General features: G+C 67.6%; 57 protein-coding genes and 1 rRNA gene (1 of these 58 running past the window's edge). 39 read left to right on the plus strand and 19 right to left on the minus strand.

The window, feature by feature from the left end; all coding sequences use genetic code 11:
• The first annotated feature begins 6 nt into the window (after nt 1-6).
• The 5 genes from rrf (at nt 7) to ACIG5A_RS07375 (ending at nt 4,153) form a co-directional block, all read left to right on the plus strand.
• Nucleotides 7-123: ribosomal RNA gene (gene rrf, locus ACIG5A_RS07355) — 5S ribosomal RNA — on the plus strand.
• Nucleotides 124-254: 131 nt separating this feature from the next.
• A complete protein-coding gene (locus ACIG5A_RS07360) occupies nt 255-593 on the plus strand; it encodes a hypothetical protein (protein ID WP_397238874.1) in 339 nt (112 codons plus the stop codon).
• Between the two features lie 218 nt (nt 594-811).
• Nucleotides 812-1,888 (plus strand): hypothetical protein, encoded by a 1,077-nt coding sequence (locus ACIG5A_RS07365; RefSeq protein WP_397238876.1) that lies wholly within the window; start codon nt 812-814, stop codon nt 1,886-1,888.
• A complete protein-coding gene (locus ACIG5A_RS07370) occupies nt 1,885-2,931 on the plus strand; it encodes a tetratricopeptide repeat protein (RefSeq protein ID WP_397238878.1) in 1,047 nt (348 codons plus the stop codon). Before ACIG5A_RS07365 ends, ACIG5A_RS07370 begins: the two co-directional genes overlap by 4 nt.
• On the plus strand, nt 2,924-4,153 hold the full coding sequence (locus tag ACIG5A_RS07375) for a tetratricopeptide repeat protein (RefSeq protein WP_397238879.1): 1,230 nt from the start codon (nt 2,924-2,926) through the stop codon (nt 4,151-4,153). Before ACIG5A_RS07370 ends, ACIG5A_RS07375 begins: the two co-directional genes overlap by 8 nt.
• A 167-nt stretch (nt 4,154-4,320) precedes the next feature.
• Here ACIG5A_RS07375 and ACIG5A_RS07380 read toward each other — a convergent pair whose 3' ends face one another.
• A complete protein-coding gene (locus tag ACIG5A_RS07380; RefSeq protein WP_397238880.1) occupies nt 4,321-5,571 on the minus strand; it encodes a hypothetical protein in 1,251 nt (416 codons plus the stop codon).
• Nucleotides 5,572-5,733: 162 nt separating this feature from the next.
• Between ACIG5A_RS07380 and ACIG5A_RS07385 the strand changes: the two genes are divergently transcribed.
• From ACIG5A_RS07385 to ACIG5A_RS07395, 3 genes are read left to right on the plus strand one after another with little or no spacing between them, the layout of a single operon-like run.
• Nucleotides 5,734-6,510 (plus strand): rhomboid-like protein, encoded by a 777-nt coding sequence (locus ACIG5A_RS07385; RefSeq protein ID WP_397238882.1) that lies wholly within the window; start codon nt 5,734-5,736, stop codon nt 6,508-6,510.
• Nucleotides 6,511-6,569: 59 nt separating this feature from the next.
• Entirely contained in the window at nt 6,570-7,286 is a 717-nt protein-coding gene (gene nucS / locus ACIG5A_RS07390; protein WP_397238884.1) for an endonuclease NucS, read from the plus strand.
• Nucleotides 7,287-7,344: 58 nt separating this feature from the next.
• Nucleotides 7,345-7,653 (plus strand): ATP/GTP-binding protein, encoded by a 309-nt coding sequence (locus ACIG5A_RS07395; RefSeq protein ID WP_397238886.1) that lies wholly within the window; start codon nt 7,345-7,347, stop codon nt 7,651-7,653.
• Nucleotides 7,654-7,764: 111 nt separating this feature from the next.
• Here ACIG5A_RS07395 and ACIG5A_RS07400 read toward each other — a convergent pair whose 3' ends face one another.
• A complete protein-coding gene (locus tag ACIG5A_RS07400) occupies nt 7,765-8,763 on the minus strand; it encodes a hypothetical protein (RefSeq protein WP_397238888.1) in 999 nt (332 codons plus the stop codon).
• 86 nt (nt 8,764-8,849) lie between these two features.
• Nucleotides 8,850-9,323: a methylmalonyl-CoA epimerase gene (gene mce / locus ACIG5A_RS07405; protein ID WP_397240566.1), complete on the minus strand. Its 474-nt coding sequence runs from the start codon at nt 9,321-9,323 to the stop codon at nt 8,850-8,852.
• Nucleotides 9,324-9,498: 175 nt separating this feature from the next.
• Between mce and ACIG5A_RS07410 the strand changes: the two genes are divergently transcribed.
• The 3 genes from ACIG5A_RS07410 to ACIG5A_RS07420 all read left to right on the plus strand — a co-directional run bounded on the left by ACIG5A_RS07410 (nt 9,499) and on the right by ACIG5A_RS07420 (nt 12,096).
• Nucleotides 9,499-10,677 carry an acetyl-CoA C-acetyltransferase gene (locus ACIG5A_RS07410; protein ID WP_397238890.1) on the plus strand — a complete coding sequence of 393 codons (1,179 nt, stop codon included), beginning with the start codon at nt 9,499-9,501 and terminating at the stop codon, nt 10,675-10,677.
• Between the two features lie 134 nt (nt 10,678-10,811).
• On the plus strand, nt 10,812-11,180 hold the full coding sequence (locus ACIG5A_RS07415) for a DUF3817 domain-containing protein (RefSeq protein WP_397238892.1): 369 nt from the start codon (nt 10,812-10,814) through the stop codon (nt 11,178-11,180).
• Between the two features lie 61 nt (nt 11,181-11,241).
• Nucleotides 11,242-12,096, plus strand: coding sequence for a tetratricopeptide repeat protein (locus ACIG5A_RS07420; RefSeq protein ID WP_397240567.1), 855 nt, complete (start codon nt 11,242-11,244; stop codon nt 12,094-12,096).
• Nucleotides 12,097-12,113: 17 nt separating this feature from the next.
• Here ACIG5A_RS07420 and glgB read toward each other — a convergent pair whose 3' ends face one another.
• The 4 genes from glgB to ACIG5A_RS07440 form a co-directional block, all read right to left on the minus strand.
• The gene (gene glgB / locus ACIG5A_RS07425; RefSeq protein WP_397240568.1) at nt 12,114-14,252 is read right to left on the minus strand and encodes a 1,4-alpha-glucan branching protein GlgB; all 2,139 of its coding nucleotides are present in this window, start codon (nt 14,250-14,252) and stop codon (nt 12,114-12,116) included.
• A gap of 14 nt (nt 14,253-14,266) precedes the next feature.
• Complete coding sequence (locus ACIG5A_RS07430) at nt 14,267-16,270, minus strand: alpha-1,4-glucan--maltose-1-phosphate maltosyltransferase (RefSeq protein ID WP_397238894.1); 2,004 nt, start codon at nt 16,268-16,270, stop codon at nt 14,267-14,269.
• Nucleotides 16,271-16,356: 86 nt separating this feature from the next.
• Complete coding sequence (locus ACIG5A_RS07435; protein ID WP_397238896.1) at nt 16,357-16,998, minus strand: LysE family translocator; 642 nt, start codon at nt 16,996-16,998, stop codon at nt 16,357-16,359.
• Nucleotides 16,999-17,044: 46 nt separating this feature from the next.
• A complete protein-coding gene (locus ACIG5A_RS07440; RefSeq protein ID WP_397238898.1) occupies nt 17,045-17,650 on the minus strand; it encodes a TetR/AcrR family transcriptional regulator in 606 nt (201 codons plus the stop codon).
• A gap of 78 nt (nt 17,651-17,728) precedes the next feature.
• Between ACIG5A_RS07440 and ACIG5A_RS07445 the strand changes: the two genes are divergently transcribed.
• The 5 genes from ACIG5A_RS07445 (at nt 17,729) to ACIG5A_RS07465 (ending at nt 23,748) form a co-directional block, all read left to right on the plus strand.
• Nucleotides 17,729-18,172, plus strand: coding sequence for a VOC family protein (locus tag ACIG5A_RS07445; RefSeq protein WP_397238900.1), 444 nt, complete (start codon nt 17,729-17,731; stop codon nt 18,170-18,172).
• Between the two features lie 86 nt (nt 18,173-18,258).
• Entirely contained in the window at nt 18,259-20,829 is a 2,571-nt protein-coding gene (glgP, locus tag ACIG5A_RS07450) for an alpha-glucan family phosphorylase (protein ID WP_397238902.1), read from the plus strand.
• A gap of 328 nt (nt 20,830-21,157) precedes the next feature.
• On the plus strand, nt 21,158-22,519 hold the full coding sequence (locus ACIG5A_RS07455) for an NCS2 family permease (RefSeq protein ID WP_397238904.1): 1,362 nt from the start codon (nt 21,158-21,160) through the stop codon (nt 22,517-22,519).
• 132 nt (nt 22,520-22,651) lie between these two features.
• Nucleotides 22,652-23,194 carry a DoxX family protein gene (locus tag ACIG5A_RS07460; protein ID WP_397238907.1) on the plus strand — a complete coding sequence of 181 codons (543 nt, stop codon included), beginning with the start codon at nt 22,652-22,654 and terminating at the stop codon, nt 23,192-23,194.
• A gap of 158 nt (nt 23,195-23,352) precedes the next feature.
• Nucleotides 23,353-23,748 (plus strand): RidA family protein, encoded by a 396-nt coding sequence (locus tag ACIG5A_RS07465; RefSeq protein ID WP_397238909.1) that lies wholly within the window; start codon nt 23,353-23,355, stop codon nt 23,746-23,748.
• Between the two features lie 25 nt (nt 23,749-23,773).
• Here the strand turns inward: ACIG5A_RS07465 and ACIG5A_RS07470 are convergent, their stop codons facing one another.
• Both ACIG5A_RS07470 and ACIG5A_RS07475 read right to left on the minus strand, forming a co-directional pair.
• Nucleotides 23,774-24,409 carry a methyltransferase domain-containing protein gene (locus ACIG5A_RS07470; RefSeq protein ID WP_397238911.1) on the minus strand — a complete coding sequence of 212 codons (636 nt, stop codon included), beginning with the start codon at nt 24,407-24,409 and terminating at the stop codon, nt 23,774-23,776.
• Nucleotides 24,410-24,636: 227 nt separating this feature from the next.
• Nucleotides 24,637-26,682, minus strand: a complete 2,046-nt coding sequence (locus ACIG5A_RS07475; protein WP_397238913.1) for an ATP-dependent DNA helicase — start codon at nt 26,680-26,682, stop codon at nt 24,637-24,639.
• Nucleotides 26,683-26,869: 187 nt separating this feature from the next.
• Between ACIG5A_RS07475 and ACIG5A_RS07480 the strand changes: the two genes are divergently transcribed.
• On the plus strand, nt 26,870-27,604 hold the full coding sequence (locus ACIG5A_RS07480) for a phosphoribosyltransferase (protein ID WP_397238915.1): 735 nt from the start codon (nt 26,870-26,872) through the stop codon (nt 27,602-27,604).
• Here ACIG5A_RS07480 and ACIG5A_RS07485 read toward each other — a convergent pair.
• Nucleotides 27,601-28,167, minus strand: coding sequence for an isochorismatase family protein (locus ACIG5A_RS07485; RefSeq protein ID WP_397238917.1), 567 nt, complete (start codon nt 28,165-28,167; stop codon nt 27,601-27,603). The genes ACIG5A_RS07480 and ACIG5A_RS07485 overlap by 4 nt on opposite strands.
• A 109-nt stretch (nt 28,168-28,276) precedes the next feature.
• Between ACIG5A_RS07485 and ACIG5A_RS07490 the strand changes: the two genes are divergently transcribed.
• Nucleotides 28,277-28,468: a hypothetical protein gene (locus ACIG5A_RS07490; protein WP_397238919.1), complete on the plus strand. Its 192-nt coding sequence runs from the start codon at nt 28,277-28,279 to the stop codon at nt 28,466-28,468.
• Nucleotides 28,469-28,487: 19 nt separating this feature from the next.
• Here the strand turns inward: ACIG5A_RS07490 and ACIG5A_RS07495 are convergent, their stop codons facing one another.
• Nucleotides 28,488-29,798, minus strand: coding sequence for a nicotinate phosphoribosyltransferase (locus tag ACIG5A_RS07495; RefSeq protein WP_397238921.1), 1,311 nt, complete (start codon nt 29,796-29,798; stop codon nt 28,488-28,490).
• A 117-nt stretch (nt 29,799-29,915) separates the two neighbouring features.
• Between ACIG5A_RS07495 and clpS the strand changes: the two genes are divergently transcribed.
• The 11 genes from clpS (at nt 29,916) to ACIG5A_RS07550 (ending at nt 38,347) form a co-directional block, all read left to right on the plus strand.
• On the plus strand, nt 29,916-30,236 hold the full coding sequence (clpS, locus tag ACIG5A_RS07500) for an ATP-dependent Clp protease adapter ClpS (protein WP_397238923.1): 321 nt from the start codon (nt 29,916-29,918) through the stop codon (nt 30,234-30,236).
• Between the two features lie 22 nt (nt 30,237-30,258).
• On the plus strand, nt 30,259-30,828 hold the full coding sequence (locus ACIG5A_RS07505; protein ID WP_397238925.1) for a DUF2017 domain-containing protein: 570 nt from the start codon (nt 30,259-30,261) through the stop codon (nt 30,826-30,828).
• A gap of 247 nt (nt 30,829-31,075) precedes the next feature.
• Nucleotides 31,076-32,149, plus strand: a complete 1,074-nt coding sequence (locus tag ACIG5A_RS07510; protein ID WP_397238927.1) for a P1 family peptidase — start codon at nt 31,076-31,078, stop codon at nt 32,147-32,149.
• A gap of 173 nt (nt 32,150-32,322) precedes the next feature.
• A complete protein-coding gene (locus tag ACIG5A_RS07515; RefSeq protein WP_397238929.1) occupies nt 32,323-32,739 on the plus strand; it encodes a Mov34/MPN/PAD-1 family protein in 417 nt (138 codons plus the stop codon).
• Nucleotides 32,740-32,789: 50 nt separating this feature from the next.
• Complete coding sequence (locus ACIG5A_RS07520; protein ID WP_397238931.1) at nt 32,790-33,062, plus strand: MoaD/ThiS family protein; 273 nt, start codon at nt 32,790-32,792, stop codon at nt 33,060-33,062.
• 9 nt (nt 33,063-33,071) lie between these two features.
• Nucleotides 33,072-34,034, plus strand: a complete 963-nt coding sequence (locus ACIG5A_RS07525) for a PLP-dependent cysteine synthase family protein (RefSeq protein WP_397238933.1) — start codon at nt 33,072-33,074, stop codon at nt 34,032-34,034.
• 287 nt (nt 34,035-34,321) lie between these two features.
• The gene (locus ACIG5A_RS07530; protein ID WP_397238935.1) at nt 34,322-35,080 is read left to right on the plus strand and encodes a rhomboid family intramembrane serine protease; all 759 of its coding nucleotides are present in this window, start codon (nt 34,322-34,324) and stop codon (nt 35,078-35,080) included.
• Between the two features lie 69 nt (nt 35,081-35,149).
• Nucleotides 35,150-35,914, plus strand: a complete 765-nt coding sequence (locus ACIG5A_RS07535) for a cyclic nucleotide-degrading phosphodiesterase (protein ID WP_397238937.1) — start codon at nt 35,150-35,152, stop codon at nt 35,912-35,914.
• A gap of 454 nt (nt 35,915-36,368) precedes the next feature.
• Nucleotides 36,369-37,142 (plus strand): ribonuclease PH, encoded by a 774-nt coding sequence (gene rph / locus ACIG5A_RS07540; RefSeq protein WP_397238939.1) that lies wholly within the window; start codon nt 36,369-36,371, stop codon nt 37,140-37,142.
• Nucleotides 37,142-37,750, plus strand: a complete 609-nt coding sequence (gene rdgB / locus ACIG5A_RS07545; protein WP_397238941.1) for an RdgB/HAM1 family non-canonical purine NTP pyrophosphatase — start codon at nt 37,142-37,144, stop codon at nt 37,748-37,750. The genes rph and rdgB overlap by 1 nt, the downstream gene beginning before the upstream one ends.
• 291 nt (nt 37,751-38,041) lie before the next feature.
• Nucleotides 38,042-38,347, plus strand: a complete 306-nt coding sequence (locus ACIG5A_RS07550; protein ID WP_397238943.1) for a hypothetical protein — start codon at nt 38,042-38,044, stop codon at nt 38,345-38,347.
• Nucleotides 38,348-38,459: 112 nt separating this feature from the next.
• Here ACIG5A_RS07550 and ACIG5A_RS07555 read toward each other — a convergent pair whose 3' ends face one another.
• The 4 genes from ACIG5A_RS07555 to ACIG5A_RS07570 form a co-directional block, all read right to left on the minus strand.
• Nucleotides 38,460-38,768, minus strand: a complete 309-nt coding sequence (locus tag ACIG5A_RS07555; protein WP_397240569.1) for a DUF3817 domain-containing protein — start codon at nt 38,766-38,768, stop codon at nt 38,460-38,462.
• A gap of 71 nt (nt 38,769-38,839) precedes the next feature.
• Nucleotides 38,840-39,304: a transcriptional regulator gene (locus ACIG5A_RS07560; RefSeq protein ID WP_397238945.1), complete on the minus strand. Its 465-nt coding sequence runs from the start codon at nt 39,302-39,304 to the stop codon at nt 38,840-38,842.
• Between the two features lie 171 nt (nt 39,305-39,475).
• On the minus strand, nt 39,476-40,351 hold the full coding sequence (locus ACIG5A_RS07565; protein WP_397238947.1) for an oxidoreductase: 876 nt from the start codon (nt 40,349-40,351) through the stop codon (nt 39,476-39,478).
• Between the two features lie 104 nt (nt 40,352-40,455).
• Entirely contained in the window at nt 40,456-41,868 is a 1,413-nt protein-coding gene (locus ACIG5A_RS07570; protein WP_397238949.1) for a lipase family protein, read from the minus strand.
• 161 nt (nt 41,869-42,029) lie between these two features.
• On the opposite strand from ACIG5A_RS07570, the gene ACIG5A_RS07575 reads away from it, so the two are divergent.
• A complete protein-coding gene (locus ACIG5A_RS07575) occupies nt 42,030-42,659 on the plus strand; it encodes a TetR/AcrR family transcriptional regulator (RefSeq protein WP_397238951.1) in 630 nt (209 codons plus the stop codon).
• On the opposite strand, the gene ACIG5A_RS07580 is transcribed toward ACIG5A_RS07575, so the two are convergent.
• Both ACIG5A_RS07580 and ACIG5A_RS07585 read right to left on the minus strand, forming a co-directional pair.
• The gene (locus tag ACIG5A_RS07580) at nt 42,660-43,622 is read right to left on the minus strand and encodes a sigma-70 family RNA polymerase sigma factor (RefSeq protein ID WP_397238953.1); all 963 of its coding nucleotides are present in this window, start codon (nt 43,620-43,622) and stop codon (nt 42,660-42,662) included.
• 550 nt (nt 43,623-44,172) lie between these two features.
• On the minus strand, nt 44,173-44,400 hold the full coding sequence (locus ACIG5A_RS07585; RefSeq protein ID WP_397238955.1) for a hypothetical protein: 228 nt from the start codon (nt 44,398-44,400) through the stop codon (nt 44,173-44,175).
• 186 nt (nt 44,401-44,586) lie between these two features.
• On the opposite strand from ACIG5A_RS07585, the gene ACIG5A_RS07590 reads away from it, so the two are divergent.
• The 5 genes from ACIG5A_RS07590 (at nt 44,587) to ACIG5A_RS07610 (ending at nt 50,510) form a co-directional block, all read left to right on the plus strand.
• A complete protein-coding gene (locus ACIG5A_RS07590) occupies nt 44,587-45,237 on the plus strand; it encodes a TetR/AcrR family transcriptional regulator (protein WP_397238957.1) in 651 nt (216 codons plus the stop codon).
• Nucleotides 45,238-45,362: 125 nt separating this feature from the next.
• Nucleotides 45,363-47,396, plus strand: a complete 2,034-nt coding sequence (locus tag ACIG5A_RS07595; RefSeq protein WP_397238959.1) for a DHA2 family efflux MFS transporter permease subunit — start codon at nt 45,363-45,365, stop codon at nt 47,394-47,396.
• Between the two features lie 55 nt (nt 47,397-47,451).
• A complete protein-coding gene (locus ACIG5A_RS07600) occupies nt 47,452-48,111 on the plus strand; it encodes a PadR family transcriptional regulator (RefSeq protein ID WP_397238961.1) in 660 nt (219 codons plus the stop codon).
• 176 nt (nt 48,112-48,287) lie between these two features.
• Entirely contained in the window at nt 48,288-49,481 is a 1,194-nt protein-coding gene (locus ACIG5A_RS07605; protein ID WP_397238963.1) for an FAD-dependent oxidoreductase, read from the plus strand.
• Nucleotides 49,482-49,589: 108 nt separating this feature from the next.
• Nucleotides 49,590-50,510 carry a LysR family transcriptional regulator gene (locus ACIG5A_RS07610; RefSeq protein WP_397238965.1) on the plus strand — a complete coding sequence of 307 codons (921 nt, stop codon included), beginning with the start codon at nt 49,590-49,592 and terminating at the stop codon, nt 50,508-50,510.
• Between the two features lie 76 nt (nt 50,511-50,586).
• Here the strand turns inward: ACIG5A_RS07610 and ACIG5A_RS07615 are convergent, their stop codons facing one another.
• Nucleotides 50,587-51,435, minus strand: coding sequence for a helix-turn-helix domain-containing protein (locus ACIG5A_RS07615; protein ID WP_397238967.1), 849 nt, complete (start codon nt 51,433-51,435; stop codon nt 50,587-50,589).
• Nucleotides 51,436-51,586: 151 nt separating this feature from the next.
• On the opposite strand from ACIG5A_RS07615, the gene ACIG5A_RS07620 reads away from it, so the two are divergent.
• A complete protein-coding gene (locus ACIG5A_RS07620; RefSeq protein ID WP_397238969.1) occupies nt 51,587-52,033 on the plus strand; it encodes a hypothetical protein in 447 nt (148 codons plus the stop codon).
• Nucleotides 52,030-53,052 (plus strand): NAD(P)-dependent alcohol dehydrogenase, encoded by a 1,023-nt coding sequence (locus tag ACIG5A_RS07625; protein WP_397238971.1) that lies wholly within the window; start codon nt 52,030-52,032, stop codon nt 53,050-53,052. Before ACIG5A_RS07620 ends, ACIG5A_RS07625 begins: the two co-directional genes overlap by 4 nt.
• Before the next feature lie 7 nt (nt 53,053-53,059).
• Here ACIG5A_RS07625 and ACIG5A_RS07630 read toward each other — a convergent pair whose 3' ends face one another.
• Nucleotides 53,060-53,749, minus strand: a complete 690-nt coding sequence (locus ACIG5A_RS07630) for an HNH endonuclease family protein (RefSeq protein ID WP_397238973.1) — start codon at nt 53,747-53,749, stop codon at nt 53,060-53,062.
• A 540-nt stretch (nt 53,750-54,289) separates the two neighbouring features.
• Here ACIG5A_RS07630 and ACIG5A_RS07635 point away from each other — a divergent pair.
• Together ACIG5A_RS07635 and ACIG5A_RS07640 are read left to right on the plus strand one after the other, a co-directional pair.
• Nucleotides 54,290-55,159 (plus strand): haloalkane dehalogenase, encoded by an 870-nt coding sequence (locus ACIG5A_RS07635; protein ID WP_397238975.1) that lies wholly within the window; start codon nt 54,290-54,292, stop codon nt 55,157-55,159.
• Nucleotides 55,160-55,204: 45 nt separating this feature from the next.
• Nucleotides 55,205-55,535, plus strand: the 5' end (the start) of a protein-coding gene (locus ACIG5A_RS07640; RefSeq protein WP_397238977.1) for an RNA polymerase sigma factor. It continues 554 nt past the right edge of the window; only the first 331 of its 885 coding nucleotides appear in the window; it begins with the start codon at nt 55,205-55,207; the stop codon falls past the right edge of the window.

Consider the following 55,535-nt stretch of genomic DNA (forward strand, 5'->3'; position numbering starts at 1 on the left):
TAGAGTTACGGCGGCTATAGCGGTGGGGAAACGCCCGGTCCCATTCCGAACCCGGAAGCTAAGGCCACCTGCGCCGATGGTACTGCACTCGACAGGGTGTGGGAGAGTAGGACACCGCCGGAACATCATTCGCGAAAGCCCCCAGCAATGCTGGGGGCTTTCCGCGTATCTACACCCGGTCACCGGCGCTCGAAACGTCAAGCCCCCCTTGGCAATCGTGTGCTCGGTAGTCGCGAGGAAGTAGATTGTCGCCCATGGCCAGCCGAATCCTGGTGTGGAGTGGTTTTGGTGTCGCGTTGGTATCAGCCGTAGCGCTAGCCGGTTACATGGTTGTGGTTGGGCTCGACAAGGCGGCGAAGACGGCCACCGTGGTCGGTGTCTTCCTTACCTTGCTCGGACTGCTGGTGGCGGTGACTGCCCTGTTGATCAATCCGCGCAAGCCTCGAGACCCAGACCCCGATGTGCGCCAGTCGGCGGATGGGGCCGTCGTCCGTCGTCGCCTCGGGCAGGTCGTAAAGGGTGGAACGAGCAGCGTGGAGCAGTCTGCGCGCGAGGCTTCCGCCGATTCACTGGACCAGCGCGTAGAGCGGTGAGGCGAAATAGCGCCCCGCGCGACAACAGACGACCGCTCGACGGCTCGCCGACAACACTGACCGCCGACGGCAGTTCCGTTGCCGGTGACCTCAACCAGACGGTCATCATCGGTCAGACAGTGCTGCCACCCGCACCACTGCCAGCGAAACAGATTGTGGTCGGCGAGATTCCAGGAGTCCCCCGCGGGTACATCCATCGCGAGTCGTTGGACCGGCTGGTGCGGATGCTGGATCGGGATCGTGTGGCTGTGGTGTGCGCACTCACTGGCATGCGCGGTGTCGGGAAGACGCAGGTCGCCGCCGCCTACGCACGAGCGAGGATCGACGCCGGCTGTGGTGCGGTCGGCTGGGTCAACGCGGAGACCTATGACGAGCTGACCAAGGGCTTGGCCGAGTTCGCGGAGGAACTGGGTGTGGCCGATCCCGACGGCGATACGACGAAGTCCGCACAGCGGCTGACCAGGCATCTTGCGACGCGACGCGGCGACGCGCTGCTGGTGTTCGACAATGCGGTCGACCCGGCTCCCGTACTTCGGTTTCTGCCTGCGACGGGAGCGCAGGTCGTCATCACCAGCACCGAACGTTCCTTCACACAGCTCGGTGAGCCGCTCGATATCGATAGGTACGTCAGGCCGGAATCGCGGAGCTACCTTCGAACACGGACCACACTGGACGACGAGAAGGGGGCGAACGCTGTCGCCGAGGAGTTGGGCGACCTACCGCTCGCGCTCGCCTCTGCGGCGGCCACCATCGAGTTGCGGGGGCTCCACTACCAGAGCTACCTGGAACTACTACGTGATGACACGGTCGCCGACTTTATGCCGCACCGCGATGGGCAGCACTACCCGTACTCCACGGCCGCCGCCCTGGTCCTCAATCTCAGAACAGTTGTGGGTGGTGAGCCGACCACGCTGTGCGGCCGCTTGCTCGGCGTGATCGCGCTGCTGTCCGCCGAGGGTGTGACGCGGGAGTTCTTGCACGGACTAGCGGCGTTCGGCAGCGATTTCGACGTCGCTGCCATTGAGCAGGCGCTGGAGCGATGTGTGGCCGGTTCGATCCTCACTTGGTCGCACAAGCGTGATGCGGTGATCATGCACCGATTGATGGCGCGGGTGGTGGTGGAACAGGCACGCAGCGACGTTTACTTTCGAAGTCTCGCCCTCGCCACGTTGGACCTGATTCAGTCGCGGCAGTTCGATCGCGCTGATGGTTGGCGTCGTCGGCACGAAGGTCTCCAGCTCGTATTGCACAGCGAAGCTTTGTGGCAAGCATTGTGCGAGAACGGATTGACGTGACCGACCCGACGATCACCGAGCGTGCTCTGTCGCAGCGGATGTGGAACGTCCGTCAGCTGACCGAAACCGAAAACCTTTCCCTTGCGATCGATTTGGGCTCCCGGGTAGTCGCTGACGCCGAAAGATTGCTGGGTGCAGATCATCCCGGCACACAGTTCGCTCGCAATCTACTTGCGATTGCCTACCGGTCCGCCGGACAGCTGGCACAAGCAATCGAGCTATTGGAGGCGGTGGTCGCGAGCCGGACTTCGACACTCGGTGCTGTCCACCACGACACACTCATTTCCCGAAACGAGCTCGCTTACGCCAACTGCTCGGCCGGGCGGTCGGACGCCGCGATCCGGGAATTCGAAAAGTTGGTACTCGATCACATCGACGTTTTCGGCGCAGCAGATCCGCACACCCTCCATCAGCAGCACGATCTCGCGGGCGCGTACCGGCAAGCAGGAAGGTCGGAGGATGCCGTCGCCCTGCTCGAGTCCGTTTGCGCTGACCGAAGCCGAGTGCTGGGCCCTGACGACCCATCCACCATGGCCTCCCACAACAATCTCGGACATGCCTACTTGACGGCCGGACGGCACGACGAAGCCATAACAACGTTGCAGTCCGTGTGCGGAAGCCGAGCCGGTCGCCTCGGCGAAGATCATCCGGACACCATGACATCCCGCAACAATCTGGCGGCCGCCTATTGCATCGCGAATCGACCCGACGAGGCAGTCGCACTTCTAGAACAGGTTTGCGCTGACCTCATTGAGCACCTCGGGGTCGATCACCCGAAAACACTCAGTTCTCGTGACAATCTCGCGGGCGCATACGGTTCGGCCGGACGGGTGGATGAGTCTGTGGCGTTGCACGAGGAGGTCCTGGCCGACTTCCGCCGAGTGCTCGGGGACGATCACCCGGACACGCTGCTGGCACGCAATAATCTCGCGGGCGCGTACGAGAAGGCTGGAAGGCTCGATGCCGCGGCTACCTGCGCGAGCCTCGCGAAGCCATCGAATTCCACCCATTCGCCAACCACAGGGGAGGCTGGTCATGACTGACCTCGACATCATCGAGCGGGCACTGTCCGCGCGACTGAACGGTGTTGCTCAGCTGATCGAGGCCAGAGATGTTCTCCGGGCCATCGAACTCGGCGAGCAAGTCGTGGCCGACGCCGATCGGCTACTGGGGGCTGATCATTCCGAGGCGTTGAGCGCCCGAAACCATCTCGTCGGCGCGTACGCGTCGGCGGGCAGGCTCGACCAAGCGATTCAACTGGGTGAGGACACGCTCGCGCGCTATTCGCGGGTGCTCGGCCCGGATCATGCCGATACGGCGACGACGAGATTCAATCTCGCTGTCCTCTACCGCGATTCAGTACGTCTCGAGGATACCCTCACCGAGTTCGAGCGCGTCGTCGATCAGCATGTCCGGGTGTTCGGCGCGAATCATCGCGATACCCTGTCCGCGCGCCGCGAACAGGCGGTCACGTATCGCCTCGCCGGACGTTCGAGCGAGGCGATTCAGCGATTCGAGGCGGTCCTCGCCGACGCCGACCGATTGCTCGGCGCCGACGACGCGCTCACCCTGGTCGTTCGGAGCGACCTCGGCAGTGCCATCCTGGGCACGGGCCGCGTCGACGATGCGATCTCGCTGCTCGAATTCGTTGTCGCCGAACACATCCGCGTGTACAGCGCCGATCATCCCGAGACACTGACGGCGCGAGACAACTTGGCCGGAGCCCATCTCGCGGCCGGGCAGCGACAGCTCGAGCGGGCGATCCAGCTGTTCGAAACCAATCTCGCTGAGCATGTTCGGCTGCTTCCGGCCGAACACCCCGGAGTGCTCAACGCCCGGCATAATTTCGCGGGGGCCTGCAAGTCGGCGGGGCGGCTCGATGTTGCCATACCTCGATACGAGGCCCTCGTCGCGGATCGTGCCCGGCTGCTCGGCCCGGATAGTCCGGAAACCTTGCGCACCCGGGACAACCTTGCCGGGGCATACGCCTCGGCAGGGCGAGCCGCCGAGGCTGTCGCACAGTACGAGGCCGTTCTCGAAGACCGTCTCCGGGTGCTCGGAGCTGACCATCCGGGAACGCTGACCACCCGCAGCAACCTCGGCCACGCCTATTACGCGGCAGAACGATTCGATGAGGCCGCGCCTCTGCTCCAGACGCTGCTCGCCGATGCCGAACGAGCGCTCGGCGCTGGTCACCCCTTGATCGAGACCATCCAGCACAACCTGAACCGCACCCGAGACGAACTCGGCCACTCGGATCTTTGAAGGCGGATTCGATGTCGCCGGGTGCGCTGCGAGCGCCTTGCCGAGTTCGGCGCCGTCGAGACGGAGGCCGCGGGACCGTCGATGAAGTCGATGCGGCGAACCAGTCCATCGGCCTGGCCAGCACCACGTAGGTGTGCGGGGGTGTCGCCCTTCTCTCGATGAGCGGGCTAGCCGCGGGGCCAGCGGTGTAGGACCGAGCGGGCGAAGAGTTGGGTGGCGGGGTGGCGGGTGTTGGGGCGGGAGAAGGGATCTGGGGCCATGCGCAGGCAGCGGAGAACTCGGGTCAGGTTCGGGATCCAGTAGGTTACGTCGTCGGCGGTGCTCGGCCTCGGGCCGTTCGGGTAGTGGCCCAGGGCGTCGAAGAAGGGGGCCGCGGTTTGGGCGGCGTCGTCGGTGTCGGTGGCGGAGGCCAGGACATACAGCAGGGCGGCGTCGCGTTCGGAGAGTGCGCTGGGGGCTGAGGTGGGCAGCCATTCGGCGATATGCCACCACAGCGCTACCGGATCCGGCAGCATCTGAAATCCCAGTTCCGACAGCACGAGTCGGTCGCCGCGCTGATGTGTCAGGCCGAGGTTCGACGCTGTGTGCCGGAGTTCGGTCACTGCCCGCGGTTCGCTGTCATCGGCGTACCAGTAGGTTTGCAGGTCCAGCTGACGGAGGATGGTCGCACTGAGGTCGGGTGGCAGGGTTTCGGCCCCGAGCATCAACACCCCATCGCTTCCGATGAGGTTGAGCAGGCAGGAGTACGGGCGCACGGCGTCGGTGGCGACATCACGGCCCACCCGTATGTTTTGTCCGATCATGGCCTGCCCCATGAGATTCAGCAGTCGCCGTCGCGTCCCACCCGACAGTGCCTCCAGTGCTTGGGCGAGGGTGTCCGGTAGCTCGTCATTGGTGAATACCGACTCGGCAATCCTGCCCTGCCCGAACGCGCTCAATTCGAGGTTGACCGCCTCGATATCCAAACCCCTTGGCCCGCCGACACATTCGGCCCGCCTGGAAGCGTCGCCGTATTCGCGCACTGCCTCCAAGCGAATCACGCGTTGCCATTGGTCTACTCGCCCATATCGGTGAAACAACTGATCCCCGGTCTGCCGCACCACCTCGTCCAGCCGAACCCGGTCATCCGGCACCCCCGGCTCCTGCTCCGCGACTTCCAGCCAGCACAGATAGTGCTCGGTCCCGGGCAGGCCGTAATTCGGCGAGGTCCCGAATCGGTATCGCCGCTTGTCCTTCCAGCCGAACGCGGCCTGTAGCACCTCGTGCAACTCGTCCAGGTACAGATCCGACGCGATCTCCAGCTCTCGCCGCGTCCGCCCGCCCGCTTTGACCGATTCGACCCGTAGGCAATAGGTCAGCGTCTCGGGCTGCCGACGCGAGGACGGTGTGGTGTGATCTGAACGCTCCCCATCTCCCATGGAGGCAAGGTAGTGAATCTCCGGCGCCTCGGCTCATGTTTCCCGTCACATTCCGCGGTCACAGCCAACTCCCAGGGAACAAACAGTGCGTACGCAGCGCTGCGCTTGATCATGGAGTCTGTCGGCGGACGGCCGGCGATGTCGCGGTAGACGGAGGTGCTCATGGTTGCTCGGTCCTTGCTCTCCGCGCAGCCGTGGGACGAGCGCGATACCAAGGCGCAGACGGTGATTCGCCGCTTACCGGTGACCTTGGGCTATTTGACAGTTCTGACCCTTTCCGCCGCGGCATTCACCGTGCTGAGCGATTCCGCCGAATCCCGCGTGGTGATGCACGCCAGCACCAACCTGCACAATTTGCTGCGCGGTCATGTCGGCACGCTGTTCTCCAGTGCCTTCGTGATCGGCGATATCGCCGCGGCCTTCCTGATCATCCCGCTGTTCGCCTGCCTGCTCGCCTTCGCGGAGTTGCGGTTCGGTTCGCGCCGACTGCTGCGCATCTTCCTGGCCGGGCATATCGGCGCCACTCTCCTCGTTGCCGCGGGCCTGTGGGTCGCGGTGACCGCGGACTGGTTGCCGGACAGCATCGCCTGGGCCGAGGACGTCGGCGTCAGCTACGGCGCGATGGCGGTGGTCGGCGCACTCACCGTCGCGCTGCCGCAGCGCTGGCAGACGGTGTGGGCCACCACTTGGTTGCTGCTCGCCACCGAGGGCGTCGTGGTCGGCCAGACCTTCACCAACGTCGGGCACCTGCTGGCCCTCGCCATCGGGCTTGCCGTCGCATACGGCCTGCTGCGCCCGAGCACCGGGGAGCGCGAGCCGAAGGCGCCGCGAAATCGGCCGCGACCCGGGCCGATCACACCGGCGCAGCGGCTCACCCGGCTGGAGTCGGGATTGCTTGCCGCAAGCGTGATTCTGGCCGCGGGCCTGCTCCTCGGCTGAGCGACACGTACTACCGGGCTGACGAATGCCGCGCAGGGCCGCTCGCCTAAAGTACTCGGGTGCGCCTAGTGATAGCTCGTTGCCAGGTTGACTATGTCGGTCGGCTGACCGCTCACCTCCCGATGGCCCGTCGGCTGTTGCTGATGAAGGCGGACGGATCGGTGCTCGTGCACTCAGACGGCGGCTCCTACAAGCCGCTGAACTGGATGAGCCCGCCGTGCTGGCTCGAGGAGCGCAAAGACGAAGCCGTCCTCGCCGCGGACGAAGCGGCGGGCGAACTTCCCGAAGGCACACAAGCCCTTTGGGTGGTCACCAACAAAGCCGGCGAAGAACTGCGGATCACAATTCAGGAGATCGAGCACGACTCCTCGCACGAGTTGGGTGTCGATCCCGGCCTGGTGAAGGACGGCGTCGAGGCGCACCTGCAGGAGCTGCTCGCCGAGCACATCCACACCCTGGGCGAGGGTTATTCGCTGATCCGCCGCGAGTACATGACCGCGATCGGGCCGGTCGACATCCTGTGCCGCGACGCCGACGGTGCCACCGTCGCCGTGGAGATCAAGCGCCGCGGCGAGATCGACGGCGTCGAACAGCTCACCCGCTACCTGGAACTGCTCAATCGCGACCCGCTGCTGGCGCCGGTCGCGGGAGTGTTTGCCGCCCAACAGATCAAACCGCAGGCCCGCACGCTCGCCGAGGACCGCGGCATCCGCTGCCTGGTACTGGATTACGACGCTCTGCGTGGCACGGAGAGCAGCGAATTCCGCCTCTTCTAGCCCGTGCGGCGTCCACGCCGCGTCGAGCGCCTGACGGCCCGCCGTTAGGCTGATGGGCATGCCTCGTCGGAAGCCGCGCGCAGATGGCCAAGCGGGCCGCTCGCGGACGGGCGGCGCGCCGATGGGTGACGTATTCGGCCGAACCGAATCGGGACCGGACAACGACGACACCTATATGGTTCGCACGATTCCGGGCAGCCGGGCAATCAAGACATATCGCTGCCCTGGTTGCGATCACGAAATCCCGCCCGGCGTAGCGCATATCGTCGCCTGGCCCGCCTTCGGCGGCGAGGACGATCGCCGCCACTGGCACAACGGCTGCTGGAACGGCAGGCAGACCCGGCGCATCACTCGCCGCTGGTCATGAACTTCGGGCGGTTTGCCGGGTTGGTCGGCACATAAGGAAAGCCGCCCCGGGTGTCCGGAGCGGCTTTCGGTCACATTGTGGCGGTACGTCGTCGCCGTGTGAGATCCGCCGTCAGGAGATGTCGGCGTTCTCGCGCTCGTCGGCGTCGATATCGTCGTCCTCGGCGCTGACCTCGGGAATGGCCTTCGTGCGCGAGCCCTGAACGGACTTCTGCGAACCGCCGATGGACTTGCGCTGGTCCGGAACACCGTCCAGCAGTTCGCTTTCGCGGTTGACGGCCGCGAGCATGGCGGGCACCGAGTCGAGCTGGCCGCGGATACCGAGCAGCTGGGCGAGCACCCGGCCGCGCAGCACGCGCATCTCCTCGGCGAGTTCCTTGGCGTGCGCGATCTTGCGCTCGGAGGTCTGGGTGGCGGAGGTGATGAGGCGGTTGGCCTCGTCGGTGGCGTCCTTGATCCGCTGCGCGGCCTCGGCGCGCGAGGTCGCCTCCAGCTCTTCCATGGCGCGGGTCAGCTTGGTGCGCCGCTCGGCCATGGTGACCTCGAAGTCCTGCTGGGTCGCCTTGCGCTTGGCGTCGGCTTCCTTACCGAGGCGATCGGCCTCGGCCTGAGCGGCTTCGATGATCTTCGCGGACTCGGTGCGGGCGTTGGCGAGGGTCTGCTCGAATTCGATCTCGAGCGCCTCGCGCTTCTCCTTGGTCTCCGCGAGCAGCGACTCGTACTTGCCACGCATCTCGGTGGCCTGCTGCTCCGCGATCGACACCATTTCGGCGGCCTCGGCCTGCGCGAGCGCGCGGACCTCGGAGGCCTCGTCCGAGGCCAGTCGCAGCATGCGGGAGATGCGGTCGGACATGCCTTCCGCGGTGGTCGGCGGGACCGAGAGCCGGTCGACCTCCTTGCGGAGTTCGTCGATCTCGTCCCGCGCGTCCTCGAGCTGACTCGCGAGGTTACGGGCTTGCGCCGCAGCGGCATCGCGGTCGGTAGCGGTGACCCTTAGCTCGGCGTCGAAGCGGTCGAAGTAGTTGCGTACCTCGTCTTGCGCATAACCCTTGCGCACAACGGTGAAGGGCAGTGCAACGAAGCGATTGCGATCGGACTCAGGTGACGACATGGCACACAAACTACAGCCTACTGACACCTCATGGTGACTCGACCGCGAATGTGATTCCGACGAGTTTTTGGCACCGGATCTTGATACTAGTGCGTAACATTCGCGTTTGGTTCGACCAACTCGATCAGCACACCGCCAGCATCCTTGGGGTGGATGAAATTGATGCGGGAACCCGCCGTACCGCTGCGCGGCGCCTCGTACAGCAAACGCAGACCGCGAGCCAGCAGATGAGCGGAGACGGCATCGATATCGGTGACCCGATAGGCGAGTTGCTGCAGGCCGGGGCCGCTGCGGTCGATGAACTTGGCGATCGTGGATTCGGCGTTGAGCGGTGCCAGCAACTGCAGGGCAGTCGAATCGTCCGCAGCACCGGGCAGTGACAGCATCGCTTCGTGTACGCCCTGGCCCTCGTTGACCTCGCGATGGGTCTCGATCATGCCGAGATTGTCGGCATACCAGGCAATTGCGGCATCGAGGTCGGGGACGGCGATGCCCACGTGGTCGACGGCGATGACGTAGTCGCCGGGGATGAAATCGGACGAATCGATGGCGTTGCTCACCACTCGAAGGTAGCGCGCCACCTGCGTGCCGTGGGCCGGGCCACACCGGTTACCGTTGAGTACGGCGGCGCGAGTGTGGCCCGGAGGCGGCAGCTTGTGTAACCACGCAGGGCCTAGGAGCGCCGCCGATCGAAAACTGTATCGAATGCTGCGAGAGAAAAAGCGAGGACTCGTCGTGACCACTTCCGTGATCATCGCCGGTGCGCGTACTCCGGTCGGTCGGCTGCTCGGCGGTCTGAAGGACTTCTCCGGATCCGACCTGGGCGGCTTCGCCATCAAGGCGGCGCTGGAAAAGAGCGGCGTCGCGCCGGACCAGGTCGACTACGTGATCATGGGGCAGGTGCTGACCGCGGGCGCGGGCCAGATGCCGGCGCGCCAGGCCGCCGTCGCCGCGGGCATCCCGATGGATGTGCCCGCGCTGACCGTCAACAAGGTGTGCCTGTCGGGTATCAACGCCATCGCCCTCGCCGACCAGCTGATCCGTGCCGGCGAATACGAGATCGTCGTCGCCGGTGGCCAGGAGTCGATGAGCCAGGCGCCCCATTTGCTCGAAAAGAGCAGGGAGGGCTTCAAATACGGCGATGTCACCATGCGTGACCACATGGCCTACGACGGCCTCTACGACATCTTCACCGATCAGCCGATGGGCGCGCTGACCGAACAGCGCAACGCCACCGACAAGATCAGCCGCGCGGATCAGGACGCGTTCGGCGCCGCCTCGCACCAGCGCGCGGCGGCCGCGTGGAAGAACGGCGTCTTCGACGACGAGGTGGTTCCGGTCGCGGTGCCGCAGCGTAAGGGTGATCCGGTGCTGGTGACCGCCGATGAGGGCATCCGCGCCGACACCACCGCCGAGACGCTGGCCAAGCTGCGCCCGTCGTTCAGCAAGGACGGCACCATCACCGCGGGCACCGCCTCGCAGATCTCCGACGGCGCCGCCGCGGTCGTGGTGATGAGCAAGGAGAAGGCCGAGGCGCTCGGGCTGAGCTGGATCGCCGAGATCGGCGCGGCCGGAGTGGTCGCGGGCCCGGATTCGACGCTGCAGGATCAGCCTGCCAACGCCATCGCGAAGGCCTGTGCGAAACAAGGCATTTCGCCCGCCGATCTGGATCTGGTGGAGATCAACGAGGCGTTCGCCGCCGTCGGTGTCGCCTCGACCCGCAAGCTCGGCATCGATCCGGAGAAGGTGAACGTCAACGGCGGCGCGATCGCCATCGGCCACCCGCTCGGCATGTCCGGCGCCCGTATCCTGCTGCACCTGGCGCTCGAGCTGAAGCGCCGCGGCGGCGGCATCGGCGCGGCGGCACTGTGCGGCGGTGGCGGCCAGGGCGACGCGCTCATCATCAAGGTCTAGTCCGCCACGGACATCGGAGGCCGGTCCCGCACGGGGACCGGCCTTTGTCGTTCCTGCGCACCGCGGGTGGTTTGTCCGGTTAGTGTGACGACTTCAACTACACCTCGTCGTAGCCGTCCGGCACAATGGGGCGCATGGGCAACTTCTTCGACTTGAGCACCGTGGCCAAGCGGTTCCGCTTCATCGCCGTTCTGGAGGCGATCTCGTGGGCCTTCCTCATCGTCGGCATGGTGTTCAAGCGGCTACCCGAGCCCGTCACCTGGCCGGTCAAGGTGTTCGGCATGACGCACGGGATCATCTTCATCCTGTTCGTGATCATGGCGATCGTGGCCGCGCGTGAGCTGAAGTGGTCCCCGCTGGTGACGGTGCTCGCGCTGCTGTCGAGCATCCCGCCGTTCTTCACCGTGCTGTTCGAGGTCCTGGCCGCGCGCTTCGGAAAATTGGGTGAGCTGAGCAACACCGGTGCGGGCGATACCGCGGCCCCGGCCACCGCTTCCTCGTGACAAACTGGAAACCGTGACTCGACCTGCCGCCCGCCGTCCCTCGCCCGCCGTTGCCGCCGCCATGTCCGGTGCGGTGGACCTGTCCAGCCTGAAGCAGCCGCCCGCCGCCGCGGGCGGCGCCGCGCCCGCCGGTGGATATGCGGTCGGCGAGGCGGATTTCGAGGCGAGGGTGCTGCGGCGCTCGATGCAGGTGCCGGTGGTCGTCGCGCTGTACTCGCAGCGCAGCCCCGGCAGCGTCGAGCTGGTGCGCACGCTGGAACGGCTGGTCGAGGCCGATGGCGGCGCATGGGATCTGGCGACCGTCGAGGCCGAGGCGAACATGCGCATCGCCCAGGCGCTGCGCGTGCAGGGCATTCCGACGGTGATCGCGATCGCGGGCGGCCAGCCGCTCGCGGATTTCGAAGGCGCGCAACCGGAACCGCAGGTCCGCCAGTGGCTCACCGCCGTCGTCGACGCGGTCGCGGGCAAGCTCGATGGCGGTGCCGAAGCCGCGCCCGAGGTGCCGGAGGATCCGCGCTTCGTCGCCGCCGAGGACGCGCTCGAGCAGGGTGACCTGGCCGGCGCCGAGGCGGCGTACGAGGCGATCATCGCCGCCGAACCGAACAACGAGGAAGCCAAGAACGCGCTGCGTCAGCTGCGCTTCCTCGCTCGTGCCCAGCAGCTGCCGGAATCGGTGATCGCCACCGCCGACGCGGACCCGTCGAATGTCGACGCCACGCTCGACGCCGCCGATCTGGAAATGCTCAACCAGCAGCCCGAGGCGGCGTTCGACCGCCTCATCGCGCTGATCAAGCGCACCGCGGGCGACGACCGCACCAAGGCGCGCACCCGTTTGATCGAGCTGTTCGACCTCTTCGACAAGGCCGAGCCGTTCGTCGTCGCCGCCCGCCGCAAGCTCGCCGCCGCGCTGTACTGAGGTCGCCGCGCTGAGGTCTACGAGTCCGGCGTGAGCCAGACCGCGGTATTGGGGGCCAGCGCGACCGTGGCGGAGGCGGGCCGGCCGTGCCACGGGTCGTCGGTGGCCTTGACGCCGCCCATATTGCCGATGCCGGAGCCGCCGTACTCGGCGGCGTCGGTATTGAGGATTTCCCGCCAGGTACCGGCGTTGGGCAGGCCGACCCGGTATTCGCCGTGCACCGAGCCGGAGAAGTTGTAGAGGCAGGCGACGACCGAGCCGTCGGACCCCCAGCGCAGGAACGCGAGCACGTTGTTGGCGCTGTCGTCGGCCTCGATCCAGGAGTAGCCGCCGGGCGCGGTGTCCTGGCTCCACAGTGCGGGATGCGCGCGGTACACCGCGTTCAGATCCCGCACCGCCGTCGTAATGCCTTGGTGCAGTGGATTTTCCAGCTCCTGCCAGTCGAGTCCGCGGTCGTGTGACCACTCGCGGAACTGGCCGAATTCCTGGCCCATGAACAGCAACTGCTTGCCGGGGTGGGCCCACTGATAGGCGAGCAGTGCGCGCACGCCACTGGCCTTCGCGAAATCGTCGCCGGGCATGCGGGTCCACAGCGTGCCCTTGCCGTGCACCACCTCGTCGTGGCTGATCGGCAGCACGTAGTTCTCGCTCCACGCGTACACCAGGGAGAAGGTGATCTCGTTGTGGTGCCAGGAGCGGTGGATCGGGTCGCGGCGCAGGAACCCGAGGGTGTCGTGCATCCAGCCCATATTCCATTTCATGGTGAAGCCGAGGCCGCCGACGTCGGTGCCGCGGGTGACACCGGGCCAGGTGGTGGATTCCTCGGCGACGGTGACCACGCCGGGATGGTGGCGGTGGATCGTGTCGTTGAGGTCCTGCAGGAAGTGCACGGCCTCCAGGTTCTCCCGCCCGCCGTGCACGTTGGGTTCCCAATCCCCTTCGGGGCGTGAGTAATCCAGGTACAGCATGGAGGCGACCGCGTCCACCCGCAGCCCGTCGATGTGGAATTCCTCGATCCAGTACCGCGCGTTGGCGACGAGGAAGTTGCGCACCTCGTTGCGGCCGAAGTCGAAAACGTAGGTGCCCCAGTCGAGTTGCTCGCCGCGGCGCGGATCGGCGTGCTCGTAGAGCGGAGTGCCGTCGAAACGCGCCAGCGCCCATTCGTCGCGTGGGAAGTGTGCCGGTACCCAGTCGAGCAATACACCAATGCCCGCCTCGTGCATCCGGTCGACGAAGGCGCGGAATTCGTCGGGCGTGCCGAAACGTGCGGTGGGCGCGTAGTACGAGGTGACCTGGTAACCCCAGGAGCCGCCGAACGGATGCTCGGCGATCGGCAGCAGTTCGATATGGGTGAAGCCCGCCGACTGGACGTAATCCGCCAGCTGCTCGGCCATTTCGCGATAACCGAGCCCGGGACGCCACGAGCCGAGGTGCACCTCGTAGACGCTCATCGGCGCGCGGGTGGGATCGGTGTGCGCGCGCCGGTCGAGCCAATCCTGGTCGCGCCAGCGGTAATCACTGTGCGTGACAACGGATGCCGACGCGGGCGGCGGTTCGGTGGCGAAGGCCAGCGGGTCCGCGTGGTCGACGGTGCGACCGTCGGCGCCGTGCACCCGGAACTTGTATTTGGCGCCGGATTCGACGCCGGGCACGAAGACCTCCCACACCCCCGACGAGCCGAGCGCCCGCATCGGCGCGGTGTTCCCGCTCCACGCGTCGAAATCGCCGATCACCGTGACGCCCCTGGCATTCGGCGCCCACACCGCGAACGAGGTGCCGCTCACCTCGCCGTCGAGCGTGGTGTACCGGCGCGGATGCGCGCCGAGCACCTCCCAGAGCCGTTCGTGGCGTCCCTCGCCGATCAGATGCAGATCGAGCTCGCCGACGGTGGGCAGGAAGCGGTAGCCGTCCGCGCCGAGCGCCGTCTGCCCGCCGCGATAGGTGGTGACGATCCGGTAGTCCATCAGGTCCGGATACGGCAGTACCGCCGCGAATATCCCGTGCCCTAGCGATTCCAGCGGATGATCGACGCCGCCGACGCGCACCCGCACCGTCTCCGCGTGCGGGCGCAGCACGCGCACCACGGTGCCGTCCGGATGCGGATGCGCGCCGAGCACGGTGTGCGGGTCGCCGTGTGTGCCCGCCGCGAGCAGCATCAGGTCACGGCGGTTCACCGGAATGTCCTGCGGTAGGCCAGTTCCGTGCGAATCGGCTGCGGTACCGGTGGCAGCGCGAGGATGTGGGCGACCGCTTTCGGCGGATCGAGCCGCACGTAATTGGTTTGGCCCCAGTGGTATTCCTCGCCGGTGATCTCGTCGACCACCACCGGCCGGTCGTACCATTCGCGGCCGACGGCGGGCAGGTCGAGCGAGATCATGCCGTGCTCGGTGCCGTACGGGTTGAGGTTCACCACGACGAGCACCGCGTCGCCGCTGCTCGGATCGATCTTCGAGTAGGCGAGGATGGCGTCGTTGTCCACGTGGTGGAAGTGGATGCAGCGCAACTGTTGCAGTGCGGGGTGATTGCGCCGGATCTCGTTGAGCCGGGTGATCCACGGCTCCAGCGATTCGCCACGCGCGAGCGCCTCGGCGAAGGGGCGCGGGCGCAGCTCGTACTTCTCCGAGTCCAGGTACTCCTCGCTGTCCGGGCGCACCGCCTGATGCTCGAACAGTTCGAAGCCGGAGTAGACGCCCCAGGTGGGCGCCATGGTCGCGGCGAGCACCGCGCGGATGGCGAACATACCGGGCCCGCCGTGCTGCAGGCTCTCGTGCAGGATGTCGGGGGTGTTGACGAACAGGTTCGGCCGCGCCTCGTCCGCCTTGGCCGCCAGCTCATTACCGAATTCGGCCAGTTCCCATTTCGCCACCCGCCAGGTGAAATACGTGTAGGACTGGCTGAATCCGCGGCGCGCCAGCCCGTAGAGCCGGGCGGGGCGGGTGAACGCCTCGGAGAGGAACAGCACGTCCGGGTCCGTGCGCCGCACCTGCGCGATCAGCCACTCCCAGAAGTCGGCGGGCTTGGTGTGTGGGTTGTCGACGCGGAAGATCTTGACGCCGAGCCCGATCCAGTGCCGGACCACGCGCAGCACCTCGGCGTAGAGCCCATCGGGATCGTTGTCGAAGTTGACCGGGTAGATGTCCTGGTATTTCTTCGGCGGGTTCTCGGCGAAGGCGATGGTGCCGTCGGGCAGCGTGGTGAACCATTCCGGATGGGTGGCCACCCACGGATGGTCCGGCGCGCATTGCAGCGCCAGATCCAGTGCCACCTCGATACCGGATTGCTGTGCGGCCGAGACGAATTCGGCGAAGTCGGCCTCGGTACCGAGCGCGGGATGGACGGTATCGTGGCCGCCGTCCGCCGAGCCGATCGCCCACGGCGAGCCGACATCGCCGGGCTCCGCGGTGAGGGAGTTGTTGCGGCCCTTGCGGTTCACCGCGCCGATCGGATGGATCGGCGGCAGGTAGACCACGTCGAAACCCATGGCGGCGATGCGCGGCAGTTCCTTGATCGCGGTGGCGAAGGTGCCGTGCACCGGCTTGCCCGCCTGGTCGCGGCCGCCGGTCGACCGGGGGAAGAACTCGTACCACGAGCCGTACAGCGCGCGGTGGCGTTCGACGTGCACGGTGTGCTGCTGGCCGCGGGTGACCATGTCGCGCAGCGGAGTCCCGCGCAGGATCTCCGTGATCTCCTCGGTGAACGCGGGCGCCACCCTGGCGGGCAACTGCTCGGCGCCGCGCAGCGCCGCGGCGGCGGCACGCAGCCGTTCGAACTTGGCCTTCGGGAGCTGCTGGGCGGCCCGCTCGAACAGCCGTGCCCCCAGCTCGAGATCGTTGGCCAGATCGTCGGCGCTCTGCCCGACCGCCAGCTTCGCCTCCACCGCCGCGCGCCACGTCGCGATCGGATCGCTCCACCCCTCGATGCGGAAGGTCCAGGCGCCGGGCAGGTTCGGCGTGAAGGTCGCGTTGAAGACATCGGGTTCGTAGTCCGGCGTCATCCGGATCCGCTGCACCCGCGACGAGCCGGGCGCGCGCACCGCGAGCGTCGCGGCGACCGCGTCGTGTCCCTCCCGCCAGACCACCGTCCGGACCGGGAATACCTCGCCCACCACGGCCTTGGCAGGCCGACCTCCTGGTATCGACGGGGCGGTGTCATCGATGGCGATGCGGCCGGTCACGTCGACCAACCTACCGGCACCCCGCCGATTCGTTCGGACTCGGCGGGTCGAAGGCGCTGTCGTCGAGGCCGGGGCGAGCTCGCTGATCAGCGGGCGTCGGCGGCCAGGCCGAGGCCGAGTGCGACGAGGACGGCGCCGAGTGCGCGTTCGACGCGCTGGCGGATGCCGGTGCGGCGGAGCCATTCGCCCGCGCGATCGGCGGCCAGCACGATGCCGACGCACCAGGCGGTGTCGATGGCCAGCTGGATGGCGATGAGGATGATCAGCGTCGGCACGATCGGCCCGCTGGACGGCAGGAACTGCGGCAGGATGGTCAGCCCGAAGACCGCGGCCTTCGGGTTCGCCGCGATCGAGACCAGGGAGGCGCGGAACGCCGAGCCCGGTGTCCGCCCGGCAGGCAGGATGCCCGTCATCTGCGCGCCGAACTCCTTGTCGGCGCGCGCACCGCGCCAGGCCTGGACGCCGAGCCAGACCAGCACCAGCCCGCCGACTATGTGCAGCCCGGTGTTCAGCGCGTGGTTGGCGACCAGCAGTACCGACAGGCCCGCACCACCCGCGGCCGTCCAGCACAGGATGCCGATCTCGTTGCCCGCGACCGCCGCCAGCCCGGCGGCCCGCCCGTCGCGGACCGACCGCTGGAGGAACAGCGCGGTCGCGGGCCCGGGCAGAGCCGCGAGAATGACGCAGGCAAGCAGGAATTGGGGGAGTACGGCGACCCAGTGCGGCATCAGCCGATGCTGCCATTCGGTCGGCTCGGCCGCCAGCCGATTTCGACTACCGGCCCTCGGCCGGTCGCCCGGCGGCGCGCAGTGCCTCGAGGAGGCGGCGCAGGGCGGCCGTGGTGTCGGGCAGTGCCTGCGGGGTGGTGGCCAGCCAGAGCGCGGCCTCGTTCATCGCGCCGGACAGGAGATGGGTGAGCGGGGCGACCGGCTGATCGGCGAGGACGCCCGCGTCGATCAGTGACTGCAGCGCCTCGCTCAGATGCTGTTCCGAGGCCGCCGCGTCCATTGCCCGCCATTCGTGCCAGCCGAGCACCGCGGGCCCGTCGACAAGCATGATGCGCTGGATATCCGGATCGATGCAGGTGGTCAGGAAGGTTTCGCAGCCGGTGACGAGCTGTGCCCACGGATCGGTGGTGGCGGCCGCCGCCGCGGCCACCCGATCGCCGACCTCGTGCTGTACCTGCTCCAGCACGGCCCCGAACAGCTCGGCCTTGCTGTCGAAATTGTGGTACAGCGCGCCCTTGGTCACCCCGGCGGCGGCGACGATCTCCGACAATCCCACCGCCCCATAGCCTTTCGCCGCGAACAGCCGCCTGCTCTCCCGCAGCAGCACCCGCCTGGTCTCCTCGCGTTGCTGCGCGCGGATTCTGCTCGCCATCCGGATTCTCCTATTGACGTACCGCTGGTATGTGAACTACTTTACTTCACATACCAGCGGTACGTGAAAGGTAATGTCATGCAGCTCAACAGCTTCTACCCGGTCATCGGTACCTCGCAGCTCGCGCGATCGCGTGACTTCTACACCACGTGGCTCGGGTTCGAGATCGTCTTCGAAGCGGACTGGTACATCAGCCTGCGGCGTCCCGGGGATGTGTCCTATGAGCTCGCGCTGCTCGACTACACCCATCCGACCGTGCCCGAGGCCTACCGCAAGCCGGTCCAGGGCCTGCTGCTCAACTTCGAGGTGGCGGATGTGGACGCCGAGTGGGAACGACTCGTCGTGCGCGGCGGCATGAAAGCGGAGCTGGAGATCCGCAGCGAAACCTTCGGTCAGCGGCACTTCATCGTCGCGGATCCGAGTGGCGTCCTGATCGACATGATCACCGAGATCCCACCCGGCGCGGAGTACGCCGACCAGTTCGGCCCCGGCCATCTCGCCGAGCAGTCCGGCGACGCCTGACCATGCGATTGATCGCACCATCGCCCCCGGTGTGACGCCGACCGCCGGGGCGGACGGGTGTGACACCGTTCGGTAGGGTTCGCGTGGTGAAGGCACTTCGTCGTTTCACCGTCCGTGCCCATCTGCCCGAGCGTCTGGCGGCGTTGGGCGATCTCTCCACGAATCTGCGCTGGTCCTGGCATTGGCCGACGCAGGATCTGTTCGCGGAGCTCGATCGCGCGCTGTGGCTCGAGGTCGGGCACGATCCGGTGCGGATGCTCGGCGAGGTGCCCGCGGCGCGACTCGACGAGCTGGCCGCCGACGCGGACTACGTGGCGCGCGTCGACGCGGCCGCCGCCGGCCTCCGTGAATATCTGGACCGGCCGCTGTGGTTCCAGAAGCAGATGGATGGCGGTGTGCGTGGAATCGCCTATTTCTCCATGGAATTCGGCGTCAGCGAGGTGCTGCCGAACTACTCGGGCGGCCTCGGCATCCTGGCGGGCGACCATCTCAAGTCGGCGTCCGATCTCGGCCTGCCGCTGATCGGCGTCGGATTGCTCTACCGCTCCGGCTATTTCCGGCAGACGCTGTCCGCCGACGGCTGGCAGACCGAGCACTATCCTGCGCTCGACCCGCAGGGTTTGCCGCTGCGGCTGCTCACCACCGACGGCTCGCCGGTGCTCATCCACGTGGCGCTGCCCGACCGGCGGGTGCTGCGCGCGCGGGTGTGGATCGCCCAGGTCGGCCGGGTTCCGTTGCTGCTGCTCGATTCCGATATCGCCGAGAACGATCCGGAACTGCGCGCGGTCACCGACCGGCTCTACGGCGGCGACCAGGAGCACCGCATCCGCCAGGAGATCCTGGCCGGCATCGGCGGTGTGCGCGCGGTGCGCGCGTACACCCGCGCCGCGGGCCTGCCCGATCCCGATGTCTTCCATATGAACGAGGGCCACGCCGGTTTCCTCGGCGTCGAGCGGATCCGCGAATACGTCGCGGACGGACTGGATTTCGATACCGCGCTGGCCGCCGTGCGCGCGGGCACGGTCTTCACCACGCACACCCCGGTGCCCGCCGGTATCGACCGGTTCCCGATGCCGATGGTGCGCCGCTACTTCGGTGGTGCGCACGGCGAATCCGAATCCGCGCTGCTGCCAGGGCTTTCCGTGGATCGCATCGTCGGTCTCGGCCGGGAGGCCGATCCCTCGGTCTTCAACATGGCCCATATGGGGCTGCGACTCGCGCAGCGCGCCAACGGCGTATCGAAGCTGCACGGTGAGGTGAGCCGGGCCATGTTCGCCCCGCTGTGGCCCGGTTTCGATGCGGCCGAGGTGCCGATCGGCTCGGTCACCAACGGCGTGCACGCCCCGACCTGGGCCGCGCGTGAATGGATCGATAAGGCGCGCGAGCACATCGGCGCCGAACTGGTCGAGGAGGCGCGCGGCTGGGAGCGGCTGCACGATGTCGATCTCGGTGAGCTGTGGTCGACCCGGAACACGTTGCGCGCCACCCTGGTTGCCGAGGTGCGCCGCCGCCTGCGCAACTCCTGGCTGGAGCGTGGCGCGGCCGAGGCCGAATTGGGTTGGGTCGATGGTGTTTTCGACCCGAACGTGCTGACCATCGGCTTCGCGCGCCGCGTCCCGACCTACAAGCGGCTGACGCTGATGCTGCGCGATCCGGAACGGCTGCGCGCGCTGCTGCTCGATCACGAGCGCCCGGTGCAGCTGGTGGTCGCCGGAAAGAGCCACCCGGCCGACGACGGCGGCAAGGCGCTGATCCAGCAGGTGGTGCGCTTCGCCGACGATCCCGAGGTGCGCCACCGCATCGTCTTCCTGCCCGACTACGACATGTCGATGGCCCGGTACCTGTACTGGGGTTGCGATGTGTGGCTGAACAATCCACTGCGGCCGCTGGAGGCGTGCGGCACCTCGGGCATGAAGTCCGCGCTGAACGGCGGGCTCAACCTGTCCATCCGCGACGGCTGGTGGGACGAGATGTACGACGGCGAGAACGGCTGGGCCATCCCCACCGCCGACGGCGTCCGCGACGAGCACCGCCGCGACGATCTCGAAGCGGGCGCGCTCTACGACCTGTTCGAGCGCACCGTCGCACCACGTTTCTACGACCGCGATCGCACCGGCATGCCGGTGCGCTGGGTGGAGATGGTGCGGCACACGCTGGAGACGCTCGGCCCGAAGGTGCTCGCCTCGCGCATGGTCCGCGATTACGCCGTCGAGTACTACGCACCCGCCGCCACCGCCTATCGCAGCGCCCTCGCCGACGACTTCGCCGCCGCACGCGCCGTCGCCGAGTACCGCCGCCGCGTCGAATCGGCGTGGCAGTCGGTGAAGGTGATTCAGGTGGACAGCGCCGGCCTGCCCGATACGCCGATCATCGGCGCGTCGCTGTCGCTGACCGCGCGCATCGATCTCGGCGGCCTGAGCCCCGCCGAAGTAATCGTGCAAGCGGTGCTCGGCCGGGTGTCGCCCGCCGACGATCTGTCCGATGTCACCACCATCCCGATGACGCACACCGGATCCGATTCCGGCGTCGAGCTTTTCGCCGTCGAGACCCCGGTCCCGCTGTCCGGCGCCGTCGGCTACACGGTCCGCGTGCTCCCGCACAACGACCTGCTCGCCTCCGACGCCGAACTCGGTCTGGTCGCCGCGCCCAGCGCCTGAACCCACCGTCGAGTGCAGTCGAATGGCCGCCGGTGACGGCGCGTCGCCGGGCCATTCGACTGCGCTCGACGGTCTGCCGTTCTGACCTGCGGTGGGTGGCTCGGGGTTTGCTGGTGAGGTGTGGCGGGCGGGCGTGACAGGGATCACTCGCGGTCAGGGCTGGTAGGCGACCCGCCGGGTTCTTCGATTCAGTGAATCGTCGGCTACCGTGCGTTTCGCACCCTTCTCAATTGATCGCCGACGCGGCGTGAGCTCAGGGCCCGGAGGCGGCAGCGTCGCGTAACCACGCAGGGCCCCGCGAACGCCGCAATCAAACACTGGAGAGCCCATGACCGCCGACGTTCTGACTCGGACCCGAGGTCGCCTCGACGCGTACTTCGGGATCAGCGCGAACGGCTCGACCATGAAGCGCGAGGTGATGGCGGGCACGGTCACGTTCCTGGCCATGTGTTATGTCCTCGCCGTCAATCCCTCGGTGCTCGGCGACCAAGGTCCGTTGGGCGACAAGGGCATTCCCATGCAGGCGGTGTTCACCGCGACCGCCGTCGCCGCGGTGTTCGGCACCCTGGTCATGGGCATCTGGGCCAAATACCCAATTGCGCTGGCACCGGGCATGGGGCTGAACGCATTCTTCGCGTTCACCGTGGTGCAGCAGATGGGGATTCCGTGGCAGGTCGCGCTGTCGGGCACCTTCCTATCGGGCGTCATCTTCTTCGTGCTCGCGGTCACCAAGGTGCGCGAGCGCATTCTCAACGCCATCCCGATGCAGCTGAAGCTGGCCGTCGGCGCGGGCATCGGCCTGTTCGTCGCGTTCCTCGGCATGAAGAACGCGGGCATCGTCGTCGCCAGCGACGCGACCTTCGTCAAGCTCGGCGACTTCACCCACGGCACCACATTGCTCGCCATGTTCGGCCTGATCGTGACCGTGGTGTTCCTGGTCATGGGCTGGCACGGCGCGGTGCTCTACGGCATCGTGCTGACCGCGGTGCTCGGCATCATCACCGGCCTGGTCGACCTGCCCAACGGCGTGGTCGCGATGCCGAAGGGGTTGGAGCACACCTTCGGTCAGGCCATCGTGCACCTGCCGGACGCGTTCACCGGGCAGATGGCCGTCGTCATCCTCACCATGCTGTTCGTCGACTTCTTCGATGCCTCCGGCACGCTGATCGGCGTCGCGAACCAGGCGGGCCTGCTCGACAAGAACGGGCAGCTGCCGCGCGCGTCCAGCGCGCTGGCCGCCGACTCGGTCGGCACCATCGCGGGCGCCGTCATCGGCACCTCCACCACCACCGCCTACGTCGAATCGACCGCGGGCGTTTCCGCGGGCGGGCGCACCGGGCTGACCGCCGTCACCACCGCGGGCTGGTTCCTGATCGCCATGTTCTGCTTCCCGGTCTTCGCGGTGGTCGCCGGCTCGGGCGAGGTGACCGCGCCCGCGCTGATCGTGGTCGGCGTGCTGATGGCCCGCGCGCTCGGCGAGATCGACTGGAATCGCCTCGAATACTCGGTGCCCGCGTTCATCACCATCGTGATGATGCCGCTGACCTATTCGATCGCCAACGGCCTGGCGATGGGCATGATTTTCTATCCGATCGTGATGGTCGCCAAGGGCAAGATCAAAGAAGTTCATCCCGCCATGTGGGCGCTGATGGTGATTTTCCTCGGGTACTTCTTGTTCCTCGCCGAGTAACTGGGGAATAAGCGCGAGTATTGGCTGGTTGGGACGGTCCGTGCGATGATACGGACTATAGTCCGTTTAGTTGCCTGAACTATCGGATGCCGAAACTATCGATCTGGCCACTACTGCAGGGATGAGACCAGTATGAGTACCAACACCGCTTCGCGACGCACGACCAACGACACCGCGGCGCTCGACGCCGTCGCCACCGATATCGGCCTGCTGATCGTGCGGGTCGTATTCGGCGGGCTGCTCGCCGCGCACGGCAGCCAGAAGCTCTTCGGATGGTTCAACGGCTACGGATGGAACGCCACCACCGCGAGCTTCGACCAGATGGGCTACAACCCGGGCAAGCTGTTCGGCACCCTCGCCGGCCTGAGCGAATTCACCGGTGGCCTGCTGCTGGTGTTCGGCCTCGTGACCCCGCTCGCCGCCGCCATCGTGGTCGGCACCATGATCAACGCCGTCAACACCATGTGGAGCGGTGGCCTGCTGACCGGCAAGGGCTACGAGCTACCGCTGCTGTACGCCGCGGCCGCCGCGGCGCTCGCCTTCACCGGCCCCGGCCGGTTCTCCCTCGATCACGGCCGTCCGTGGCAGCGCCACGGCTTCGTCTGGGGTGCGGGCGCGATTGTGCTCGCCGTCGTCGCCGCCGTGCTCACCCTGATCTTCAAGTGGGTGCTCTGATCGCCATGCCGTTGGCGGACAACTGAATTCACGCTCGCGCGCGGCGCGGTGACCGAGGGGGTCGCCGCGCCGCGCGCCGGTGATCGGGGTCATGTCACAGCCGATCCGCCTACGTCGTCGGTATTGCGCAGGCAATCGACGAACCAGGAGATGACGAGATGACCATCGAGATCGGCAACCCGGCCGAACTGCACGATCCGACCGGCTTCGGCTACAGCCACGTCGCGGTCGTGCGCGGCGAGCTGGTTTTCATCGCCGGGCAGTACGACTCCGACGCCGAAGGGCACACCACCAGCGCTGATTTCGCGGTCCAGGTGGACAACGCCTTCGCCAACCTCGGTATCGCGCTGCGCTCGGTCGGCCTCGATTTCGCCGATGTGGCGCAGCTGCGTACCCACATCGTCGACCATGACCTGGACAAGCTCGCCGTGATCGGTAAGAAGGTCGCCGAGCTCTGGGGTGAGCGCCCGCCCGCGCAGACATTGAGTGGTGTCGCGGCGCTCGCACTGCCTGGCATGTTGTTCGAGGTCGACGCGGTCGCGGTGCGTGGATGACGGCGGGCGTCGAGTGGCGCCCGAGTTACCGGAGTATCAGCACGGTGTCGGCACCGCGGTGGAACTCGTAGCCGGTCTTGCGCAGAGAGGTGTGTATTCCCTTGTCGTGCAGTTCATTCCGAAGATATTCGACGAGGTCGCCGAGATTGCGGCCGGTGTGATCGACCAGTGGATACAGCCGGGTCTCCCCGGTGCTGACCCTGGCCAGCTCGGCGAGCGCGGCCAGATGGAAGTCGGTGTCGAGCCGGTCGGCGTAGGTGAACAGCAGATGCGAGCTGAGTACCAGGTCGAAGCTGTTGTCCGGGAACGGAAGTGCGGGTAGTCGGGCCGGTACGTAGCGTTCGGGGTGGATGGTCAGATCCACCCCGAACCGGACGGCCGCGGCATGCCGCATCCGCCGGTGACCGGTCGGGTTGCCGTACCAGTCCCACCGGTAGCGGTCGTGATGGGCTGTTGCCCAGGAATTTCCGCGGTCGGTCTCGCTGATTGCCAAGGGGCGCAGTTCATCGGCCGAACGGGCGTAGATCGGGTCCGCCGCGGTGACCTGCGCGCCCAGGTCGCTCGCTTCGGTGGTGAAACTCGATGCGCCACCCGGGCAGTCGAGAATGCGGCCGTGCAGATCGTTTTCCGAAAGCGCGAATATCGCGCGATATTCAGCCAATGATCTTGCGCTGATTAGGAATTCGCCTAGGGCGTCGGTATCGGGGTGCTTCATCTGGAAACGGTCTCATGCGATGACCGGCCGCGGAGGAGAATTGTATGGTCCCCGCGCCGCGTGCAGGGCTTGGCGCGGGGACCGCGGCATCCGGTGTGGGAATTGGGGTTCACCGGAGTGCCAAGACCCAACTTACTTCTGTTCGGAAGTAAAGCCAGGCCTTGTGAGTGGTATCACACGGGCCCGGCGGCGAGTCTGCGCAACGCTTTCTCGACCACTTCGGGATCCGCGGTTTCCCAGTACGGCGGCAGTGACGCGCGCAGGTAACCGCCGTATCGCGCGGTGGCGAGCCGGGAGTCGAGGATCGCGACGACACCGCGATCGTCCACGCTGCGCAACAGCCTGCCGGTGCCCTGGGCGAGCAGCAGCGCGGCGTGATTGGCGGCCACGGTCATGAATCCGTTGCCGCCGCGCGATTCCACCGCGCGCTGGCGCGCCGCGAGCAGCGGGTCGTCGGGGCGTGGGAACGGAATCCGGTCCAGGATCACCAGACTCAGCGACGGGCCCGGCACATCGACGCCCTGCCACAGCGAGAGCGTGCCGAACAGCGAGGTCTCCGGGCTCTCGGCGAATTTGCGCACCAGTGCGCCGGTCGCATCGTCGCCTTGACAGAGCACGGGGGTCTTCAGGCGCTCCCGCAGCGCCTCGGTGGCGGCCTTGGCGGCGCGCATCGAGGAGAACAGGCCGAGGGTGCGCCCGCCCGCCGCGCTGATCAGCCGCTCGATCTCGTCGAGGTAGGCGGGTGCGAGCCCGTCGCGGCCGGGCGCGGGAAGATGCTTGGCCACGTAGAGGATTCCGGATTTCGCGTGGTCGAAGGGTGAACCGACGTCGAGCGAACTCCAGCGCACGGTCTCGGCGTCCGACGGCGCCTGCGCGCCGTTCGCGGTCGCGGTATCGGCGCGCGAACCCGATTGCGCCGGGAGGCCCCACGTGATCGCGAGTCCGTCGAACGAGCCGCCGATCTGCAGGGTGGCCGAGGTCAGCACCACAGTCGCGGTGCCGAACAGCCTGCTGCGCAACAATCCACCGACCGAGAGCGGCGCCATCCGCAGCGAGCGGCGGGTGACCCCGCGTATCTCGTCGGCGGCCAGCCAGATGACATCGCGGCGCGCCGCGGGATCCGGTTCGTCGAAGGCGGTGAGCGCGCGCACCGCGCCGTCGTGCACCTCGTCGATGGCCGCCAAGGCCTGGGTGCGTGCGGCGGCGGATTCCGGATCGGCCTCCGCCTTCGTACCGCCTTGCGGGGCAAGGGCGGTCCGCGCGTTCCATGCGGCGTCGCGGACCAGCGCGAGCACCGGGGCGATGCCGTCGGGCATCGCGTCCCAGCGCGCGGCGGGCAGGTCGTCGAGCGCCTGATGCCAGGCCTCCGCGGCCCCTTCGAGCCGGTCCACCTCCTGCTCGTCGATCAACTTCGCGCAGCGGCGCGCGGCCGCGCTGATCGCCGAGGGCGCCAGTTCCGCGGTGGCCACGCCGGTGACCCGATCGACGAGCTCGTGCGCCTCATCGATGACGACGACATCGTGTTCCGGCAGTACCTGGATGCCGCTGATGGCATCGATGGCGAGTAGCGCGTGGTTGGTCACCACCACATCGGCCTGGCCGGATTCGGCGCGCGCGCGTTCGGCGAAGCAGTCCTGGCCGAACGGGCAGCGCGATTTGCCCAGGCATTCGCGGGAGGACACGCTGACCTGTCGCCAGGCCCGATCGGTCACGCCGGGGGAGAGCTCGTCGCGGTCGCCGGTTTCGGTATCGGAGGCCCATTCGTTGAGCCGCTGTACCTCGCGGCCGAGCCGGGAGATCGCGAAGGCGTCGAACAGTTCCGCCTCGGGCGATTCGTCCGGGATCGCGCTGTTGATCTTGTTGAGGCACAGATAGTTGTTGCGGCCCTTGAGGATCGCGAATTTCGCGGTGCGGCCGAGCGGCTTGCTCAGCGCCTCGGCCAGCCGGGGCAGATCACGGTCGACCAGCTGGCGCTGCAGCGCGATGGTCGCCGTCGACACCACGACGGTGCGCCCGGTGCGCACCGCGTGCCGCAGGCTCGGCACCAGGTACGCCAGCGACTTCCCGGTACCGGTGCCCGCCTGTACCGCGAGGTGCTCCTTGGTGTCGATCGCGTGGTCGACGGCCGAGGCCATCGTCATCTGCCCCACCCGCTCCTTACCTCCGAGCGCGTGCACAGCGGTGGCCAAAAGCTCGGGTACTGGAGGCAGTTCAGGCACGCGATGCAGCCTAACCCCTGCCGCCGACACGAATCGGGCCGCGTACATCCGGTCCCGCGCTCCGGCGAAGCCATTCCGCAACGGATCCGTTACGGGCATCGAGTTCTTACCGCTAGGTAGAATATGTGGTGTCGTCCTGAGTCTCCAATCGCGCTCCGGATCGAACAACTCAACGCAGGAGGACGGCATGGGCGACGCTGCAGTACCCGCCGAATCCCCTGTGTGCCAACAGAATTCCTTCGTGGACCGGCACGATGCCGGTCGTCGGCTCGCCCACCTGCTCCGGGTCTTCCGCGGTCCCGACGTTGTCGTCGTCGGTATTCCCCGCGGTGGCGTCGCGGTGGCTTCCGCGATTGCCGACACGCTGCGGCTGCCGCTCGACGTGCTCGTCGTGGACAAGCTGCGCGTCCCGCATCGGTCGATGAACGCCTTCGGCGCGATCAGCGAGGACGATATCTGCATCGTCGACGATGTCGCCATGCATCGCACGCTGCTGACACCCGAGGAACTCGCCGAGGTCGAACGCAACGAGCGCGACCGGCTCGGCCGCAAGGTCGCGCGCTTCCGCGGCGGCCGTCCGCGCACCGGGCTGCGCGGGCGCACCGTGGTGCTCGTCGACGACGGGATGAAGACCGGTATCACCGCGCAAGCCGCCTGCCGCGCCTCGTACAACAGCGGCGCGGTCCGCGTGGTCCTCGCGGTGCCGGTGGCGCCGCGCCGCATCGTGCACGCGCTGACCTATCACGCGGACAAGGTCGTTTGCCTGGAGATGCCCACCGAACTCACGGCGCTGCCCGCGCACTACCTCCGGTTCGAGCAGCTGACCGACAACGAGGTCGCCGATTTACTGCGCCGGACGCCGTCGGGCCAGCACGACTGCGCGCCGGGCGACGAATGCGGCCAGCCCGGCTGCGCCTGCTAGTCCATCAGTGAACCCTCCAGATCGACACCCGCGTCGCGCATGCGGTCGAGTGCGCTGGTGACCGTCTCGGCGGCGACGCCTGCGGTGAGGTCGAGCAGCACGCGGGTCTCCAGGCCGGCGATGCGCGCGTCGAGTGCGGTGGCGCGGACGCAGTGGTCGGTGGCGATGCCGACGATGTCGACCGCGTCGATCTCGTGTGCGCGCAGCCAGTCGGCCAGTGCCGTGCCGTCGGCGGCCGCGCCCTCGAAACCCGAATAGGCGGCGGAGTATTCGCCCTTGGAGAAGACCTCCTGCACGGCGCTGGTGTCGAAGTTCGGATGGAAACGCGCACCCGTCGTGCCCGCGCGGCAGTGCGGCGGCCAGCTGTCGACGTAGTCCGGATGATCGGAGAAATGGTCGCCGGGGTCGACGTGGTAGTCGCGGGTGGCCACGATCGCGGCGTACTCGGAGGCGGCGAGATGGTCGGTGATCCGCGCGGCGACGGCGGCGCCGCCGGTGACGGCGAGCGAGCCGCCCTCGCAGAAGTCGTTCTGCACGTCGACGATGATCAGTGCCCGGGTCATGCCGACCTCCCGCGTTGACGCGTTGAACTGAAACGGGCCTGTGCCCGTATCCCATTCTGCCGCCCGATCGCTGGGCCGGCGCCAACGGCCTGTCTCGCTGGGAGTGTCCATGCCTCTGTCCCGTCGCTCGCTCGTCGTGTTCGCGTCGTTCGTAGCGGGCTATCTAGCGGTATTGCTGCTGATGGGCGACCAGCCCGAAACCCTGGGCGACTGGGTCAGGCTGCTCGCCACCGTGCTCGTCGGCGCCGTCGCGGTCACGGCCGTAGCGGTACTTCTGCGGCGGTTGCTGCGCAGGTATTGATCCGACCGGGAGTGATCGGCTAGCCGAGGAACGTCGTCGGCACGGCGGGCTCGCCGTCGGAGAGCTTCAGGCCCTCCCACGGCAGGCTGACCAGCCCGCGCGATACCAGCTCGCGGCTCTCGGCCAGCGTCGGCTTCGCGGTGACCCCGCCGTCGCGGACCAGCGGCACCAGGAGTTCGCGCGCGTGGAAACCGTTGGCGGCGGGCGGTTTTCCGGCGGCCGGGTAGACGATCTCCTCGACGATGGTTCCGGTCGCGCGGGCCAGCCGCGCCGCCTTCTTGGTGCCGCCGCGCGACTCCTTGTGGTTGCTCCGCTTGGCGACCGGCACACCGTCGACCTCGACCAGCTTGTAGACCATGCCCGCGGTGGGCGCGCCAGACCCGGTGACCAGCGAGGTGCCGACGCCGTACGCGTCGACCGGTTCGGCGCGCAGCGCGGCGATGGCGTACTCGTCGAGATCGCCGGAGACCACGATGCGGGTCTTGGTGGCGCCGAGCCCGTCGAGCTGGTCGCGCACCTGCCTGGCCAGCACCCCGAGATCGCCGGAATCGATACGCACACCGCCCAATTCGGGTCCGGCCACCTCGATGGCGGTGGCCACGCCCTTGGTGATGTCGAAGGTGTCGACGAGCAGGGTGGTGCCGATGCCGAGCGTCGCCACCTGGCTGCGGAACGCCTCGGCCTCGTGCGCGCCGTCCGCGCCGCTGTGCAGCAGGGTGAAGGCGTGCGCGCTGGTACCCGCGCCCGGTACGCCGTAGCGGCGCACCGCCTCGAGGTTCGAGGTGGCGTCGAAGCCCGCGAGGTAGGCGGCGCGCGAGCTGGCCGGCGCGGCCAGTTCGTGGGTGCGCCGCGAACCCATCTCGATCATCCTGCGACCCGCCGCGGCGCTGACCATCCTGGCCGCCGCCGAGGCGATCGCGCTGTCGTGGTTGAGCACCGACAGGATCAGCGTCTCGAGCACCACACATTCGGCGAAGCTGCCGCGCACCGAAAGGATCGGGGAGCCAGGGAAATACAGCTCGCCCTCGGCGTAGCCGTCGATATCGCCGGAGAATCGGTAGTCGCGCAGCCAGTCGATCGTGCGCGCGTCGAGGAAGCCCGCGGCGATGGCGAGCTCGGATTCGCCGAAGCGGAAGTGCGCGAGCGCGTCGAGCAGCCTGCCGGTGCCCGCGACGACGCCGTAGCGGCGCCCGTGTGGCAAGCGGCGCGCAAACACCTCGAACGTGCAGCGCCGATGCGCCGAACCGTCGCCGAGTGCCGCGGCGAGCATGGTCAGTTCGTACTGGTCGGTAAGTAGCGCGGTGCTGGCTTGGCCATCGCGGTTGTCCACGTCTGCCACCTTAAGCGGCGGGAACGTCGCGGCCCGGTGACAGGCATGCTCTGTCGGTCACAGGGCATGTGCTGACGGGGTGTTGTGCATTCGGAGTCGAGTCGTACCCTTGACGTTATGGCCTTGTGCAACACGAACGCGACGCTGGCGGCGGCACAGGCGACCCCGGAGGCGGTCGAGTACACCGAGATCCTGGAGGCCGAGGATCGGCCTTGGGTCACCGTGGTGTGGGACGACCCGGTCAACTTGATGCACTACGTCACATACATCTTCCAGAAGCTGTTCGGCTACAGCAAGGGGAAGGCGACGGAGCTGATGCTGAAGGTGCACAACGAGGGCAAGGCGGTGGTGTCGTCGGGCTCGCGCGACAAGATGGAACACGACGTGCAGCGACTACACGCCGCCGGACTGTGGGCGACCATGCAGCGGGACGACTGACCGGGACGACTACCGTAGCGTCGTGCGTAAGTGGAGCCGGAAGAACTCGCTGAGCGGCCTCAAGCTGCGGTCCGAGATGGACGCGCGTGAGGCGAGCGTGCTGCGGTCCCTGGTCGGCGCGGTCTCCGGACTGCTGACCGAGCGGGCGGGATCCGCCCCCGAAGACGATCTTGCCGCGCTGACCGGGTTACGTATGGGCAATACCGCCGCACCCGACGATCCCCGGCTGCGCAGGCTGCTGCCGGACTTCCATCGCAGCGAACCCGGTTCCCCCGATGCCGACCGCGCCGACCTCAACAGCGCGCTGCGCGGGCTGCACGAGCCCGAGATCATCGACGCCAAACTGGCCGCGGGCACGGTGGTGCTCAACACCGTCCCCGACGGCGGTGGGCGCATCATCATCACACCGGAACAGGCCGACGCCTGGTTGACCGCGCTCACCGACGTCCGTCTCGCCCTCGGCACGGTCCTCGGCATCGACGCCGACACCCCGGATCATCTGGATCAGGACGATCCGCGCGCACCGCACCTGGATGTCTATCACTGGCTCACCTGGATGCAGGACTCACTGCTACAGGCGCTCGCCCCGTAGTTCGTAGCAACGAAAATTGATGCCCGGCAACAACATTGGTACCGGATAGACCCTGGATGGGTGCCGACCTCCGTCAAGGCCGGCGGACGGTGGCATCGGTAGGCGCGCGGACGAGAATGGTCGCCCGCACGGGCGAGAACGGCTCAACCGCACTCGTGCGGCGACGAGACCGCTGCCATCGTGCACTGAATCTGGTAGCGGCACTGGGCAATCCGGAGCCGCGAACGAACGGTCAGGAGCTGACGCTGTGAACGCACAAGCCGGGAAACGCAATTCGCTGACCGATGTGACGGGTCTGCTGGTCGGCCACCATCACGCGCTCGATCCGCATGCGACCCTCGGCGCGGGCGCCGCCACCGGGTGCACCGTGGTGCGCGTGCCGGGCGGCGCGATCGCGGCGGTGGACGTGCGCGGCGGCGGACCGGGCACCAGGGAAACCGATCTGCTCGATCCGCGCAACACCGTGCGGCAGGCGCACGCGATTCTGCTCAGCGGCGGCAGCGCGTACGGGCTCGCCGCGGCGGACGGCGTGATGCGCTGGCTGGAGGAGTACGGCGAGGGCATTCCGATGGATCCCACCGACGCGAGCCGGGTGGTGCCCATCGTGCCGGGCGCGGTGATCTTCGATCTTCCGGTGGGGGAGTGGGGAATTCGGCCGACGGCGGAGTTCGGCTATCTGGCCGCGGAGTCGGCGGGCGCCGACTTCGAGCGCGGCTCGGTCGGGGCGGGCGTCGGTGCGCGTGCCGGTTCGATCAAGGGCGGAGTCGGAACGGCGAGCGTGGTGCTCGGCGCTGGCCCGGCCGCCGGTGTCACGGTGGCGGCACTGGTCGTCGCGAATCCGGTGGGTTCGGTCTTCGATCCGCGCACCGGCCTGCCGTGGGGCGCGGGCACCGACGGGCCCGAGTTCTTCGGCCTGCGGCAGCCGACCCCCGAGCAGATCGAGCGCGCGAACGCGTTGCCGGTCAAGAGCACCGTGCTCAATACGACGATCGGCGTCGTCGCCACCGACGCGCCGCTCGACCCGGCGGGCTGCCAGCGCATGGCGACCACCGCGCACGACGGGCTGGCCAGGGCGACCCGCCCCGCGCACTCACCGCTGGACGGCGACACCCTGTTCGCGCTCGCCACCGGCGCGGTCCGGCCGGTCTCCGGATTCCCCCTGCCGTCGGCCTTCCCCACCGACCTGCTCGTGCTGGACGCCGTCTGCACCGCCGCCGCGGTCTGCGTGGAACGCGCGATCGTGGACGCGATCCTGTCCGCCCGCCCGGTCGCCGGAATCCCCACCTACACAGAGCTCTTCACCCTTCCGCGCACCTCCTGATCTCCCGCACGCCGACTTGCCGCGCGACACGCCGGGCCCGACGCCAGAGGGTGTGCGGCGGGCGCTTGGTGGTACCGGGCGTCGGCGCCGGGGGAATAGCCGAATATCCTGGCTCGTTGTCGACTGCGATGGGTCGGCGACGAGCCGTGCCGAATTGCGGAAGGGTTTGACTCGTGCTGGTGATAAGGGCCGACCTGGTCGAGGCGATGGTGGCGCACGCCCGCGCCGATCACCCCGATGAGGCCTGTGGCGTCATCGCCGGGCCGGAGGGATCGGACCGCCCGGAGCGCTTCGTCGCCATGGTCAACGCCGAGCGCTCGCCCACCTTCTACCGCTTCGATTCCGGTGAGCAGCTGAAGGTGTGGCGCGCGATGGACGACGCCGACGAGACGCCGGTCGTCATCTACCACTCGCACACCGCCACCGAGGCGTACCCGAGCCGCACCGATGTGTCCTACGCGTCCGAGCCGTTCGCCCACTACGTGCTGATCTCCACCCGCGATCCGCAGCAGCATGAGCTGCGCAGCTATCGGATCGTGGACGGCGAGGTCACCGAGGAGCCGGTGCGGATCGTCGAAACCTACTCATGATGTTGCTGTGCCCGCCTTCCTTATCTCGTCAGCTGATCCGAGGAGTACCCATGTCGGTAACCGTGTCCATCCCGACCATCATGCGCGGCCTCACCGGAGGTGAGAAGCGGGTGCAGGCGCAGGGCGCGACGCTGTCCGCGCTGATCGATGACCTCGAGGCCAACCACCCCGGCCTGGCCGAGCGGCTGCTCAAGGACGGCAAGCTGAACCGCTACGTCAACATCTACGTCGACGACGAGGACGTGCGCTTCTCCGGCGGCCTCACCGCCGAGGTGCCCGAGGGCGCCAGCGTCACCATCCTGCCCGCCGTCGCGGGTGGCTAGGACCTTCCGGTGGCGCGCTACGAATCGCTGATCGCGACGCTCGGCAACACACCGCTGGTCGGATTGCGCACCCTGTCCCCGCGCTGGGACGGCGACAACCCGGTGCGGCTGTGGGCCAAGCTCGAAGACCGCAACCCGACCGGATCCATCAAGGACCGTCCCGCGCTGCGGATGATCGAACAGGCCGAGGCCGACGGACGGCTCTCGCCCGGCTGCACCATCCTCGAGCCGACCAGTGGCAACACCGGCATCTCGCTGGCCATGGCCGCGAAGCTCAAGGGCTACAAGCTGATCTGCGTCATGCCGGAGAACACCTCGGTGGAGCGACGGCAGCTGCTGACCATGTTCGGCGCCGAGATCATCGATTCCCCGGCCGCGGGCGGCTCCAATCAGGCTGTCGCGCTGGCCAAGCAGATCGCCGAGGAGCATCCGGACTGGGTGATGCTGTACCAGTACGGCAATCCGGCCAACGCGCTCGCGCACTACGAGACCACCGGCCCGGAGATCCTGGCCGATCTACCCGAGATCACACACTTCGTCGCCGGTCTCGGTACCACGGGAACGCTGATGGGCACCGGGCGCTACCTGCGCGAAAAGGTGCCTGGCATCGAGATCGTCGCGGCCGAGCCGCGCTACGGCGAACTCGTCTACGGCCTGCGCAATATCGATGAGGGCTTCATTCCCGAGCTCTACGACGAATCGGTGCTGACCTCCCGCTTCTCCGTCGGGCCGTACGACGCGGTCAAGCGGACCCGCGAATTGGTCTTGGAGGAGGGCATTTTCGCGGGCATCTCCACCGGTGCGATCCTGCACGCGGCGCTCGGCGTCGCGCGCAAATGCGTGAAGGCGGGCACGGCGGCCGATATCGCGTTCGTCGTCGCCGATGGCGGATGGAAATACCTGTCGACCGGCGCGTACGACGGCACGTTGGAAGAGGCCGAGGAGCGGTTGGACGGCCAGCTCTGGGCCTGAACCTCTGCTGAGCGGATACTTTTGGCGCCTACCAGCCGGATTCCGCTCCGACGAGTTGAAAAGTGTCTGCTGAGCCGGGTGGCTGCGGATACAACGAGCCGCCGCGCATACACGCACGGTCGCTGCGCATAGCCGCTCCGAGGTGCGCATAGCCGCCCTGAGGTGCGTATCGCTGAGGTGCGCATCGCCGCCCTTAGGCGCGTATCGGCCGCCTCAGGGGCACGTCGGTACCCTTGGTGGAGCGGGGCAGCGACCCGTCGTCGCACCCGCTCGACTAGGAGGTTGCGATGACCGGCGATGCGGGATCGGGTCAGTCGTTCGATCCTGATCGGCTCGCGGCGATCCGCGCGCGGCTCGGACAGCCAGTGGGGTCCCAGGTGCCTGACGCGCCGGGCCCCGCAGCGCCTAGTGTGCCCGGTCGTCCGGCGAATTCGAACCTCGGCGCGATCAAACAGCTGTGGGTACGCGCCGGCGTGCTGACCGCGGGCTTCGTCGCGCTGCTCTACGGCATCGAAGGCGTCGACACCCTCGACAATCATCGGCTCGATCAGGCGGGTATCGAACCGCGCGAGCTCGACGGCCTGTGGGGCGTCCTCTTCGCGCCGCTGCTGCACGCGAATTGGGCGCACCTGATGGGCAACACGCTGCCGGTGCTCGTCCTCGGCTTCCTCGCGCTGCTCGCGGGCATCGGCCGCGGTATCGCCGCGACCGCGATCATCTGGGTCATCGCGGGCCTGGGCACCTGGTTGACCGGCGGATCGGGCACCGTGCACCTCGGCGCGTCCGCGCTGGTGTTCGGCTGGTTGACGTTCCTGATCGTTCGCGGCTGGTTCACTCGCAATGTCGGCCAGATCCTGCTCGGCCTCGTCGTGCTCGCGCTCTACGGTTCGCTGCTGTGGGGTGTGCTGCCGGGTCAGCCCGGAATCTCTTGGCAGGGGCATCTTTTCGGGGCGGTGGGTGGAGTGGTTGCCGGCTGGGTACTCTCTGGAAATGATCGTGCGAGCCGCCGCGGCGCCAGAAACGGAGTTCCCGCACCGAATCGGTGAGCATTCCGAGCCGAGGGAAATGTGGGGGATCGTTTCTTGAGCGAGAATTCGTCGTGGCAGCATGGGGGAATGCGCCTTACCGTCCTCGGGTGCTCGGGCAGCGTGTCCGGCCCGGACTCGCCAGCGTCCGGCTACCTGCTGACCGGGCCGGATATGACGCCGGTGGTCATCGATTTCGGCCCCGGGGTGCTCGGCGCGCTGCAGCGCCACCTCGATCCCGGTGAGGTCGATATCTTCCTCACCCATCTGCACGCGGATCACTGCCTCGATCTGCCCGGCCTGCTGGTCTGGCGGCGCTATCACCCGACGCCGCCGGTCGGTAAGGCGATCGTGCGCGGCCCGTCGGATTCGCCGTTGCGCATCGGCAACGCCTCCGCCGAGGTCGGCGGGGAAACCGACGACTGGTCCGACGTGATCGACTTCCGGCGCTGGATCGAGGGCGAGCCGGTCGAATTCGGTCCCGGCCATACGATCACCGCGCGGCGGATGTTCCACCCGCCGGAGGCGTACGGGTTGCGCATCGTCACCGCGGAGGGCCGCGTCTTCGTCTATACCGGCGACACCGCCATGTGCGACACGGTCAACGAGCTAGCGCAGGGCGCCGATGTCCTGATGGCAGAGGCCTCCTGGACCCACGACCCGGCGAATCGCCCGCCCGGCATTCACCTTTCGGGCACCGAAGCGGGACAGATCGCCGCCGACGCGGGGGTCAAGGAACTTCTCCTCACCCACATCCCGCCGTGGACCTCCCGCGAAGACGTCATCGCCGAGGCGAAAGCTGTCTTCTCCGGCCCCGTCCACGCCGTCGCCCCGGGCGAGACGTTCGACATCTAGGCGTACCTCCGCATTCGCTCCGGCCATGCGCGAAGCGGACTCCGTCCGCTGCCTACCTCCGCATTCGCTCCGGCCGTGCGTGAGGTGGACTCCGTCCGCTGCCTACCTCCGCATTCGCTCCGGCCGTGCGTGAGGTGGACTCCGTCCGCTGCCTACCTCCGCATTCGGTGCGGCCGTGCGTGAGGTGGACTCCGTCCGCTGCGTACCTCCGCATTCGGTGCGGCCGTGCGTGAGGTGGACTCCGTCCGCTGCGTACCTCCGCATTCGGTGCGGCCGTGCGTGAGGTGGACTTCGTTCGCTGTGTACTTCCGTGTTCGGTGCGGCCGTGCGTGAGGTGGACTTCGTTCGCTGTGTACTTCCGTGTTCGCTGTGGCCGTGTGCGCAGCGGACTCCGTGTGCTGCGATCCAGCGGGCGGTTGGCAGACGGACGGGTCGGTGCGGTTACGCTGCTTGCGTGTCGAGACGAGCCGATGGCAGGGCGGACGATGAACTCCGCGAGGTACGGATCACCCGTGGATTCACCACGCATCCAGCCGGTTCGGTGCTGGTGGAGTTCGGTCAGACGCGGGTGATGTGCACCGCGAGCGTCACCGAGGGCGTGCCGCCGTGGCGCCGCGACTCCGGATTGGGCTGGCTGACCGCCGAATACGCGATGCTGCCCGCCGCGACGCACACCCGCAGCGGCCGCGAATCGGTGAAGGGCAAGGTCGGCGGCCGTACGCAGGAGATCAGCCGCCTGGTCGGCCGGTCGCTGCGCGCGTGCATCGACCTGGCGGCCATCGGCGAGAACACCATCGCGATCGACTGCGACGTGCTGCAGGCCGACGGCGGCACCCGCACCGCGGCCATCACCGGCGCCTACGTCGCGCTGTCGGATGCCGTCACCTACCTGGGCGCGGCGGGCGGACTGGCCGACCCGCAACCGATCTCGTGCGCGATCGCCGCGGTGAGCGTCGGCGTCGTCGACGGCCGGGTCCGCCTCGACCTGCCGTACGAAGAGGATTCACGCGCCGAGGTCGACATGAACGTGGTGGCCACCGACACCGGCACCCTGGTGGAGATCCAGGGCACCGGCGAGGGCGCCACCTTCCCGCGCTCCACCCTGGACAAGCTGCTCGATTCCGCGCTGGCCGGCTGTGAGCAGCTGTTCGCCGTGCAGAAGGAGGCGCTGGCGCTGCCGTATCCCGGTGTGCTGCCCGAGCCGTCCGAGTTCTCGAAGAAGAAGTGATGTCGCGCCGGGTACTGGTCGCGAGCCGCAACGCGAAGAAGCTGAACGAGCTGCGGCGCATCCTCGACGACGCGGGGATCGTCGGCATCGAGATCGTCGGCCTCGACGACGTGCCCGCCTACGACGAGGCGCCGGAGACCGGCGCGACGTTCGAGGAGAACGCGCTCGCCAAGGCCCGCGACGGCGCCACCGCTACCGGATTGCCTTGTGTCGCAGACGATTCCGGTATCGAGGTGGACGCACTCAACGGGATGCCCGGCGTCCTGTCGGCCCGCTGGTCCGGTAAGCACGGCGACGACGCGGCCAACAACGCGCTGCTGCTCGCCCAGCTCGGCGACGTCCCCGACGAGCGCCGCGGCGCCCAATTCGTCTCCACCTGCGCCCTCGTCGTGCCCGGCGGTGCGGAAACCGTTGTCCGCGGCGAATGGCCGGGCACGGTGGCCCGCGAACCGGTGGGCGACGGCGGCTTCGGCTACGACCCGCTGTTCGTCCCCACGGGCGGCGAGATCAGCGCGGCCCAGCTGACCCCGGCGCAGAAGGACGCGGTCTCCCACCGCGGCCGCGCGCTCACGCAGTTGTTGCCCGCGCTGGCCGCGCTGGCCGGCTGAACTCGCCGGGGCGGGTCTGAGCCCGACATTTTCGGCTGGCGCGTGGCAATTTCCGCCACCAATGGATGATTTGTGTCCACTCAGACCCACACGGCGCGCGCTCGAGCCGGCGGGCGACTGCGTTCAGTCGAGCCGACTGATTCGGTTCGGGTCTGCGCCGGCATTTTGTGCTGTCGCGTGGCGGATTTCGCCGCGTGTGGACGATTCATGTCCGCTCGGACCCGCGGTATCGCGCGGCGCGCGGTGCGTGCGTTGCCCCGTTCCCGCTGGTGACGGATTTATGGTTGGCGGATGCGATACGCCGTCTACCTCGATACGGTGCCGTCACCCAGCACGCCCGCGCTCGACGAATTGCAGCGGGTCGGTGCGACCATCGTGCTGACCGAGGCGTTCGACGAAATGGATCCGGTCACCATCGACGAGTACTGGCTCGGCGCGCACCCGGAGGGGGTGATCGTGAAGATCTGGGTTGACGTCGACACCCCGCAGCTGGCCGAGGCCGTGGCATTGGAGGCGACCGAGCGTGTTCTCCAGGCCGCGGAGCTCTTGCCCGGCTGGTCTGTCGCCGGGGTCAACTCCGAAGTGGCGCTCGGCTGACACCGTGCACAAGATCATCAGGAACTGACGTAACTGTTGTGCGAGACCCGAGTTACCTGAGTTCCTGATGATCGCGCTACCAGTAGCGCTGCGACGTGCTGCGGTCGGTGTGTCAGAGGTCGAAGTCGCGCTTGACCTTCTGCGCGTTCCAGTGCTCGACGAAGAACGACAGCAGCGGGATGGTGCCCGCGATCAGCGTGCCGACGGTGCGCCAGATCGACCAGCGCACCTTCACCGCGAGATCGGCGGTGACCAGCAGATACGCGAAGTACACCCAGCCGTGCACGACCGCGATCCAGCTCGGGGTGTGCACGTCGAAGCCGTACTTCGCGATGATCTCGACGGTGAGCAGCAGCAGCCACAGGCCGGTGGCCCAGGCGAGCACGCGGTAGCGCAGCAGCGCGCCGGGAAGTTTGCCGATGTTGGCGGCGCCTGGCCGCGGTGCCGCGCTCTCGGTCGGCGCGGCGGATTCGGTCGAGTTCTCGCTGGTGGTCAACCGGCGCTCCTCTGGGTGTCGTTGGCATGCAAACCGGCTCGGCGGACCTGGTCCTCGATGTCGGTGGCGTGCAGTTCGGCCAGGTATTTGTTGTATTCGGCGAGCACCGGATCGTCGTCCTTGGCCGCCTTCGGCCGCTCGGGCAGTAGCCCTTCCGGAATCTCGCGCGGCGCAACGGGTTTCGCCGAGCGCCTGATGCGTGGTGCGGCTTCGGGGCGCTCGGTATCCGCTTCGCCGTCCGCCTCGGTCTCCAGCCGCACGAACCGGAAGTACGCGAACACCGCGAACCCGGCGAACAGCGGCCATTGCAGCGCGTAACCCAGGTTCTGCCCGGTCCCGCTGGACGACTCGAACCGCTGCCACTGCCACCAGCCGAGCGCCAGACAGGCGAGGGTGGCCACAATTACCAGCACGATCAGGGCTGGTCGATTGTGTGCCGAGCGGCGGGGAGAGGCGGACACGCCTACCACGGTACCTGTTCTACTACACGGTACGTAGGGGCAGGTGGACGCTCGATCCCCGCCCGTGACGCGGGTCATGCACGACCCCGAGGGTGACGTCGGCGTTCGTGCGCACCGGGTCACCGTCGAGGCCGTGCGGGACGATCTCGTGGGGCGGTTGTCCGCCGCGGCTCAGAACTTGTAGGTGATACCGGTGAAGCGCTCGGACTCTTCCCAGAGCCGTCGCCACATGTCCTTGTTCTGCGAGAGCCTGCTCGACGGCGACGGCTCGACCGGGCCCTGGCTCTGCATGAATCTGGTTGGGCCCCAATAGATCTCCGGATCGGCGTCCGGCATGGTCGCGGCGAACAGCGTGGAGTGCGCCGCTTTGGCCGGCGGATGCCCGACCAGGCGGATCAGCGGCTTGCTGATCCGGTCGATCGGCGTCTCGGTCCTGGCGAACAGATCCGTCGCCGAGACGCCGGGGTGCACCGCGTAAGACCGTTTGGCGGAACCGGATTCGGCGAGGCGGCGCTGCAGTTCCCTGGCGAACATCAGGTTGGACAGCTTGGCCTGCGCGTAGGCCAGATTGCGCTGGTAGCGGCGGTTCTCGTAGTTGAGATCGTCGATCCACAGCTTCGGGGTCTGCTTGTGTGCGATGCTCGCCAGCGAGACCACCCGATCCCGAATCCGGTCCAGCAGTAGGCCGGTCAGGGCGAAGTGGCCGAGATGATTGACGCCGAACTGGGTTTCGAAGCCGTCCTTGGTGCGCGAGAACGGAATGTTCATCAGGCCGGCATTATTGATCAGCACGTCGAATTCGTCGCTCTTCTCGGCGAATTCGCGTACCGAGGCCAGGTCGGCCAGGTCGAGCGCGGCGACACGGACGTCGCCGGGGATCGCATCGGCCACCTCCTGCGCCTTGGCCGCGTTGCGGCAGGCCATGATGATGGTCGCGCCCTTGGCTGCCAGTACCTTGGTGGTCTCCGCACCCAAGCCGCCGTTCGCGCCGGTGATCACGAAGGTGCGCCCGGTCTGGTCCGGGATTTCAGTAGGTTTCCACGCCATGAGCCAACCTTACTCTGGAGTAAGTTCAGGGGGAAGGGTTGCGCGCGAACTGCCCGAAAATTGTCTCAGACAATTCTGTGCGCACGCCCTGATCCGTGTGGTGATCAGCGACCTGCGCCGATCGGCTGCTGGAAGGCCGCCGCCAGCGTGGTGCCGACGGTTTCGCCCCAGACCTGCCAGGTGTCGGGGTCGAGCATCATCGACCCTACGTCGGTGGTGGAGCACCCCGCCGCGACCGGTGCGCCCGCGAACCGGTCGCGCAACCACAGCAGTGCGCTCGGTGCGCCGATCGGATCGAGCGTCAGGTGCTCGCTGAAGTGGTCGCGGGTGTACTGGACGCGGGCGTTCGGGTCCTGGCAGTAGTAGTCGACCACCTTGTCGACCGGTCCGACCGGGATCAGCCAGTCCATATTCGCCTGGAACATGAACATCGGCATCTCCGGAACCTGCTGCCCCATCCGGGTTTTCGCCAGTACATCGGCGACGCCGGGATCGTTGAACGGGTCGGCGTCGAGCATGCCGAGGTTGTTGCCGAACGGGAACAGCGCCGACTGGTAGCTCGCGCACAGCTGGTCCTTGGCGAACAGCATGAAGCGGCCGAGCGGGTTCATGTGCCGGTTCAGGAAGTCGCGCAGCACCGGGTATTCGCGCGAAACGCCAAGTGCCCCAGCCATGATCAGCCCGGACGACAGGTTGCCGTTGGCCAGCTTCAGCGCGGCCTCCAGGTCGGCGGGGATGCCGCCCTCGGCGGCGCCGACCACGGTGAGTTCGGGTGCGTAGGTCCGCTTCAGTTCGGCGGCATGGCCGGTCGCGATCGCGCCGCCGGAGTAGCCCATCAGGCCGACCCTGGTCTGCGTGCCCGGCAGCTGCATCGGCGCGAAGTTCTCCGCGGCGCGGATGGCGTCCAGTGTGATCCGCCCCGCCAATGGTCCTGCGGCATAGGCGGAATCGGGCCCCTGGTGATCCGGTACGACAGCCGCCCAGCCCTGGGCCAGCGCCGCCTGCACCTCCAGGAACTGCGCCGCGACCAGTGTCGAGCCGGTGAGTGTCGCCGGAATCGAGCCGAGTTGCAGCTGGTAGGACGGCATGCGGTAGTTGCCGGTCGAATCCTCGGCGATCTGATACGAGAACAACGGCCGATCCGCTTGGTAGCCGCGGGGTTTGAGCACGGTGGCGACGGCGGGGATGGGTTCGCCCCTGGTATTGGTCGAGCGGAACGACAGCTGCCAGGCGTCGATGTTGACCGGGATCACCGACAGGTTCGCGATATTCACCTGGCGCGCGGCGATGAGCTGGCCCGGTTCGAGATTCACGAATTTCTCGGGGGCCGGGCGGTAGAACGCCGGATCGAAGCCGGGCGGCATCGGCGGGATGGGGAACGGCAGCACGGGCTGGACCGGCGGATCGTTCGGCGGATTGTCGGCCATGGCAGGACCGGTGAGCGCGACCGGCAGTACTGCGGCCAGTGCGGCGAAGGCGGTCAGCAGCCTCGTCGCCGGATTGCGGCGTGTCACCAATGTGAACCTCTTCGTTCGCGAGCCGACCGCGAAGTGAGCCCGTGCGGTTTCAGAATGTGGCGAGTATGCCCCAGCATGACCTCGATCACAAATTCCGCAGATAGAGACCTCGATCGCAGTGGCTGGTCAGTCGTCCTATCTCTCTCGGATACCGTGGTGTCGTGACGATTGTTGGCAGGCAGTACGGCGGGCGCGCCGTCGTGGAGCGCAAGGCCGAGCGCCGCCTCAGATTTCTCGAGGCAGCCACGCGGATCTTCGCCGAACGCGGCTACGCGGCCTGTTCGCTCGCCGACGTGTGTGCGGCGGCCGGGCTGTCCAAGCGCCAGTTCTACGAGGAATTCCAGACCAGGGAAGACGTACTCGTCGCCGCCTACGACCGGATTCAGGACGAGGCCGCCGCCGCGGTGTTCGCCGCGCTGACTACCCTCGACCCGCGCGCCGACCTGCACACCGGGATGAACGCCGTGGTGGGCGCCTTCCTCGGCTCAATGGGCGCCGACCCCTATCGCGCCAAGGTCGCCTTCATCGAGGTGGTCGGCGTGAGCGAGCGGATGGAGCGGCACCGCCGCGAACGCAGGCATCTGTGGGGGACGGTGCTCGAGTCCAGGGTGGTGCCCGCCATCGTGCACGGTGGTCGCGCCCGCGGGGAAAGCGGCTGGGCCGCAAGCGCGCTCATCGGCGCGATCAACGGGCTCAGCCAGGAGTGGTTGCTCGCCGAGCCGCGCCCGCCGGTGTCGGCGCTGGTCGATCTGCTCGTTCCGCTCGCGCTGTCGTTGATCGAAACACCGTAACTATGTGAGCATCCCCGCCAAAGCCGCTGTGTGCTTCGGCATCCTGAGCTTGCCCATGGCCTTGGCCTCCACCTGCCTTACCCGCTCGCGGGAGACGCCGAGCGCGGTGCCGACCTGCTCCAGCGTCCGCGCCTCACCGCGATCGAGGCCGAAGCGCAGCAGGATCACCTCCGACTCGCGCGGCGTCAGGCCCGCGAGTACCCGGTCCAGACTGCCCCGCAGCATGCGCCGCGCGACCTGGTCGGCGGGGTCCGGTGTCTCGTCGGCGATCAGCCCGCCGAGTTCGGCCTCGTCGTCGCCGATCGGGGTGTGCAGTGAAATCGGTTCGCGCGCATGGCCCAACACCTCCCGTACCTGATCGGCGGTCAGCGCCAGTTCGGCCGCCACCTCGTCCGCCGTCGCCGCGCGGCCGAGTCGCTGATCGAGCGTGCGCTGGGTGCGGGTCACCCGGTTGAGCACCTCGACCACATGCACCGGAATGCGGATGGTGCGGCCCTGATCGGCCATCGCGCGGCCGATGGCCTGGCGAATCCACCAGGTGGCGTAGGTGGACAGTTTCAGCCCGCGCCGGTGATCGAACTTCTCGATGGCGCGGATCAGGCCGAAGGTGCCCTCCTGGATCAGGTCGAGCAGTGACATACCCGCCGACGGGGGATAGCGCTTGGCGATGGACACCACGAGGCGCAGGTTGGCCCGCACCATGTGGTCCTTGGCGCGCAGCCCGTCGGCGGCGGTGCGCCGCAACTCGCGCCGTCGCGCGGGCGTGAGTTCGGCACCCGCGCTGTCGTCCAACTGCTGCTGAGCGAGCACACCGGCCTCGATGCGTTGCGCGAGAACGACTTCGTCGGTCGCGGTGAGCAGCGCGGTCCGGCCGATCTGACGCAGGTAGTCCTTGATCGGATCCTCGCTGACGATGCCGTTGGCGGTGGCGGGGCGTCGGGTGGTGGTGCAGACGTTGGTCAAGGTGTGTCCTTTCGTCGAGCGAGGAGAGGGAATCGGTCCGCCGACCGGGTTGTCGGCGGACCGATTCAGTGCGCCCGGGTGACGGGGCATCCGCGATCCGGATTCGCTGCGGCGCATCGAGATCCGCAGTGGCAACCGGGCTGCGTTGCGACAACCGGGCGGCGTTGCGACAACTGGGCTGCGTTGCCGCGACCGGGCTGCGTTGCCGCGACCGGGCTGTGCTGCCGCGACCGGGCTGTGCTGTGGTGACCGGGCTGTGCTGTGGTGACCGGGCTGTGCTGTGGTGACCGGGCTGTGCTGCGGTGACCGGGCTGCGTTGCGGTGACCGGGCTGCGTTGCGGTGACCGGGCTGTGCTGCGGTGACCGGGCTGTGCTGCGGTGACCGGGCTGTGCTGCGGTGACCGGGCTGCGTTGCGGTGACCGGGCTGCGTTGCAGTGACCGGGCTGCGTTGCAGTGACCGGGCTGTGCTGCCGCGACCGGGCTGCGTTGCCGCGATCGAGATGCTGCGGAACCGGTAGCGGACGTGCTGCCGTCACTCCGGCGGAGCGATCAGCGGCCCTTGGTGCGCATCGGGCGGCGTGTGGCTGCCCGATAGCTCTGTGCCACTGGAGTGTTCGACTGCCGCTGGCGGCGGGTGAATCCGGTGCTCGGATCCGCGGGCCGCTTCGGTTCGCGCGGTGTGATGTTCATCGACGGCGGCGTGATTCGCCCTGTGCCGTCGAGGATTTCGCGAATGGCGGCGTCGAACTTGTTCTGCTGCACGGTGTACTTGGCCATGGTGGCTGCTCCCTGTCGGTGGTGCTGGCTGGTGCTCGTGGTCGGGGCGGCGATGTCAGGGCCATGGGGCATGCGGTGGGTTCTCCTTCGTTCGGTGTCGGCCTAGCGGCGACGAAGACAAAGTTAGATCAGACCTAAAAATATGTCAAGCATAAATTTGTGACGAGATCAGGTATGGTTGCCGGAATGAGCACGCCGAGCGCGGAAACGCAGGGCCTCCGAGCCAGGAAGAAGCAGCAGACCAGGGAGAACATCTCCCATCAGGCCACGTTGCTCTTCCTGGAGCGCGGATTCGACAAGGTGACGATCGCGGAGGTCGCCACGGCTGCCGAGGTCGCCAAGATGACCGTCACCAACTACTTCCCGCGCAAGGAAGACCTCGCGCTCGATCTGGGGGAGGTCTTCGTCGAGCAGCTGGCCGCGACGGTGCGCGAGCGGGAGCCGGGCGAGTCCGCACTGGCCGCGCTGCGGCGGGCTTATGCGGCGGCGGTGGCCGAGCAGAGTCCGGTCGTCGGGTTCTCCGGTCCGGAATTCGCGCGGATGATCGCCGACAGTCCGGCCCTGCTGGCCAGGATTCGTGAATTCCACGAGGAGCGGGAGGCGGCGCTTGCGCGGGTACTCGCCACGGAAACCGGCGCCGCGCCAGGCGATATCGTGCCGCGGGTGGCGGCCGCGCAGCTGGGTGGCGTGCATCGGGTGCTGTTCGAGGAGACCATGCGCCGCACGCTCGCCGGTGAGTCCAACGACGCTATCGCCCGCGCGCTGGCCGGGTATGTCACGGACGCCTTCGATGCGCTCGATCCGTCGCTCGGGAGCTATGCCGCTCGGCCCCGCTGACCATTATGCGTACGGTCGTCCAGTTGTGACCGGACCGACCGCGGCGGGGTGAACGTGGGGCAATCGACCATCGTCCCGAGTGTCGCTGGCGGGTGAAGTTGCTGGTCGCGTCCCATACTGGGGCGATGACGGGTGCAGTCGCTGTAGCCGAGAAGTCCGCCGAACCCATTAGCAGCGCCCGCGCCAATATCGTGTTCGCCACGATTGCGCTGGGCATGCTGATGGCCGCGCTGGACCAGACCATCGTGTCCACGGCCTTGCCGACGATCGTCGCCGATCTCGGCGGAGCGGGGCATATGGCCTGGGTGGTCACCTCGTATCTGCTCGCCGAGGCGGTGGCGACAGCGTTGGCGGGCAAGCTCGGCGACCTGTTCGGCCGCAAGCTGATCTTCCAGCTCAGCGGGCTGATCTTCATCGCGGGTTCGATGCTCGCCGGTCTGGCGAACGGGATGACGCTGCTCGTCGTCGCCCGCGGCATCCAGGGCTTCGGCGGTGGCGGCCTGATGGTCACCTCGATGGCGCTGATCGCCGACACCATCCCGCTGCGGCAGCGCGGTAAATATCAGGGCGCGCTAGGCGCCGTCTTCGGCGTCACCACCGTGATCGGGCCGACGATCGGCGGGTTGTTCACCGATCACGCGAGCTGGCGCTGGTGCTTCTATGTCAACGTGCCGGTCGCGATCATCATGATCGCGATGGCCGCCAAAACCATTCCGCGGGTGCGGGCCGTGGTCAAGCCGATCATCGACTATCTCGGCATCGGGCTCATCGCGGCGGGCACGTCCTGCCTGATCCTCGGGCTCGAATGGGGCGGACAGGAATACCCGTGGGGCTCGTCGATGATCCTCGGGCTCTTCGCCGCGGCGGTGGTGTTGATCGGCACCTTCGTCGCGGTGGAACTGCGGGCGAAAGAACCGATGCTGCCGATGGGGCTGTTCCGCAGCCGGGTGTTCACCGTCTGCTCGATCCTCAGCTTCATCGTCGGCTTCGCCATGCTCGGCTCGATGACCTACCTGCCCGCGTATCTGCAATACGTGAACGGGGTTTCGGCGACCATGTCCGGCGTGCGCACGCTGCCGCTGGTGGTCGGGCTGTTCGTCACCTCGATCCTGTCCGGCCAGGTGGTCGCCAGAACCGGTCACTACAAGTACTTTCCGATCGCGGGCACGCTGGTGATGGCGCTCGGGCTGTACCTGATGTCGACGATGGGGCGCACCACCGGCGTCTGGCAGGAATCGCTGTACATGCTGATACTCGGGCTCGGCATCGGCCTGACCATGCAGGTGCTCACCATCGTGGTGCAGAACACGGTGCCGTATGCCCAATTGGGTACGGCCACTTCGGGTGTCACCTTCTTCCGTACGCTCGGCAGCACATTCGGCACGGCGATCTTCGGCACGCTCTACAGCAACGAGATCGGGCCCAACCTGCGCGAGGCGCTACTGAAGGTGCGGGTGGTTCCACCCGATGTCGCGGCGAATCCGCAGCTGCTGCAGAAACTTCCGCAGGAGCAGGCGGCGCCGATCATCGATGCCTACGCCGCATCCCTCGATCACGTGTTCCGCTGGGTGGTTCCGGTGGCGCTGCTCGGGTTCGTGGTGGCGTGGTTCCTGAAGGAGGTCCCGCTGCGCGACAGCGCCAGGGCGGGCGCGAGCGATGTGGGCGAAGGCTTTTCGATGCCGGATTCGCCGGACCGGGTGGTGGTGCTGGAGCGCGCGGTCTCGGCGGCCATCCGAAAAGCGCAGGCGGAGCGGCCGATCGCGCCGCAGATCCTCGCCGACGCGGGTACCGGGCTGAGCAGGGGGCAGGCGTGGGCGGTGGGGCAGGTGTACCTGCACAACAAGATTCGTGGCGCCGCGACGCTGGATGCGATCGCGCACGTACACCGCTTACCCGCCGAGGTGATCGCACCGGTCTACGACGAGGTGCTACGCGATGGCTATGTGGTGCGCGAGGGGGATCGGTTGCGGCTCACCGACTCCGGTAGCGCCGAGATCGATCGGGTGCACGCCGCGTGGCGGCGCTGGCTGAACAGCAGGCTCGACGGCTGGGACGACCGGGATCCCGCGGACCGCGCGCTGCTCGATCAGGCGCTGGACAATATCGCCGCCAAGCTGCTCGAGGAGGACGCTCAGCTGCAGGAGGCCGGCCGCTCCTGACCCTTGCGCCACTAATACTCGTAGACGTATATTCGTAGACGAGTAAGGAGGTGTGATGGCCACGAAACGCAAGGTGAACAACCTGCTGGCCTTGGCGGTGCTGTCCGTCATCGTCGAGCGGCCGATGCACCGCTACGAGATCGCGACCGCCCTGAAGGACCGCGGCAAGGACCGCGACATGGATATCAAGTGGGGCTCGCTCTACACCGTTGTGCAGAACATGGCGAAGGCGAACTTCCTCGAGATCATCGGCAGTGAGCGCGACGGCGCGCGACCGGAACGCACGATCTATCGGATCACCGATGCCGGGCGCGCCGAACTCCTCGACTGGACAAGGGAATTGATCGCCGTTCCCGAGTCGGAGCACCACCGGTTCGTCGCCGGACTTTCCATTCTCGGCGTCATCCCGCCGGACGAGGTCATCGAATTGCTCGGCAAGCGCGTCGAGGCGCTGCGGCACAGCATCGAGGCGGTGCACCGGGAGCTCGCCGATATCGCCGAGTCCGGGCTGCCGAGGCTGTTCATCATCGAGACCGAATACGGGATGGCAATGCTGGAAGCCGAAATGGCGTGGGCGAATTCGCTGCGCGCCGAACTGGTCGACGGCACGTTCCCGATGCTGGACGAGTGGCGGCGCTTCCATGCCGACCACCTGTCACCGTCGGAGGTCACCGCGCTCGTGGAGAGGGGGATGGTGGAAAAGCGCAGTTCCTGACTCTTCGAGACCGGGCGCGGCGGGGTGCGGCAACACCGCCGCCGAGCCCGGGAAACCGTCTCGAACCGTGCCCGCGTACGCGCACCCGGCTACAAGGCTGGCAACCACAGGATAACTGGGGCGACGGCGTGCGGGGCGGTTCGGGTTCACCGAATACACCCTTTTGGAGATACCCCATGTCCACATCAGCTCTCGTCATCGGCGGCGGCATCGCCGGACCCGTCGTCGCCACCGCACTGCACAAGGCGGGCATCGACGCCCGCGTCTACGAGGCCTATCCCGGCCCGTCCTACCACATCGGCAGCGGGCTCGCGCTCGCACCGAACGGTATTGCGGCCCTTGACATCATCGGCGCGGGCGACCCCGTCCGGGCGATCGCGTTCACCGTGTCCAAGCAGCGGCTCTCGGTCGGCGGCAAGTTTCACGACGTGCCGATCCTGCCCGGGATGGAGTTGCAACTGGTCGACCGCGGCGAACTGCACCGGGTGCTGCACGACCACGCGGTCGCCTCGGGTGTGCCCTTCGAGTACAACAAGCGGCTGGTCGGCGTCGACGAGTCGGCCTCGGGCATCACCGCACGGTTCGCCGACGGCAGTACGGCCACCGCGGACATGCTCGTCGGCGCCGACGGCATCCGGTCGACCGTGCGCGACCTGATCGATCCCAACGCGCCGGGACCGGACTACACCGGCATGCTCGGCTTCGGCGCGGCCACCGAGTGCGCTGCCGAGATCGAGCCGGACAGTATGACTTTCGCGTTCGGCAAACGTGCCTACTACCTGTACGGGCCGGACGGCACGGGCAAGGTCCTCTGGGGCGCCAATCTGCCGCACAAGGAGTACCTGTCGCTCACCGAAGCGCGGGCGATTCCGGCCGCGCACTGGCTGGGGATCCTGCGCGAGGTCTACGGCGAAGACACCCCCGGCGGTGAGTTGGCCCGCAACACCACCGAGGATCAGCTGGAGGTCACCGGTGCGCTGCACATCATGCCGCCGGTACCGCACTGGTACCGCGACCGCATGGTGCTGGTCGGTGATTCGGTCCACGCACCGTCCAACAGCTCAGGTCAGGGCGCGTCGATGGCCATCGAAAGCGCGATCCAACTGGCCCGTTGCGTGCGCGACCTGCCCGACCTGGCCACTGCCTTCGCGGCCTACGAACAATTGCGCAGGCCGCGAGTCGAGGGCATCACCGCCAAGGCCGCCAAGATAAACCGCAGCAAAACCCCGGGCCCGGTAGCCCGCAAGGCGATGAACCTGCTCATGCCCCTGATGCTCAAAACGGTCATGAACCCAGAAAAACGCACCCCCGAATACCGCTACCGCATCAACTGGAACGCCCCCGTCCAACAAGACCTCACCCCCGCCTGACCCAGTTCCGCCGAGCGCAGTCAAATGGCCGTCCGACACGCCGAGTAGAGGAGCCATCTGACTGCGCTCGACGGGGGATCGGTATTGGGGGAGTAATAGGGTGAGTGGGTGAGTAATCGAGATTCGGATGGGTTGGATCTGAATCAGCTGCGGACGTTTCTGGCGGTGCACCGGGCGGGATCGATTACGGCGGCGGCGCGGTTGATCGGGTTGTCGCAGCCGACGGTGACCACGCAGTTGCAGGCGTTGGAGAAGCGGCTGGGGTATCGGCTGTTCGAGCGGCTGCCGCGCGGTGTCGCGCCGACGGCCGCGGCCGATGAGCTGGCCGTGCGGGTGGCGGCGCCGTTGGATGAGCTCGATGTGGTCGCGGGCCGGGATATCGATGTCGCGCCGGTCGAGCAGCCGCCGGTGCGGCTCGGTGGTCCCGCGGAAATGCTTGCGGTGCAGGCGCTTCCGGCGCTGGCACCGCTGGTGTCGCGCGGTGTGCGGCTCAGCGTGACGGCGGGCCTGTCCGAGGAACTGCTCGCCGGATTGCGCGCCGGGCAGTTCGATCTGGTGGTGTCGACGGTGCGTCCGCGTGGGCGCAGTGTGCTCGCCGAACCGCTCACCGACGAGGAGTTCGTCCTGGTCGCGGCACCCGTGCTGGCCGAACGCGTGGATACCGAGCGGCTGCGCGCCGAGGGCCCCTCGATCCTGGCCGGGATGCCCCTGGTGAGTTACGCCGCGGACCTGCCGATCCTGCGCCGATACTGGCGTCACGTATTCGGCGTACGCCTCTCGGCCGAGGCCGCGGTGGTCGTACCCGACCTGCGCGCGGTGCTCGCGCTGGTGGCCGCGGGCGCGGGCATCAGTGTGCTCCCGCGCTATCTCTGTGCGCCTGAACTACTTTCAGGTGACCTGGTGACTTTGCTCGAGCCCGACGACCCGCCGATCAACACCGGCTTCCTCGTCCGGCGCCCCGGAAACCCGATCCGCCCACACGTCCAACTCGTCGCGGATCGCCTGGCCGGCGCAGCCCGTGCTTGGTGAACGAGCTGTCCGTAGCCGGACTCGGCGGTGCGGCGCGGAGTTCGACGCGGAGTGCCGCCACTTCGGTCTTCCTCGCCTAGCTCCTGGCGGCTTCGGCTTCGCGGCGTTCGTGGCGGCGGCGGAGGATGTCGGCGGTTTGCTGGTCGGCGGGGAGGAAGGCCTCCAGTTGGAGTTCCGCGAGTGTGACGTCGACCGCGGTGGAGAACGATGTCAGGGTGGTGATCAGGCGGAGCTCGCCCTCGGGATGACTCAGTCGCAGCGGTACGGCGAAGCCGAGATGGTCGGGGCAGGGGGTCACGTCGGGCAGATAGCCCTCCAGCTCGGCGATCAGCGTGTCGAGTTGCGGATCAGGGCTGCGGAGCGCGCGGGCACGCAGCGCCTCGGTGATATGCCTGCCCCACTCGGGCAGGTTCAGCACGCGCGGTGCCAGGCCGCGTGGGTGCAGTGCCAGCCGGAGCGTGTCGATCGGCGGCACCAGCAATTCGGGCGCGGTCTCCTCGGTGAAGAAATCGAACGCGCTGTTGGCCGCGACGAGTTTGCCGTGCGGACGCACGACGATCGCGGGATAGGGCAGGTGGCCGTCGAGAATGGTGTTCAGCGCCTCGCATACCGGGCCGAGTTCCATTGCCGCGAGGTCGGATTCGGGATACACCGGTGCGTAGCCCGCGGCGAGCAGCAGATTGTTGCGCTCGCGCAGTGACAGGTCCAGCGATTCGGCCAGCCGCACCACCATGGTGCGCCCGGGTTTGGAGCGGCCCTGCTCGAGAAAGCTCAGGTACCGCTGGCTGGTATCGGCGCGGATCGCGAGATCGAGCTGGCTCACCCTGCGCCGGGTGCGCCAGTGCTTGAGCTGGCTCGCGAAGCCGTTGGATTGCACCGCTGTCGTCACCGCACCAGTCAAGCCGACGGCAGCGGCGTGCGCCATTCCCAGGAGGGTATGGGGGCTAGTGCTGCGGGTTCTCTGCCCGCTTGCCCGTCATTCCCTGGAGGGAGCCGATCTCATTCCCCGGAGGGGGTCTACCTCCATTCCCTGGAGGGAATCGCGCAGCCGTCAACCGGTCGTAAAACTATGTCCCATGAGCAAGCAATTCGATGAGAACGAGATGGCCCAGTTCGCACAGCGGTGGGTCGCACAGTGGAGCGAATCCGATCCGGAGCTGCGCGCCAAGCTGATTCGCGAGATCTGGGCCGACGACGGTGTGCAGGTTCTGGTCGATCCGCCGCTGGAGATCCGGGAAGCCGCTGCGGCCCTTTCCTTTACCGTCCCGTCGCTGGAGGTGCGCGGACATGCCGCACTACTCGCCAGAGTGGCGCGTGCCTACGAGATGTTCATCGAGCCGGGCGAGTACGCGTTCGAAGCGGCGGGCGCGCCGACACAGCTGCCCGCGGGCCTGATCGGTCTCGCCTGGAACATGGTGTCCAAGGCCGACGGCACGGTGGCGGGCGGTGGCTACGACGTGTTCGGGCTCGCCGCCGACGGCCGCATCCAGCTGGACTACCAGTTCATCGAGGGTGTGCGATGAGTGCCGTTGCCTACCACCTTGATCCGCGGCACGGTCTGGACGGCCTCACGGTCAGGGAGCAGGAGATTCCGGCGCCGGGCCCGAACCAGGTGGTGATGAAGGTGCGCGCCGCCTCACTCAACCGGCGCGATCTGATGCTGATGGACGGCACCTACCCGCTACCCGCGACGCCGGGCATCATCCCGGTGTCCGACGGCGTCGGCGAGGTGATCGCCGTGGGCGACAACGTGACTCGCGCCGCGCTCGGCGATCGGATCTCGGCGTCGTATTTCGTGCGGTGGATCGAGGGCAAGCAGAGCCTGGCCCAGGCCGGCGAACAGTACGGCGCGACCTTCGACGGCATGCTCGCCACCTATGCGGTGGTCGAAGAGGATTCGGTGGTGCGGGTGCCCGCGCACCTCACCGATGTGGAGGCGGCGACGCTGCCCTGCGCCGGTGTGGTCGCCTGGGCCGCACTCACCAGCCCGCTGTCGGTACTGCCCGGTGAGACCGTGCTGACGGTCGGCACCGGCACCGTCGCGCTGTTCGGTGTGCAGCACGCCAAAATGCTCGGCGCCAGGGTCATTTCGATCACCTCCGGCCCCGAGAAGGCGGAGTTGTTGCGCAAGCTGGGCGCCGACGAGGTGATCGACCGGAACGCGACCCCCGAGTGGGGGCAGGCGGTGCTCGACCTGACCGGCGGGGCGGGCGTGGAGCATGTGCTCGACGGTGTCGGCATGCCGACGTTGCCGAAGTCGTTGCAGGCAGCGGCCTATGGCGCCTGGGTTACCACGGTGGGCGCGTTCCCCGCGCCGGAAGGACAGAACAACGGCGACCTGCTCGCCGGAAAGTTCTTGACGGTGCGCCGGATCGCCGTCGGCAGCCGCACCGATTTCGAGGCGATGAATCGCGCCATCGCCGAACACGGTATGCGGCCGGTCATCGATCGGGTGTTCCCGCTGGATCAGGCCGTCGAGGCCTACCGGTACTTCCGCGACGACAACCCGTTCGGCAACGTCGTCATCGCGATGCCGGAGTAGTCGCCGATCAGGGGCAGCTGGTGAGTTCCCGTGTCATGGCGTCCTTCTCGCCCTGGGTCACCCAGAGTTGATAGGCCGCCTTGACCTGGATCTGCCTGGTGACATAGGCGCAGCGGTAGCCCTTGTTCGGCGGCAGCCAGGTCGCGGCGTCGGAATCGCTCTTGCCCTGGTTGGTCGGTCCGTCCACGGCCTGCAGGTTCAGCGGGTCGTTGGCCAGGTCGCGGCGCTTTTCCTCCGAAAGCTGTTGGGCGCCTTTCTGCCAGGCGTCGGACAGCGCGATGACGTGGTCGATCTGCACATCGTCGGAGGTCTTCGGGCCGCGCACGAACTTGATGGTCTTACCGGTGTAGGCGTCGTGCAGCGTGCCGGTGGCGACGGTGCACTGCTTGTTGTCCTTGTAGGTGAGGTCGACCATGTCCCGCTTGAGGATGTCGTTGCGGGTGTCACAGTTGTTGTGGCCGCCGGGAACCGAGACGTCGTCGGTCCAGGCCGGGCCGAATTGTTCGCGGGTGTAACCGGTCTTGGCAGCTCGGCCGGCGACGCGCAGCGAATCGAGAGTGGCCAGTGCTTCCCGGCTCGAGACCGGGGCAGGGTAGGTGGGCGATGGATTCGCCTGTGCCGCACGGCTACAGGCCGGCACCACCAGGGCCGCAACCACGACGGCCAAGAGGGAGAGTCGTCGTGCCGAGAACTTCATCGCCAGCTGCCTAACCTCATCAGGATTCGAACGGGCGTCAACGTACCGCGTGGCAGAGACGTCGTAATTGATTGTCGCGTATGAGGTTCGGCACAGCCAGCGAAAAATGAGCCACCCCCGAGTCGCCGTGCCGGCGCCGACTCGGGGGTGGCGGATCACAAAGCGAGATGCACCATGCGGATGCGCGGTCGGTTGTCCCTACCGTTCCGCGCCCGACGACTCCGTGGGACTGATGAGGGGGAGGACCCGCCGGAGCCGTGTCGCGCTGTGGTCGATCTCGTTCGTGATGATCTGGGGCGACTCCGAGGAGTCGCTGCTATCTACGTATTGAGACAGTAGATATGCGAAGATCATTTGGCAAGCTCACGCGCTGGCCTGAGCAAAGTTCTCAGCTGACCCTCAGTAATCGACCTAGAACTACTGCATGTCTACGGAATTGGCGAATGTGACAGGCATCACCGAATGCGCGGTCACAGCCGGGGCGAATCCTGTGTCCAAACGGGTGAAGGCAATCAAGTCCGAATCCGGAAGGCGCACCTCATGGCTACCGTCGACGTCCTCGACTCCTACCTCAACTACATCGATACCGGCGTGCGCACCGACGCGGCGCCCGTGCTGTTCCTGCACGGCAACCCGACCTCATCGCACCTGTGGCGCAATGTGATTCCGCATGTCGCGGATCGGGCGCGTGTCCTGGCGCCCGACCTCATCGGCATGGGCGCCTCGGGTAAGCCGGACAGTGCCTACCGGTTGGTCGACCACGCGCGCTATCTCGATGCCTGGATCGACGCGCTCGGCCTGGACCGGCTGGTCATCGTCGGCCAGGACTGGGGCGGTGCGCTCGGAATGGACTGGGCGGCACGGCATCCCGACCGGATCCGCGGCATCGCGCTGATCGAGACCTTTCTGCGGCCCATGGGCTGGGACGAGATGCCGCCACTCGGCGCCGAACTGTTCCGAAAGTTCCGAAGCGCGGAGGGGGAGCGAATGGTGTTGGAGGAAAACATGTTCATCGAGTTCAACCTGCCCCACGGCATCGCGAACCTGTCGCGGGAAGACCACGACGTCTACCGTGCGCCCTACCCCACCCCCGAAACCCGTAAGCCCCTGCTGGCCTGGCCGCGTGAATTCCCCCTCGACGGCGAACCCGCCGACGTGGTGGCGCTCATCGAGAACTACGACCGCTGGGCCGCGGCCAGTCCCGAGGTGCCGAAACTGCTCATGGGGCTGGACAACGGCGTCGGCCTCGGGGCGCCCGAGGCGATCGCCTGGGCGGCCGAAACATTCGCGAGCGCCGAAGTCGCCGCGATCCCCGACGCGGGCCACCACGCCCCCGAGGACCGTCCCGACGAAATCGGGCAGGCGATCTCCGCCTGGATCACCCGCAACGCCCTGCTCGCCACCCCGTGACCGTCGCCTGACGGCGGGATGTTTGTTGTCGGTCAGAATGGGTGGGTGGGTAGTGATGAGGACCTGGTCGAGCAGGGGGACGCGGCGGCGGAGGCGGCGCGGGTAGCCGAGCGCGAACTGGTCGGCCGGGCGGTGGCGGGGGAGCGCGGGGCGATCGCGGATGTGGTTCGGCTGCTGCAGGATCCGCTGTATCGGCTGGCGTTGCGGATGGTGTGGCGGCCTGCGGAGGCCGAGGACGCGACGCAGGAGATCCTGCTGCGCGTACTCGGCAAGCTCGATACCTGGCGCGGCGAGGCGAAGCTGCTGACCTGGGCGTACCGGGTCGGGGTGAACTATCTGCTCAACCTGCGCAGGCAGTCGCCGCAGGAGGCGGCGA

Source organism: Nocardia sp. NPDC052566 (assembly GCF_044547285.1).
Taxonomy (GTDB): Bacteria; Actinomycetota; Actinomycetes; order Mycobacteriales; family Mycobacteriaceae; genus Nocardia.

What these genes read in the sequence shown, in the direction of transcription:
- ACIG5A_RS07360 (WP_397238874.1), top strand. Translation starts at nt 255, where the DNA reads ATGGCCAGCCGAATCCTGGTGTGGAGTGGTTTTGGTGTCGCGTTGGTA.
- ACIG5A_RS07375 (WP_397238879.1), top strand. Translation starts at nt 2,924, where the DNA reads ATGACTGACCTCGACATCATCGAGCGGGCACTGTCCGCGCGACTGAAC.
- ACIG5A_RS07380 (WP_397238880.1), bottom strand. Translation starts at nt 5,571, where the DNA reads ATGGGAGATGGGGAGCGTTCAGATCACACCACACCGTCCTCGCGTCGG.
- ACIG5A_RS07385 (WP_397238882.1), top strand. Translation starts at nt 5,734, where the DNA reads ATGGTTGCTCGGTCCTTGCTCTCCGCGCAGCCGTGGGACGAGCGCGAT.
- ACIG5A_RS07395 (WP_397238886.1), top strand. Translation starts at nt 7,345, where the DNA reads ATGCCTCGTCGGAAGCCGCGCGCAGATGGCCAAGCGGGCCGCTCGCGG.
- ACIG5A_RS07400 (WP_397238888.1), bottom strand. Translation starts at nt 8,763, where the DNA reads ATGTCGTCACCTGAGTCCGATCGCAATCGCTTCGTTGCACTGCCCTTC.
- ACIG5A_RS07415 (WP_397238892.1), top strand. Translation starts at nt 10,812, where the DNA reads ATGGGCAACTTCTTCGACTTGAGCACCGTGGCCAAGCGGTTCCGCTTC.
- ACIG5A_RS07420 (WP_397240567.1), top strand. Translation starts at nt 11,242, where the DNA reads ATGTCCGGTGCGGTGGACCTGTCCAGCCTGAAGCAGCCGCCCGCCGCC.
- glgB (WP_397240568.1), bottom strand. Translation starts at nt 14,252, where the DNA reads ATGCTGCTCGCGGCGGGCACACACGGCGACCCGCACACCGTGCTCGGC.
- ACIG5A_RS07435 (WP_397238896.1), bottom strand. Translation starts at nt 16,998, where the DNA reads ATGCCGCACTGGGTCGCCGTACTCCCCCAATTCCTGCTTGCCTGCGTC.
- ACIG5A_RS07440 (WP_397238898.1), bottom strand. Translation starts at nt 17,650, where the DNA reads ATGGCGAGCAGAATCCGCGCGCAGCAACGCGAGGAGACCAGGCGGGTG.
- ACIG5A_RS07445 (WP_397238900.1), top strand. Translation starts at nt 17,729, where the DNA reads ATGCAGCTCAACAGCTTCTACCCGGTCATCGGTACCTCGCAGCTCGCG.
- ACIG5A_RS07455 (WP_397238904.1), top strand. Translation starts at nt 21,158, where the DNA reads ATGACCGCCGACGTTCTGACTCGGACCCGAGGTCGCCTCGACGCGTAC.
- ACIG5A_RS07460 (WP_397238907.1), top strand. Translation starts at nt 22,652, where the DNA reads ATGAGTACCAACACCGCTTCGCGACGCACGACCAACGACACCGCGGCG.
- ACIG5A_RS07465 (WP_397238909.1), top strand. Translation starts at nt 23,353, where the DNA reads ATGACCATCGAGATCGGCAACCCGGCCGAACTGCACGATCCGACCGGC.
- ACIG5A_RS07480 (WP_397238915.1), top strand. Translation starts at nt 26,870, where the DNA reads ATGGGCGACGCTGCAGTACCCGCCGAATCCCCTGTGTGCCAACAGAAT.
- ACIG5A_RS07485 (WP_397238917.1), bottom strand. Translation starts at nt 28,167, where the DNA reads ATGACCCGGGCACTGATCATCGTCGACGTGCAGAACGACTTCTGCGAG.
- ACIG5A_RS07490 (WP_397238919.1), top strand. Translation starts at nt 28,277, where the DNA reads ATGCCTCTGTCCCGTCGCTCGCTCGTCGTGTTCGCGTCGTTCGTAGCG.
- clpS (WP_397238923.1), top strand. Translation starts at nt 29,916, where the DNA reads ATGGCCTTGTGCAACACGAACGCGACGCTGGCGGCGGCACAGGCGACC.
- ACIG5A_RS07520 (WP_397238931.1), top strand. Translation starts at nt 32,790, where the DNA reads ATGTCGGTAACCGTGTCCATCCCGACCATCATGCGCGGCCTCACCGGA.
- ACIG5A_RS07530 (WP_397238935.1), top strand. Translation starts at nt 34,322, where the DNA reads ATGACCGGCGATGCGGGATCGGGTCAGTCGTTCGATCCTGATCGGCTC.
- ACIG5A_RS07535 (WP_397238937.1), top strand. Translation starts at nt 35,150, where the DNA reads ATGCGCCTTACCGTCCTCGGGTGCTCGGGCAGCGTGTCCGGCCCGGAC.
- rdgB (WP_397238941.1), top strand. Translation starts at nt 37,142, where the DNA reads ATGTCGCGCCGGGTACTGGTCGCGAGCCGCAACGCGAAGAAGCTGAAC.
- ACIG5A_RS07550 (WP_397238943.1), top strand. Translation starts at nt 38,042, where the DNA reads ATGCGATACGCCGTCTACCTCGATACGGTGCCGTCACCCAGCACGCCC.
- ACIG5A_RS07565 (WP_397238947.1), bottom strand. Translation starts at nt 40,351, where the DNA reads ATGGCGTGGAAACCTACTGAAATCCCGGACCAGACCGGGCGCACCTTC.
- ACIG5A_RS07585 (WP_397238955.1), bottom strand. Translation starts at nt 44,400, where the DNA reads ATGGCCAAGTACACCGTGCAGCAGAACAAGTTCGACGCCGCCATTCGC.
- ACIG5A_RS07590 (WP_397238957.1), top strand. Translation starts at nt 44,587, where the DNA reads ATGAGCACGCCGAGCGCGGAAACGCAGGGCCTCCGAGCCAGGAAGAAG.
- ACIG5A_RS07595 (WP_397238959.1), top strand. Translation starts at nt 45,363, where the DNA reads ATGACGGGTGCAGTCGCTGTAGCCGAGAAGTCCGCCGAACCCATTAGC.
- ACIG5A_RS07600 (WP_397238961.1), top strand. Translation starts at nt 47,452, where the DNA reads ATGGCCACGAAACGCAAGGTGAACAACCTGCTGGCCTTGGCGGTGCTG.
- ACIG5A_RS07605 (WP_397238963.1), top strand. Translation starts at nt 48,288, where the DNA reads ATGTCCACATCAGCTCTCGTCATCGGCGGCGGCATCGCCGGACCCGTC.
- ACIG5A_RS07615 (WP_397238967.1), bottom strand. Translation starts at nt 51,435, where the DNA reads ATGGCGCACGCCGCTGCCGTCGGCTTGACTGGTGCGGTGACGACAGCG.
- ACIG5A_RS07620 (WP_397238969.1), top strand. Translation starts at nt 51,587, where the DNA reads ATGAGCAAGCAATTCGATGAGAACGAGATGGCCCAGTTCGCACAGCGG.
- ACIG5A_RS07625 (WP_397238971.1), top strand. Translation starts at nt 52,030, where the DNA reads ATGAGTGCCGTTGCCTACCACCTTGATCCGCGGCACGGTCTGGACGGC.
- ACIG5A_RS07630 (WP_397238973.1), bottom strand. Translation starts at nt 53,749, where the DNA reads ATGAAGTTCTCGGCACGACGACTCTCCCTCTTGGCCGTCGTGGTTGCG.
- ACIG5A_RS07635 (WP_397238975.1), top strand. Translation starts at nt 54,290, where the DNA reads ATGGCTACCGTCGACGTCCTCGACTCCTACCTCAACTACATCGATACC.